Origin of the sequence: Alteromonas sp. CNT1-28 (assembly GCF_022348345.1) — a bacterium.
In the GTDB taxonomy this organism is placed as follows: domain Bacteria; phylum Pseudomonadota; class Gammaproteobacteria; order Enterobacterales; family Alteromonadaceae; genus Alteromonas; species Alteromonas macleodii.
Genome location: NZ_JAKREZ010000012.1, coordinates 1 through 57,671 on the forward strand (window position 1 = coordinate 1; position 57,671 = coordinate 57,671).

At 44.5% G+C, this 57,671-nt stretch carries 53 protein-coding genes, 1 other RNA gene and 1 pseudogene (1 of these 55 running past the window's edge); 15 read left to right on the forward strand and 40 right to left on the reverse strand.

Annotated features, from left to right (window positions below):
* Positions 1 to 10: 10 nt before the first annotated feature.
* Together MHN02_RS09665 and ssrA are read right to left on the reverse strand one after the other, a co-directional pair.
* Positions 11 to 1,276 carry a hypothetical protein gene (locus tag MHN02_RS09665; RefSeq protein WP_239245773.1) on the reverse strand — a complete coding sequence of 422 codons (1,266 nt, stop codon included), beginning with the start codon at positions 1,274 to 1,276 and terminating at the stop codon, positions 11 to 13.
* 89 nt (positions 1,277 to 1,365) lie between these two features.
* Positions 1,366 to 1,724, reverse strand: a transfer-messenger RNA (tmRNA) gene (ssrA, locus tag MHN02_RS09670).
* 393 nt (positions 1,725 to 2,117) lie between these two features.
* Between ssrA and MHN02_RS09675 the strand changes: the two genes are divergently transcribed.
* Positions 2,118 to 3,341: an NADH:flavin oxidoreductase/NADH oxidase family protein gene (locus MHN02_RS09675; protein WP_239245776.1), complete on the forward strand. Its 1,224-nt coding sequence runs from the start codon at positions 2,118 to 2,120 to the stop codon at positions 3,339 to 3,341.
* Between the two features lie 44 nt (positions 3,342 to 3,385).
* Here MHN02_RS09675 and smpB read toward each other — a convergent pair whose 3' ends face one another.
* Positions 3,386 to 3,865, reverse strand: coding sequence for an SsrA-binding protein SmpB (gene smpB, locus MHN02_RS09680; protein WP_014949307.1), 480 nt, complete (start codon positions 3,863 to 3,865; stop codon positions 3,386 to 3,388).
* 145 nt (positions 3,866 to 4,010) lie between these two features.
* Between smpB and MHN02_RS09685 the strand changes: the two genes are divergently transcribed.
* Both MHN02_RS09685 and MHN02_RS09690 read left to right on the forward strand, forming a co-directional pair.
* Positions 4,011 to 4,442, forward strand: coding sequence for a type II toxin-antitoxin system RatA family toxin (locus MHN02_RS09685; RefSeq protein ID WP_014949308.1), 432 nt, complete (start codon positions 4,011 to 4,013; stop codon positions 4,440 to 4,442).
* On the forward strand, positions 4,439 to 4,786 hold the full coding sequence (locus MHN02_RS09690; RefSeq protein WP_014976384.1) for an RnfH family protein: 348 nt from the start codon (positions 4,439 to 4,441) through the stop codon (positions 4,784 to 4,786). The genes MHN02_RS09685 and MHN02_RS09690 overlap by 4 nt, the downstream gene beginning before the upstream one ends.
* Positions 4,787 to 4,878: 92 nt before the next feature.
* On the opposite strand, the gene MHN02_RS09695 is transcribed toward MHN02_RS09690, so the two are convergent.
* Positions 4,879 to 5,355, reverse strand: coding sequence for a MarR family transcriptional regulator (locus MHN02_RS09695; RefSeq protein WP_012518305.1), 477 nt, complete (start codon positions 5,353 to 5,355; stop codon positions 4,879 to 4,881).
* Positions 5,356 to 5,385: 30 nt separating this feature from the next.
* Entirely contained in the window at positions 5,386 to 7,356 is a 1,971-nt protein-coding gene (betT, locus tag MHN02_RS09700; RefSeq protein WP_039229500.1) for a choline BCCT transporter BetT, read from the reverse strand.
* A 320-nt stretch (positions 7,357 to 7,676) separates the two neighbouring features.
* Between betT and MHN02_RS09705 the strand changes: the two genes are divergently transcribed.
* Positions 7,677 to 10,388, forward strand: coding sequence for a TonB-dependent receptor (locus MHN02_RS09705; RefSeq protein WP_239245779.1), 2,712 nt, complete (start codon positions 7,677 to 7,679; stop codon positions 10,386 to 10,388).
* A 168-nt stretch (positions 10,389 to 10,556) separates the two neighbouring features.
* Positions 10,557 to 12,518: a sulfotransferase gene (locus MHN02_RS09710; protein WP_239245781.1), complete on the forward strand. Its 1,962-nt coding sequence runs from the start codon at positions 10,557 to 10,559 to the stop codon at positions 12,516 to 12,518.
* Positions 12,519 to 12,721: 203 nt separating this feature from the next.
* Here MHN02_RS09710 and MHN02_RS09715 read toward each other — a convergent pair whose 3' ends face one another.
* Entirely contained in the window at positions 12,722 to 13,186 is a 465-nt protein-coding gene (locus MHN02_RS09715) for a hypothetical protein (RefSeq protein ID WP_239245783.1), read from the reverse strand.
* Between the two features lie 234 nt (positions 13,187 to 13,420).
* Between MHN02_RS09715 and MHN02_RS09720 the strand changes: the two genes are divergently transcribed.
* Positions 13,421 to 14,332: a tetratricopeptide repeat protein gene (locus MHN02_RS09720; RefSeq protein WP_239245785.1), complete on the forward strand. Its 912-nt coding sequence runs from the start codon at positions 13,421 to 13,423 to the stop codon at positions 14,330 to 14,332.
* A gap of 78 nt (positions 14,333 to 14,410) precedes the next feature.
* Here MHN02_RS09720 and MHN02_RS09725 read toward each other — a convergent pair whose 3' ends face one another.
* Positions 14,411 to 15,223 carry a pyruvate, water dikinase regulatory protein gene (locus MHN02_RS09725; RefSeq protein WP_014949315.1) on the reverse strand — a complete coding sequence of 271 codons (813 nt, stop codon included), beginning with the start codon at positions 15,221 to 15,223 and terminating at the stop codon, positions 14,411 to 14,413.
* 272 nt (positions 15,224 to 15,495) lie between these two features.
* Here MHN02_RS09725 and ppsA point away from each other — a divergent pair, with 272 nt between their 5' ends.
* The gene (gene ppsA, locus MHN02_RS09730) at positions 15,496 to 17,868 is read left to right on the forward strand and encodes a phosphoenolpyruvate synthase (protein ID WP_239245787.1); all 2,373 of its coding nucleotides are present in this window, start codon (positions 15,496 to 15,498) and stop codon (positions 17,866 to 17,868) included.
* 326 nt (positions 17,869 to 18,194) lie between these two features.
* Positions 18,195 to 18,344, forward strand: coding sequence for a hypothetical protein (locus MHN02_RS09735; RefSeq protein ID WP_155279892.1), 150 nt, complete (start codon positions 18,195 to 18,197; stop codon positions 18,342 to 18,344).
* A 720-nt stretch (positions 18,345 to 19,064) separates the two neighbouring features.
* Here the strand turns inward: MHN02_RS09735 and MHN02_RS09740 are convergent.
* The 3 genes from MHN02_RS09740 to MHN02_RS09750 all read right to left on the reverse strand — a co-directional run bounded on the left by MHN02_RS09740 (position 19,065) and on the right by MHN02_RS09750 (position 22,412).
* On the reverse strand, positions 19,065 to 21,326 hold the full coding sequence (locus MHN02_RS09740) for a molybdopterin cofactor-binding domain-containing protein (protein ID WP_239245789.1): 2,262 nt from the start codon (positions 21,324 to 21,326) through the stop codon (positions 19,065 to 19,067).
* The gene (locus MHN02_RS09745; protein WP_239245791.1) at positions 21,323 to 21,829 is read right to left on the reverse strand and encodes a (2Fe-2S)-binding protein; all 507 of its coding nucleotides are present in this window, start codon (positions 21,827 to 21,829) and stop codon (positions 21,323 to 21,325) included. Before MHN02_RS09745 ends, MHN02_RS09740 begins: the two co-directional genes overlap by 4 nt.
* Positions 21,830 to 22,196: 367 nt before the next feature.
* Positions 22,197 to 22,412: a PGPGW domain-containing protein gene (locus MHN02_RS09750; RefSeq protein ID WP_014976394.1), complete on the reverse strand. Its 216-nt coding sequence runs from the start codon at positions 22,410 to 22,412 to the stop codon at positions 22,197 to 22,199.
* Positions 22,413 to 22,739: 327 nt separating this feature from the next.
* Here MHN02_RS09750 and MHN02_RS09755 point away from each other — a divergent pair, with 327 nt between their 5' ends.
* On the forward strand, positions 22,740 to 23,156 hold the full coding sequence (locus tag MHN02_RS09755; protein WP_014949321.1) for a DUF4826 family protein: 417 nt from the start codon (positions 22,740 to 22,742) through the stop codon (positions 23,154 to 23,156).
* Between the two features lie 47 nt (positions 23,157 to 23,203).
* Here the strand turns inward: MHN02_RS09755 and MHN02_RS09760 are convergent, their stop codons facing one another.
* The 7 genes and pseudogenes from MHN02_RS09760 to MHN02_RS09790 all read right to left on the reverse strand — a co-directional run bounded on the left by MHN02_RS09760 (position 23,204) and on the right by MHN02_RS09790 (position 30,163).
* Complete coding sequence (locus MHN02_RS09760; protein WP_014949322.1) at positions 23,204 to 23,662, reverse strand: GNAT family N-acetyltransferase; 459 nt, start codon at positions 23,660 to 23,662, stop codon at positions 23,204 to 23,206.
* Positions 23,663 to 23,671: 9 nt separating this feature from the next.
* Entirely contained in the window at positions 23,672 to 24,838 is a 1,167-nt protein-coding gene (locus MHN02_RS09765) for a cupin domain-containing protein (RefSeq protein ID WP_239245793.1), read from the reverse strand.
* A gap of 355 nt (positions 24,839 to 25,193) precedes the next feature.
* On the reverse strand, positions 25,194 to 26,027 hold the full coding sequence (locus tag MHN02_RS09770; RefSeq protein ID WP_239245795.1) for an adenylate/guanylate cyclase domain-containing protein: 834 nt from the start codon (positions 26,025 to 26,027) through the stop codon (positions 25,194 to 25,196).
* A 106-nt stretch (positions 26,028 to 26,133) separates the two neighbouring features.
* Positions 26,134 to 27,501, reverse strand: a complete 1,368-nt coding sequence (gene purB, locus MHN02_RS09775) for an adenylosuccinate lyase (RefSeq protein ID WP_039229483.1) — start codon at positions 27,499 to 27,501, stop codon at positions 26,134 to 26,136.
* Positions 27,502 to 27,514: 13 nt separating this feature from the next.
* Positions 27,515 to 28,141 carry a high frequency lysogenization protein HflD gene (gene hflD, locus MHN02_RS09780; RefSeq protein WP_014949326.1) on the reverse strand — a complete coding sequence of 209 codons (627 nt, stop codon included), beginning with the start codon at positions 28,139 to 28,141 and terminating at the stop codon, positions 27,515 to 27,517.
* 2 nt (positions 28,142 to 28,143) lie between these two features.
* Positions 28,144 to 29,250, reverse strand: a pseudogene (gene mnmA, locus MHN02_RS09785) (tRNA 2-thiouridine(34) synthase MnmA); the annotation flags it as partial.
* A gap of 370 nt (positions 29,251 to 29,620) precedes the next feature.
* Complete coding sequence (locus MHN02_RS09790) at positions 29,621 to 30,163, reverse strand: rRNA large subunit pseudouridine synthase E (protein ID WP_014976399.1); 543 nt, start codon at positions 30,161 to 30,163, stop codon at positions 29,621 to 29,623.
* Positions 30,164 to 30,676: 513 nt separating this feature from the next.
* On the opposite strand from MHN02_RS09790, the gene MHN02_RS09795 reads away from it, so the two are divergent.
* Positions 30,677 to 32,896 (forward strand): NADP-dependent isocitrate dehydrogenase, encoded by a 2,220-nt coding sequence (locus MHN02_RS09795; RefSeq protein ID WP_014949329.1) that lies wholly within the window; start codon positions 30,677 to 30,679, stop codon positions 32,894 to 32,896.
* A 481-nt stretch (positions 32,897 to 33,377) separates the two neighbouring features.
* Here MHN02_RS09795 and cspD read toward each other — a convergent pair whose 3' ends face one another.
* Positions 33,378 to 33,596: a cold shock domain-containing protein CspD gene (gene cspD, locus MHN02_RS09800; protein WP_014949330.1), complete on the reverse strand. Its 219-nt coding sequence runs from the start codon at positions 33,594 to 33,596 to the stop codon at positions 33,378 to 33,380.
* A 243-nt stretch (positions 33,597 to 33,839) separates the two neighbouring features.
* Here cspD and clpS point away from each other — a divergent pair, with 243 nt between their 5' ends.
* Complete coding sequence (gene clpS / locus MHN02_RS09805; RefSeq protein ID WP_014949331.1) at positions 33,840 to 34,160, forward strand: ATP-dependent Clp protease adapter ClpS; 321 nt, start codon at positions 33,840 to 33,842, stop codon at positions 34,158 to 34,160.
* A gap of 24 nt (positions 34,161 to 34,184) precedes the next feature.
* A complete protein-coding gene (gene clpA, locus MHN02_RS09810; protein ID WP_014949332.1) occupies positions 34,185 to 36,461 on the forward strand; it encodes an ATP-dependent Clp protease ATP-binding subunit ClpA in 2,277 nt (758 codons plus the stop codon).
* Positions 36,462 to 36,638: 177 nt separating this feature from the next.
* Here clpA and infA read toward each other — a convergent pair whose 3' ends face one another.
* From infA to trxB, 4 genes are all read right to left on the reverse strand, one after another.
* A complete protein-coding gene (gene infA, locus MHN02_RS09815; RefSeq protein WP_014949333.1) occupies positions 36,639 to 36,857 on the reverse strand; it encodes a translation initiation factor IF-1 in 219 nt (72 codons plus the stop codon).
* A 75-nt stretch (positions 36,858 to 36,932) separates the two neighbouring features.
* Entirely contained in the window at positions 36,933 to 37,655 is a 723-nt protein-coding gene (locus MHN02_RS09820) for an arginyltransferase (RefSeq protein WP_239245797.1), read from the reverse strand.
* Complete coding sequence (gene aat, locus MHN02_RS09825) at positions 37,652 to 38,398, reverse strand: leucyl/phenylalanyl-tRNA--protein transferase (protein ID WP_239245800.1); 747 nt, start codon at positions 38,396 to 38,398, stop codon at positions 37,652 to 37,654. The genes MHN02_RS09820 and aat overlap by 4 nt, the downstream gene beginning before the upstream one ends.
* 50 nt (positions 38,399 to 38,448) lie before the next feature.
* Entirely contained in the window at positions 38,449 to 39,414 is a 966-nt protein-coding gene (gene trxB, locus MHN02_RS09830; protein ID WP_014949336.1) for a thioredoxin-disulfide reductase, read from the reverse strand.
* Positions 39,415 to 39,952: 538 nt separating this feature from the next.
* On the opposite strand from trxB, the gene yfbV reads away from it, so the two are divergent.
* The gene (gene yfbV, locus MHN02_RS09835) at positions 39,953 to 40,402 is read left to right on the forward strand and encodes a terminus macrodomain insulation protein YfbV (RefSeq protein WP_239245803.1); all 450 of its coding nucleotides are present in this window, start codon (positions 39,953 to 39,955) and stop codon (positions 40,400 to 40,402) included.
* Between the two features lie 44 nt (positions 40,403 to 40,446).
* On the opposite strand, the gene MHN02_RS09840 is transcribed toward yfbV, so the two are convergent.
* The 3 genes from MHN02_RS09840 to MHN02_RS09850 form a co-directional block, all read right to left on the reverse strand.
* On the reverse strand, positions 40,447 to 40,962 hold the full coding sequence (locus tag MHN02_RS09840; RefSeq protein ID WP_343212217.1) for a SprT family zinc-dependent metalloprotease: 516 nt from the start codon (positions 40,960 to 40,962) through the stop codon (positions 40,447 to 40,449).
* 47 nt (positions 40,963 to 41,009) lie between these two features.
* The gene (gene sppA / locus MHN02_RS09845; protein ID WP_014949339.1) at positions 41,010 to 42,875 is read right to left on the reverse strand and encodes a signal peptide peptidase SppA; all 1,866 of its coding nucleotides are present in this window, start codon (positions 42,873 to 42,875) and stop codon (positions 41,010 to 41,012) included.
* A gap of 162 nt (positions 42,876 to 43,037) precedes the next feature.
* On the reverse strand, positions 43,038 to 43,229 hold the full coding sequence (locus MHN02_RS09850) for a hypothetical protein (protein WP_014949340.1): 192 nt from the start codon (positions 43,227 to 43,229) through the stop codon (positions 43,038 to 43,040).
* A gap of 44 nt (positions 43,230 to 43,273) precedes the next feature.
* Here MHN02_RS09850 and MHN02_RS09855 point away from each other — a divergent pair, with 44 nt between their 5' ends.
* Together MHN02_RS09855 and MHN02_RS09860 are read left to right on the forward strand one after the other, a co-directional pair.
* Positions 43,274 to 43,885 (forward strand): DoxX family protein, encoded by a 612-nt coding sequence (locus MHN02_RS09855; protein ID WP_239245805.1) that lies wholly within the window; start codon positions 43,274 to 43,276, stop codon positions 43,883 to 43,885.
* A gap of 169 nt (positions 43,886 to 44,054) precedes the next feature.
* The gene (locus MHN02_RS09860) at positions 44,055 to 44,606 is read left to right on the forward strand and encodes an NAD(P)H nitroreductase (RefSeq protein WP_014949342.1); all 552 of its coding nucleotides are present in this window, start codon (positions 44,055 to 44,057) and stop codon (positions 44,604 to 44,606) included.
* Between the two features lie 100 nt (positions 44,607 to 44,706).
* Here MHN02_RS09860 and MHN02_RS09865 read toward each other — a convergent pair whose 3' ends face one another.
* The 15 genes from MHN02_RS09865 to leuS form a co-directional block, all read right to left on the reverse strand.
* Entirely contained in the window at positions 44,707 to 45,546 is an 840-nt protein-coding gene (locus MHN02_RS09865; RefSeq protein WP_014976406.1) for a DUF2797 domain-containing protein, read from the reverse strand.
* A 41-nt stretch (positions 45,547 to 45,587) separates the two neighbouring features.
* The gene (ansA, locus tag MHN02_RS09870; RefSeq protein WP_239245807.1) at positions 45,588 to 46,595 is read right to left on the reverse strand and encodes an asparaginase; all 1,008 of its coding nucleotides are present in this window, start codon (positions 46,593 to 46,595) and stop codon (positions 45,588 to 45,590) included.
* A 190-nt stretch (positions 46,596 to 46,785) separates the two neighbouring features.
* Positions 46,786 to 47,748, reverse strand: a complete 963-nt coding sequence (lipA, locus tag MHN02_RS09875; protein ID WP_014998236.1) for a lipoyl synthase — start codon at positions 47,746 to 47,748, stop codon at positions 46,786 to 46,788.
* Positions 47,741 to 48,412 (reverse strand): lipoyl(octanoyl) transferase LipB, encoded by a 672-nt coding sequence (gene lipB, locus MHN02_RS09880; RefSeq protein ID WP_014976409.1) that lies wholly within the window; start codon positions 48,410 to 48,412, stop codon positions 47,741 to 47,743. Before lipB ends, lipA begins: the two co-directional genes overlap by 8 nt.
* The gene (gene ybeD / locus MHN02_RS09885; RefSeq protein WP_014949347.1) at positions 48,413 to 48,676 is read right to left on the reverse strand and encodes a DUF493 family protein YbeD; all 264 of its coding nucleotides are present in this window, start codon (positions 48,674 to 48,676) and stop codon (positions 48,413 to 48,415) included.
* 101 nt (positions 48,677 to 48,777) lie between these two features.
* The gene (locus MHN02_RS09890; protein ID WP_014949348.1) at positions 48,778 to 49,962 is read right to left on the reverse strand and encodes a D-alanyl-D-alanine carboxypeptidase family protein; all 1,185 of its coding nucleotides are present in this window, start codon (positions 49,960 to 49,962) and stop codon (positions 48,778 to 48,780) included.
* A gap of 318 nt (positions 49,963 to 50,280) precedes the next feature.
* Positions 50,281 to 51,303, reverse strand: coding sequence for a septal ring lytic transglycosylase RlpA family protein (locus MHN02_RS09895; protein ID WP_171337159.1), 1,023 nt, complete (start codon positions 51,301 to 51,303; stop codon positions 50,281 to 50,283).
* A 5-nt stretch (positions 51,304 to 51,308) separates the two neighbouring features.
* On the reverse strand, positions 51,309 to 52,424 hold the full coding sequence (gene rodA / locus MHN02_RS09900; RefSeq protein ID WP_239245809.1) for a rod shape-determining protein RodA: 1,116 nt from the start codon (positions 52,422 to 52,424) through the stop codon (positions 51,309 to 51,311).
* Positions 52,424 to 54,337 (reverse strand): penicillin-binding protein 2, encoded by a 1,914-nt coding sequence (gene mrdA / locus MHN02_RS09905; RefSeq protein ID WP_084081844.1) that lies wholly within the window; start codon positions 54,335 to 54,337, stop codon positions 52,424 to 52,426. Before mrdA ends, rodA begins: the two co-directional genes overlap by 1 nt.
* A gap of 30 nt (positions 54,338 to 54,367) precedes the next feature.
* The gene (gene rlmH / locus MHN02_RS09910) at positions 54,368 to 54,838 is read right to left on the reverse strand and encodes a 23S rRNA (pseudouridine(1915)-N(3))-methyltransferase RlmH (protein WP_039220720.1); all 471 of its coding nucleotides are present in this window, start codon (positions 54,836 to 54,838) and stop codon (positions 54,368 to 54,370) included.
* 116 nt (positions 54,839 to 54,954) lie between these two features.
* Positions 54,955 to 55,272, reverse strand: coding sequence for a ribosome silencing factor (gene rsfS, locus MHN02_RS09915; RefSeq protein ID WP_014949353.1), 318 nt, complete (start codon positions 55,270 to 55,272; stop codon positions 54,955 to 54,957).
* Between the two features lie 17 nt (positions 55,273 to 55,289).
* The gene (gene nadD / locus MHN02_RS09920) at positions 55,290 to 55,991 is read right to left on the reverse strand and encodes a nicotinate (nicotinamide) nucleotide adenylyltransferase (protein WP_239245811.1); all 702 of its coding nucleotides are present in this window, start codon (positions 55,989 to 55,991) and stop codon (positions 55,290 to 55,292) included.
* Positions 55,992 to 56,004: 13 nt separating this feature from the next.
* Positions 56,005 to 57,033 (reverse strand): DNA polymerase III subunit delta, encoded by a 1,029-nt coding sequence (gene holA, locus MHN02_RS09925; RefSeq protein ID WP_239245813.1) that lies wholly within the window; start codon positions 57,031 to 57,033, stop codon positions 56,005 to 56,007.
* Positions 57,034 to 57,048: 15 nt separating this feature from the next.
* Positions 57,049 to 57,585, reverse strand: coding sequence for an LPS assembly lipoprotein LptE (gene lptE, locus MHN02_RS09930; RefSeq protein ID WP_239245815.1), 537 nt, complete (start codon positions 57,583 to 57,585; stop codon positions 57,049 to 57,051).
* A gap of 11 nt (positions 57,586 to 57,596) precedes the next feature.
* Positions 57,597 to 57,671 carry the final stretch of a leucine--tRNA ligase gene (gene leuS, locus MHN02_RS09935; protein WP_239245817.1) on the reverse strand. 2,529 nt of this gene lie beyond the right edge of the window, so only the last 75 of its 2,604 coding nucleotides appear in the window; its start codon lies off the right edge, out of view; the stop codon is at positions 57,597 to 57,599.

Consider the following 57,671-nt stretch of genomic DNA (forward strand, 5'->3'; position numbering starts at 1 on the left):
ATCCGATCACTTACGGTAAAACTGGCAGGGACGAAAAAGAAGAAGAAAAAGCGATCGGATAAAACCGAAACGACCGATCGGATTCACCGAAATACGCAGTCTTTTTAGATTTGGAAAATTGGCTTTTCTTTAGTTCATCTGACTTCCACTCATCATTGACAGAGAACACCAATATTCCATCTTCATAGAAGATGTCTTGCACCTCTAAACAAGCAATCTCTGAAATTCTCATGCCTGTGTGAAGCGCAATCAATGGTGCCCAGAAATGATATGATTTAGGGGCTTCTCTATTTCTTAACGTATCGCCATATATATAGCTCGAAAAGATCTTGGATATATGCGCCGTATCATACATTGCTCTTTTCTCTACAAACTTCGCGCCTTTTGGTTTAGCTAATTCAAGGTGCTTCGAGAAATCGAGAGAGACGTAGTGCCGTTCGTGTAACCATTTTATAAACATTCGAATGTCGGAGAAGTGCTTCTCTAGGCCACCCGCTCCTAAAACAGTTTCAGTGTGGCTTACAGATAAGTCTAGCCACCACTTTGCCACTAATTCTGCATCGGTTGTCGTGACCTCTTTCCTCCGTTTACCAGCATTTTTTGGGAGCTTAGTCATGACATTTACATAATGCTGTATCAATTTTCCGTCGATTTGAGCTGAAGGGCATTCAAAATTGATAATCTCGGCAAACCGAATAAGGTTAGACAAAGCTTGCGTAGCTGTCCTAGTGCCCCAACTTTTTCGCTTAAAATTAAAGTAATCGTCTACGAGCTCACCTATAGGATGGCTCTCTATGCTAGCAGGTGAGGCTGTCGTTGATTGACTCGTCAGTGAGGTAACCAATGCTCTTTCTCTTGACTCTGAAATACTCAGCTTGCGTTTTAGAGCCATAAGCTGCGATTCAGTCAAGTCCAGAGATTCAAATGTTGCGTCTAGATAGTTGTCCAGTTTACGATAACGAACCTGTGACATTAAATTTGAGACAGAAGAGTCTTTTTCTGTCTCTACGATTCGGGCTACTAACTCTCTAATCGTTCGTTTCACTTCAAAAACGTTGGGTGCTTCAGACACGTTCAACCTTAGACTGTCGCTGTAATTACAAAGAACTCTATAAATTTCGGGCATGACCGTGCTGTAATGCTGAAGTGCAATACGTGGTTCTTTGGTTCGCAATGATATCAAAAGTTGGCGATACGTGTTTTTAGGCTTAGATTGAAGTTCAAAGCGTAAACAGTAAACGCCATGCTTGTTTCTATAGAGGTAGCGGGTTTTCATTTCGTGACACCTTATCGTGACACTACGCTAACTCTACACATATAAAAAAGGTGCAAGTTACTGTTTTATAATAACTTGCACCTCTAATTTGGTGGAGCTGGCGGGATTTGAACCCGCGTCCAGAAAATGTCTACCTTTGGTACTACATGCTTAGTTTGTCATTTATTTAACTGCTTGGAACTCCGACAAACAGGATTTCCTTGCAGCTGGCCTAATACTGTTTCGCGGTTCACCCTTAGACAAGGTTCCCTCGCTATCCTACTTGGATGACCTTCCGAATCCCCGCTAGCAGGAAAAGACTAGGGTGGAAGGGCCTATGCCGGTTATTAAGCGGCTAGTGCGTATGTTTCGTCGTTTGCGACTATTTAAATGCGGCTTTTTAAGAGGCAAACCGCTCCTCTGCATGCACCTCCGGCTTCCTAGATCCTGTCGAATCCTAATCAGCCCCGAGTGTGATTTTCAATAATAGCACAATTGTTACATGGTGAAATACATTCTTTTGAAAATTACTATAAATTTTAAGGGTTTGGCTATAAATCAACCAAAAATAACATCTAGTTTTTCAAAAGCTTACCTGTGTGGCCTTCAGTTGAAGCTTTGCTTAAACAGTAACACACAAACATTGAGTATTATTGAACTAACATAGATATGTGGATGCTTGAGTAAAATTCAAGTGTCGAGCGCACAAGGGCTGTACAAGAAACGCAATTTATAAACCAAAATAGCGCTTTTTATTTGATTACTTTAGCGAATTTTTAAGGAAATAGTGCTGATGTAATGATGCAATTAGTAGCAAGAACCATTAAAGTACGTGAGCATAATTAAAAGGCTTGTAGTGTAAATGTCTTCAGATTCCATATTGTATTCTCCGTATACCTTGCCATGTGGCGTAACAGCGCGAAACCGTCTTGTTAAAGCTGCTATGGAAGAAAATATGTCGAGTATGGGAAATATTCCCGGAGAGTCTTTGTACTCACTCTATCGATATTGGGCCCACGGCAATTTAGGCATGGTGATCACAGGCAACGTTATGGTCGATAAAGGCGCCATGACAGGGCCAGGTGGCGTTGCACTAGAAAAAGATACCGACATTGCGCCGTTTCAAAAGTGGGCAAAAATCATTAAGTCTAATGGCGCTTTAGCCATAATGCAGATTAATCACCCTGGTCGACAGGTATTTAAAGCGATGAAAGGCAAAGCTATTGCGCCTTCTGCTGTACCGCTTGATATGGGCAAACACTCCAAGCTGTTTGCTCAACCACGAGAAATGACCTGCCAAGACATTCACGATGTGTGCAAACGTTTCGTTCAAACTGCTAAGCAAGCTGAAAAAGCCGGGTTTGATGGCGTTGAAATTCACGCCGCTCACGGTTATTTGCTTACGCAGTTTTTGTCTCCGCTTACTAACCAGCGTCAAGACGAGTGGGGAGGTTCTATTATTAATCGCGCACGCTTGCTGATAAATATAGTCAGTCAGGTTCGAGCGGTTTGCGCTAAAGACTTCATTGTTATGGTAAAGCTTAACTCTGCTGACTTTCAAAAAAATGGCTTTTCTTTTGATGATGCCTGTGAGGTGGTAAATCGCTTGGAAGCCTTGGGTGTTGATGTTGTAGAGTTGTCTGGCGGCAGTTATGAAGCGCCTGCCATGCAAGGGCAAACCCGTGACGACACCACGCTGGCCAGAGAAGCGTACTTCTTGGAATTTGCGCAGGCTCTGGTGAGTAAAACTGATATTCCGCTTATGACAACTGGCGGTATAAAAAGGGCCGAGGTAGCGGAGGAAGTGATTGAGCAGGGCTGTGCCCTCGTTGGATTAGCCAGCGCCCTTGCTATTACCCCAGACTTAGCCAAAAAGTGGCAACAAGAATGGGCGTATTCGGGCATAATTCCACACTGCTCATGGAAAGATAAATCGCTTGCAAGCCTTGCGAATATGGCCATGGTGCGAAGACAACTTAGACGCCTTGGGAATAACCTAACCACCTTAAGAAACCCGTCACCGCTGTGGAGTCTGATTCTTGATATTCTACATCGCAAGAAAATGACGAAACGAGACGTAGGTTAAACTTACTACACTTCTTTTTTGACAGCCCAAATAAAAACACAGCGTTAAACGCTGTGTTTCATCATTCGTTCTTTTTGACGTTGCCAATCTTTGTCTTTAATGGTGTCACGCTTGTCATGGGCGTGCTTACCTTTTGCTAGGTGAATTTCTAGTTTCACCCAACACTTTTTCCAATACATAGACGTGGCAACGATTGAATAACCTTGGCGGTCTCGTGCACCCATTAAGCGGTCAATTTCTCGTTTGTTCAGCAACAATTTGCGAGCACGCTCTGGAGCAGCGATAACGTGGGTAGAGGCTTGATTCAGCGGACTAATTCTACACCCTACCAAATACGCTTCGGCATTCTGGATAATAATGTACGCATCGGTAATATTCACTTTACCGGCACGAATACTTTTAATTTCCCACCCTTGAAGCTCAAGTCCGGCTTCGAACTTGTCTTCTAGGAAATAGTCGTGACGCGCTTTTTTATTCTGCGCGATATTTCCTGTGGTGTTTTTGTTGGCTTTATTCTTTTTCATGCTGGCTATTATACTGATTGTTCAAAGGAATGTCTTTAGTTGTCATTGTTATCTTATATTGGGGCATTTGGTTCAAAACCGAATACGAGCGAACCAAATTTTCTGTGATACAATGCGGCCAAGAGTTTTAATTGTAGTGGAATCAATGCCAAGTATTCATAGAAGCGCGCTGGTAGCTCATAGCGCAGAAGCCATGTTTAACTTAGTCAACGATGTAGCTTCCTACCCAGAGTTTTTGCCAGGCTGTACCGATAGCAAGATCCTCGACACGTCAGCGCAAAGCATGAAAGCGTCATTGTTAGTGGCAAAAGCTGGTATCAAGCAATGGTTTACAACGCACAACGTGTTAGAGCCAGGTAAAAGTATTCAAATGCAACTGGTCGACGGTCCGTTTCGCTCGCTTACCGGTGGCTGGACATTTTCAGCGTTATCAGAAGAAGCCTGTAAAATTGAATTAAACCTAGAGTTTGAATTCAGCAATAAGCTAGCTGAAATGGCTTTTGGTAAAGTGTTTAACAGTTTAGCCAGCAGTATGGTTGCAGCGTTTACAGACCGAGCGCGGAGCGTGTACGCATGAGTAAGAAGCTCATCAATATTGAGGTTGCCTACGCGTTACCCACCAAGCAAACTATCATTGATGTTGCTATTCATGAAAATGCGACGGTAGAAGAAGGGATAAACGCGTCTAACGTGCTTGAGCAGTTTCCCGAGATTGATTTGAAAGCAACGAAAGTGGGTATTTGGAGCCGCGTGGTTAAGCTTCGCGACACGCTTACCGATGGCGACCGTATTGAAATTTACCGCCCGCTTATTGCTGACCCTAAAGAAATCCGCAAGCGCCGTGCTGAGAAAGCGAAAGAGGAAGGGCGCGCTGACAAAATCACAGGTGGAAAGGTAAATCCACTTAAGGCGAAGTCATAGTAGTCAGCTGAACGCTTCTACGCCAGCGCCAAAGATAGATACAAAAATGGCCTTCTAGTGAAGGCCATTTTTTTTAAAGAAGACAAAGGCTATTAGCTTTTTTCTGAAATACTGCCTAACTCCAGGAAAGGGGAGGCATCAATATCTTCAGCATCCATCATGCTAGCAATTCGCTGAACGGTAGCGACCATTTGGCTTTGCTCCCACTCTTTAAGCTGTGAAAAACGCTCGACAAAGTGTTCTTGAAGCGGACGAGGGGCGTCAACCACTGCCTCTTTTCCGCGTTCGGTTAAGAATACGCCCACTTTTCGTTTATCTTGCGTACTTCTTATGCGCGTAGCTAAGTCTCGTGATTCTAGTCTATCTAGAATATTCGTGATGGTTGCAGGGCTTAAGTTAATATTCTCTGCAATTTCGCGCACCATTATTCCCGGGCGCTCTTCAATATTTTGCATCACCAATAACTGTGGGCCTGTTAAACCCACGTGTTTACTTAGCTGCTTGCTGCGTAGGTCTACAGCGCGTATTACGCGCCGTAGTGCCACTAATAGTTCTTCTTCTTTTCGCATGTTACTTCCAACAAATGCGTAACCCAGCGGTTACTTAAGCAAATGAATAAAATGTTGGTGCTTATGATAGTGATCGATGACGTCATTAATGACCGAAATCTTCGACCAGCCCATAATATCATAGTTCTGACCACCTTCACTAAGGTGCACTTCGGCGCGATAGTACGTGGCCTTTTTGTTTTCGTCCAGTGCTGGTGTGTCACTTGGACCAAATTCAGGCTGTTCTGTCGATACAGGATGCACAGCATAAATGAACTCAGGGTCATTGCCCATATCAACGGTTAATACGAGTGCTTCGTCCGTATCTTCAATTTTTATTTCAAATTGCTGCGCTTTAAACTCCTCGCTTACTTCTGTTAGCGCAGGCTTCACCACTTTGTTGATGTAACGACGAACGGCAGTTTCATCTGGAAAGGTCACAATATTTTCAAGGCGCTCTTTCCAGTTTTTGTCAGAGTCATTATGCTGCGGTGTACCCGTTAGTACTTGTAAACTTTCACGTTTGTACGCCTCGATACGAAGGGCTTTCAATAGTCCCGATATAGCGATAAGCAACACAATAGCAAATGGCAGTGCGGCGGCAATCGTCATAGTTTGCAGCGCGCCAAGCCCACCAGCGTAAAGCAGCACTGAACTCACCACACCAACGCCAACAGCCCAGTATACTCGTTGCCACAACGGCGTATTGTTTTCACCGTGTGAACACAGCATATCGACAACCATGGCACCCGAATCACATGAGGTTACAAAGAACACAATGACCATCAATACTGCTATAAGGCTTAGTACTGAAGCGAAAGGGAACTGCTCTAAAAATACAAACAGTGCCACTGAAGTATCTTCATTTACCATTTGTGCAAGTACGTCTTTACCTTGCACTAACACCTGATCAATAGCGGCGTTGCCGAATACGGTCATCCAAAATAGTGTAAATGCTGATGGAATAAGCAGTACGCCCATTACAAATTCGCGGATGGTTCTACCGTAAGAGATACGCGCGATAAACAGGCCAACAAACGGCGCCCATGCTAACCACCAACCCCAGTAGAAGATGGTCCAGCCACCAATCCAATCTGTTTTCTCATAGGCGAACAGGTTAAATGTGTTGCGCACTAAATCAGACAGATAAGCCCCTGTGTTTTGCATGAACGCTTGTAGTAAAAATACGGTTGGGCCTAAAACAAGAACAATTAAAAGTAACAGTAAGGCTAAAACCATATTGGTTTCTGAAAGACGGCGTATGCCTTTTTCCAGGCCAGTAGTTACAGAAATAACGGCTAAACCAACAACGCCTGCCATTATAGCTATTTGAACACCAGTATTTGACGGTAGACCAAATAGATAGTTAAAACCCGCATTTACTTGCGAAGCGCCAAAGCCTAGCGACGTCGATACACCAAACACTGTTGATGTAACCGCGAATATATCAACCACGTGCCCAGGCCAGCCATAAATCCGGTCACCAATTAATGGATATAAAGCAGAGCGCAGTGTAAGAGGTAAGTTTTGACGGTACGCAAAATAGCCCAAAATCAGCGCCACTACCGCATAAATTGCCCAAGCATGAACACCCCAATGGAAAAATGTGGTTTTCATTGCTTCGCGAACAGCATCAATACTTTCAGCCTGTGCAGTGGGGGGCGCTAAAAAGTGCATTAAGGGCTCGGCAACGCCAAAGAACATAAGCCCAATTCCCATTCCTGCTGCAAACAACATACTAAGCCAAGTCCCAAAGCTAAATTCGGGGCTTGCGTGATCTGGGCCTAACTTAATTTCGCCGTAGCGTGACATGCCGAGGAAAACAACAAACACCACAATTACTGCGACTGTAAATACATAAAACCAACTACCGTTGGTCACAATTGCGCTCTGAAGCTTTTGGAAAAGCGCGTCTGCTGTTTCAGGAGTACCAGCAGCGAAGATAAGTAAACATAGGATTAAAGCTGACGATGTAATAAACACCGGCTTGTTGAGTGGAGATTTATTTTCGTTCTCAATCACGCAGTAAATTCCTTTCACCTTTTATAAATTTCGGTTTATACGCAGAAATATACCGCATGGAGCATTTTTTATAAACATCAGATGAAATTATTTGATTTGTATGTATTTGGTCAATGAGTCAAAGTGCAGTATTTTTTTTGCAGTTGTTTTTACAATAAAAATTAGACTTTCTGCTAGGTTTTGGGTGTTTTTGTTTAATTATTAATCGTTAGAGTAGAAATAATTAATAGATTGTGTATCGTAATATATGATCTTTTTGATATGTGTTTTAAGTAAACACTGTCCGAAGAATAAAAAACAATTGAAGGAAACACACACAAATGCGAAAAACTCAGCTTAGCTGTGCAATCATCGCTGCACTGGCATCCACCTCTCTGGCTGCGCAAGAAACTAAAGCGCCCGCTAAACTTGAAACCATAGAAGTTACCGCCACGAAAAGAAGTGAATCAATCCAAGATGTCCCTGTCGCAGTCTCTGCGTTAGATGGAAAAGCATTAGAAAACCTCGGTATTGATAACTTCCAAGACTACGTAGAGTTTTTACCGAATGTGGTATTCCAAGGTACAGGTCCAGGGCAGAACGAAATATACATTCGTGGTGCGGCGACCACGCAATCAAGCATTACCCTGTCATCTGTTCAAGCACTTCAGCCCTCAGTGGCTTTCTATCTTGATGAAATGCCTGTTTCTATGGCTGGCCGAAACTTAGATATTTTTGCTACCGACGTTGAGCGTGTAGAGGTTCTACCTGGGCCGCAAGGTACGTTATTTGGTGCGAGTTCTCAGGCAGGTACAGTTCGCCTAATCACAAACAAGCCAGATCATTCTGGATTTGCTGCAGGCTTCGATACCAGTATCTCTACCACAAAAGGCGGAGATATGAGTAACACTGTGGAGGCATATTTCAACGTTACTCCAACTGACAACCTTGCGCTGCGTGTGGCTGCCTACAACGAAAGTCAGGGCGGTTGGATTGACAACATTGAAAATGAGCCAGGAAATGGTGGTTACATTGGAAGTGCAGTAGTTATTGATCGTATTTCTGGAAATGCATTGCAGAAACAGGGCATCGATCCGGCTGCTATGGATGCACGTCGTGAAATCAATGGTTTTACCCGCAGTGAAGCCGCCGTTGTATCGCCAAGAAACAGCGAACATGTTGAAGATAACTTTAATGACGCGGTCTACTCAGGGGCGCGATTCGGGTTGTCTTACATTATCAACGAAGATTGGGATGTTCTGGTTCAACACACTCAACAAACACTTGATACTGAAGGTGTGTTTGCCTACGACCCCACAGTGGAAGGCGAAAGCTCGGCAATTCGCTTTCAAAGCGATGAAAACTCCGACGAATTTGGCTTAACCACATGGACCCTAAATGGTCGTTTGGAAAAACTAGATGTGGTGTATACCGGTGGTTACCTCGATCGTGAAATAGACACGCTTACCGATTACACCGGCTACACCAACGGCGGCTTATTTTCCGCGTACTATGTGTGTACGCACTATGAAACGCCAGATAATCCAGATGACGCGCGCTGCCTCGATCCGAGTAAATACTACAAAGAAGACACTACTAGCACTCGCTTAACCCACGAACTACGTTTCAGCACAACGATGGATACACCATGGCAGCTGACGGCGGGTGTGTTTTATGACGAACAGGAAGTAGGCTCAGTAGGCCAGTTTAAAATCGCAAGCCCTGAAATCTTTGAGAACCTTGCAAGTTCATGGAATGCGCTGGCGGGTGACCGTGGAATTAACAGCGATGGTGGCCCTTTCTCTCCTGAAATTAGCTTTGTAAACGACGTTACGCATACTATCGAGCAAATCGCAGTATTTGGTCAGCTAGGCTATGAAATTACTGATACGCTTACTGCTACCATTGGTGCGCGCTGGTATCAAATTGACGATATTTATCGCGGCGCTACATCAACACGCGACGTAACAAGCCGATTAGAAGCCTATGGTCAAGGCGTGCTAGATCCCGCCGTTTATGATGGTTTGGGTCTTGACGGCCAAGGTGTTGTCGATGCTATCCAAGATGGTTCATTGGAAATTGGCTTACTAGACGGTGACGGAGTACTCACGGTTGACGATACCATTTTCAAATTCGGCTTCGACTGGAAAGTAAATGAAAACGTATTGCTTTTCGCGAACTATTCAGAAGGCTTCCGTCCACCAGTAACAAACAGACTAGGCGGTGACGCAGCGGCAAATGACACTGGGGCGTTTGCGGATTTCCGTGTTCCGGTTTACTCAACAACAGATACGCTGGATAACTACGAAATTGGCCTTAAAGGTGACTTCTTAGACGGTATTTTGCGTGTTAATGCCACTGGTTACTATTCAGAAATCAGTGACTTGCAAACGTCGCGTTTCGATCCTGCGAATATTAGTTTCTTAGTCTTTACCGATAATGTTGGTGATGCAGAAGTTAAAGGGATTGATGCAGACATTACGTGGTTAGCAACAGATAACCTAGTCATTAACGCAGCATTTAGCGTACTGGATACTGAACTGGTTAGTATTAACCCTGAACTAGAAGGTATTGCGGCTGGCGTAGGCAGTGAGCTTCCGTACTCTGCTGATTTCTCAGGCAACATTAGCGCACGTTATTTCTTTGAGTTAGACGGCGGTAAAGAAGGGTATGTTAATGCATCACTTACCTACACCGGCGACCGTCTTGCTGGCATGGTGATGAACGCTTATGCCATGGAAGATGCAACTCGATTGATTTATGGCACGGGCTCGGGTCTGAAAATTAAAGATGAGGGTGACGAGTTTAAAGGTGCAACGTACCCAGGTGCAGATGGTGAAACAATTCGCGGTGGCCGCTACATTCAGGAAAGTTACGTAATTGGTAATGTATCTGTGGGGATGACGTATCAAAACTGGAAAGTTGAAGCATTCGTTGACAACGTTTTCGACAAATCAGCAATCTTGAACATTGATACACAGCAGTATACGCCTAAGGTTGTGACTAATCGCCCTCGTACTATAGGTCTTCGCTTCTCTTACGATTACTATTAATAGTCGTTTGTCGTAAACGAAAAAGTAGATTGTACTCAGTGCATTAAACGGCAGGCCTAGGCCTGCCGTTTTCATTACTTATCTTAGAAAAATTCGGTAGTATTAAATACATACCCTTTTGGCTTTCGCCAATTATCACCTGCGCTACCAAGAATTATAACGAAGCCTATGACAATAGAAGATTTTCAACATCAAGTTCGCGCTATTAAGCAAGCGCTTCAACGCGGTCAGTTATCAACTGCGAAATCGTATATTCAAGATTTATTGTCCTTGTCGCTAAATGAGCAGCAAGAAGCAGAAGTACTTTATTTGGGCGCTGTCACTTACAGGCTCTCGAACCAACATAGCGATGCTTTTAGGGCTATCGACACTCTTCTATCTCTTCGCCCAGATTACGGCAGGGGATACCAAGAGCTTGCTTACTGTCATGAAGCTGTGGGAGACCAGCAAAACGCAGCAAGTGCGTTCTTTAAAGCAACGCATTTTAACCCCGCTCTTATAAGCAGTTGGAAAAAGCTACTCTTAATCTATCAAAATCATCGCGACGCTACCGCTGAACAAATGGCATCAAATCAGATTGCGCATTTGCAGTCTCTTCCTCCGCCAATTCTGGGTGCCTACGACCTTATGTACGAAAAGCAGTTCGCTGCGGCAGAGCAAGTGTGCCGCCAATTTTTGGCTAAACAGAAGCATCACCCTGAAGCTATGATGTTGTTGGCTGAAATTGGTATGCAGTTGAAGGTGTACAGTGATGCAGAATTTTTGTTGGAAAGTTGTGTGGAATTATACCCGGACAACGAGCGAGCGGCGCTAGCTTATCAAAACGTGCTTTCAAAGTTGGGTAAGTTTCCAGATGCTGTGAATGTAGCGCGACAAAGACTTTCAAGAAGCCCAGACAGTTTTGTTATTAAAACCAGTCTTGCCCATGCACTTGTTGGTGTAGGGCAATTAGATGAAGCGATAGATATTTACCATGGCATACTAGAACAAACGCCAGATAGACCTAAAGTTTGGGTGTCGTTGGGTCATGCACTAAAAGCCAAAGGCGATACTGCCGATGCGGTTAACGCTTACGAAAAAGCGGTAGGTTTTGCCCGCGACTATGGCGATGCCTATTGGAGCTTGGCGAATACGAAGACGTATAAGTTTAGTGACAAGATGCTTAAGCAAATGACTGAGCAAGTCAGCAATGATGCAATTAACTTAGACGATAAAATTCATATTTGTTTTGCGCTCGGGAAAGGGTTTGAAGATAACGCTCAGTATGACAAGGCCTTCGCGTATTACCAGCAAGGTAATGCGCTTAAACGCAGTACGCTTCAATTCGATATTGGGAAAACCGAGCAAGCATTAGATGCTCAGCAACAGGCTTTTAGTCAAGACGATTTCAAAAAAACACAGGGTTGCCAAGCGCCAGATCCTATTTTTATTGTCGGCCTTCCACGTGCTGGCTCTACACTGCTTGAGCAGATCCTAGCGTCGCACTCTAATGTCGACGGAACCATGGAGCTGCATGACATTCTGGGTATAGCGTCTTCGCTCAGCCACCAATCTACGCCATATCCGTTTAATGTTTCAGCATTGAGTGAAGAAACACTGGCGAAACTTGGTGAGCAATATATTCAGCAGACCCGTGCATATCGCCAAAGCGCACCGTTATTTATTGACAAAATGCCCAACAATTTCATTCATATTGGGCTTATTAAAAAGATACTGCCTAACGCTAAAATTATTGACGCGCGAAGGGATCCAATGGATTGCTGTTTTAGTGGGTACAAACAACTATTTGGTGAAGGGCAAGAGTTTAGCTACTCGCTAAGTGATATTGGCCGATATTACAATGCGTATGAAAAGTTGATGTCACATTGGCATACGGTGATGCCCGGCGACATATTTACGGTGCAGCACGAAGATGTGCTCGACGATTTAGAAGGGCAGGTCAAGCGTATTCTGGCGTTCTGCGGTTTAGAGTTTGAAGAGGCATGCTTAGCGTTTCATAAAACCAAGCGGATAATCAAAACTCCAAGTTCAGAGCAGGTTCGTCAGCCTATTTACAAAACGGGGATGGGGCAGTGGAAGCCATTTGAATCTAACTTGGAAGCGCTGAAGGACGCGCTTAAGACGCAGTAGAAGCGCCTTGCGTTAAATAGCCGTACCTAGCGTGACTCGACTGAACTTGGCTTTATCCTAAGCCAAGCTTTTGAAACTAGACGGTTACTTATTTACAGCGTTACAGCACCTTTAGAATAAAACGAGGCACGACTTTTACCGCGCCTCGTGTTTTTTGACACTTAAAGGCGTCAAGCCTGTGCCATTAGAGCCATTGCTAACGCTTATGGCTGATAAGGTAGCGAAGATTGGTGAAGGATAATTCTAATTTTACCGTCGTCGCATTGCCTGAAGACAAAGCTCTTGTTCACAAAAATATGGCTGTCGTCTGCACCAATAAAATGTACGTTGCATTGAACAATGGCTAACTCGCCGTTCAATATGAAATCTTCCTTGCTATACCAAACCTTTACCCAAGGCTTAAGCTTGAACCCATTGTCGTTGGGGTAGTCGCTATTGCCACCTACGAAGTAGGAAAGCGCCCCTTCTTTTGTTGGGCGAAATGTTTGAGCACCAAACGTTAAGGTAGGCTTAAATAGCACCTTGCCATTATCATAATCGTAGTTTTCAGATAAAACCTTTGATGCGAACGCCTTCGCATCGCCACCTTCAGCGTGTACTTTTCCCACCGCAACAACATTGTCGCACCAAGTCTGAAGGGCTGTATGTACCATCTCTTCTGTAAACATGACGCTAACTCCTTTAATTAATGGTTATGTTATACTGTATCAATTGCGTTTTAACAATATCGCTAAATCAATGAAATGTAACTGATTATCCGTGATAGATAATTGCTATCAGCGAAAGGTCACGGAGCATGCGATGATGCTAGCCACTAAAGAAATTAGGAGCTTTTGCTAACTATTATAAGAACTGCTTTTAACCTATACTTCATACAAAATAGACGCATTGCCATAATAATAATGAGATCTCTATTAGCCACCATTTTATTATTCCTAGCGCTTTTTGTATTTCATGCAAATGCCGCGATTAAAGATATTCAGCCTCTTTGCCAGGATAGTGTCGACGAATGTTTATCGAAAATCAGAGCGCAGCAATCTCTATTAGATAAGAACACACCACCATGGTGGGACCTTCAAGTAAGAAGGTTTGATATCTTATTTAACTTTCAACGTTATGATGAGCTTTATGCCCTTCTAAGACCTTGGCTTGAAGCTACAAATTTGAACGGCATACCAGAGTACAAGCCACTAGTTTCTCTGTTTTTCGGTAAGTGGCTACGGGCCAGTGGCCGAGAGCAGGAAGCAAGAATAGCGTTAACCAAATCTCTGACAGGATTGAAAGCACAGTATGAAAAGATGCCGTCCCCTCAACTAGGTATAAGGGTTTTAAATCTTTTGACTGTGCTTGGTAAAACGAAAGAAGCGCAGGACTTTGCTGATCAACTGGAAGGTGAAAACTATAATGCGCCTGTCTTTTACCATGAGATCTTTGCTGAGCTTGGGCACGCCGCGCTAAAAGAAGGCGATAACGCAAAACATATTGAATATCGAATTAAATCGTTGAATTGGGCGTTGAAGCTACCCGATTATCAACAGCAAGCTGTCGCCTACAGCAATTATGCTGTAGCGCTTCGCAACAATAAGAATTATCAGGAGGCAGAGGAGGCTTTCCTGAATGGTTTAGCATGTGCGGAGCAAGCGAAGGATATCGCTCAAATTAACAGTATTAAGTTGCGGATAGCGGAAAACGCTACGCTTGGCAACGACCCTGAAAAAGCGAGACGTTGGCTCAAGCAAATATCTGTTGAGGGGCTTCCATCTTTACAGCTATCGCGCTACCGAAAATTGGTAAAAGATAACGCACCGCATTAATCGTTAGGTTCATTTCGATTAGCTGCAGGCAAAATGCACATTGCGGCACGCTTTTTTGTTTACCAATTGTTAGATTCACTAATACTTACGGCGCTTCAGTCCAGTCTCGGCTAAGATCTTTGCCGAAATTTCTTCAATAGAATATTTAGTGCTGTTCAAAAACGGAATTTTTTCCTTTCTATACAGGTTCTCAACTTCACGAAGCTCCATCCTACATTGTGGTAGCGATGCGTATTTACTGTTTGCGCGTCGCTCTGAACGTATCTGATGTAGTCTATCGGCTTCAATTGTTAGTCCGAAGAGTTTGTTTTTAAATCGTCTTAGGGCAGGAGGCAGTTTCAGCATGTCTCCCATGTCTTCTTCTGTAAAAGGGTAGTTCGCTGCTTTTATTCCGTATTGAAGTGCTAAGTAAAGACTTGTTGGCGTTTTACCCGAGCGTGAAACACCAGTAAGAATAATGTCTGCTTCATCGTAATCTTTTAGGTTAGAGCCATCGTCATTAGCCAATGCGTAGTTCACGGCCTCAATTCTAATATCGTAGGTGGTTTCGTGGATACTGTGTGTACGATGTTTTTCTGGTTTTGAAGGAACACCCAATACTTTTTCCAGTGGCGCTACGAATTGATCGAGAAAATTATAGTTAATGCCCACAGATTTCGAGATTATTTTGCGAATATCTACATTCACAATTGTATAAAAAACGAGCGGCCTTTCTCCGGTGTCTTGAAAACTTTCAGAAATTTGCTGTAAAACTTTGTGAGCTTGTTCCTCAGTTTCAACGAAAGGAATGGTGTTGTGATTGAAAGAAACGGGAAACAGGGAAAGCAGGGCGTGGCCGAAGACCTCTGCAGTGATGGCTGTACCATCTGAAATATAAAAAGCTGTGCGCACAACATATCCTTAACATTGGTGTAATTTTATTACAAAAGTAATAAAGGGTTTACATTCTGAATTTCCCCATTCTAAGATGATTTCGTCGAAAAGCTACACGGTTCTTGTGAATGATGGCAAATATCAATAGGTTTGCTGTCAAACGTAATGGACAGCGTTAACAGTGGTTTTCACCACATATCGACTACAATTTGATGAGTTTCAGGTGACAAAAAGCACAAACCTGAAATTAACCTCATACCCTACACATAAAAAAGCTGGAGGCTTGGGCTGTGCAAGAATACGTACTTTGGTATCAAGAACTGGGCATGCATGATGTGGGTCGCGTAGGCGGCAAAAATGCATCATTAGGCGAGATGATTTCAAACCTGGCGAACGCCGGTGTGCAGGTGCCGGGAGGTTTTGCTACCACCGCCGAGGCATTTAATGAGTTTCTAGAGCAAAGTGGCCTAGAAGCGCGCATCCACGATGTTTTAGACTCGTTAGACGTGGATGACGTAAACGCACTCACCGAAGCGGGTAAGAATATCCGCCAGTGGATCATCGACACACCTTTCCAAGGAAAGCTAGAAGAAGAAATCAAAACTGCGTTTGTCACATTACAGGGTGATGCAGGTGAAGAAGCGTCATTCGCAGTGCGTTCATCAGCCACGGCTGAAGATATGCCTGATGCGTCTTTCGCAGGACAACAAGAGACTTTCCTAAACGTTAAAGGCTATGAAGCCGTGCTTGTGGCAATTAAGCACGTGTTCGCATCGCTATTTAACGACCGCGCTATTTCTTATCGCGTTCACCAAGGATACGACCACAAAGGGGTGGCGCTATCTGCAGGTATTCAGCGCATGGTGCGCAGTGATATCGCATCATCAGGCGTTATGTTTACTATCGATACCGAGTCTGGCTTTGAAGACGTTGTATTTATCACCAGTTCATTCGGTTTAGGTGAAATGGTGGTGCAGGGTGCGGTTAACCCTGATGAATTCTATGTTCACAAACCAACACTTGATAAAGGCCTGCCTGCTATCGTTCGTCGTAACCTTGGTAGTAAGCTTACTAAAATGGTGTACTCAGATGATGAAGCACACGGTAAGCAGGTGTCTATTGTCGATATTGATGCAGCTGACAGCAAAACCTTCTCGTTGACTGACGACGAAGTAATGGAGCTTGCTAAACAGGCGCAGATCATTGAAAACCACTACAAGCGTCCGATGGACATCGAGTGGGCAAAAGATGGCGCAGACGGCAAACTTTACATTGTTCAGGCTCGCCCTGAAACAGTACGCAGCCGTGAAGACTCACAAAGCATTGAGCGATTCCAGTTGAAAGGTCAAAGCAACATTGTTTGTGAAGGCCGTGCAATTGGTCACAAAATCGGTGCTGGTGTGGCGAAAGTGCTTGATTCAATTGAAGAGATGGACAAAATTCAAGCGGGTGATGTTCTGGTAACTGACATGACAGACCCTGACTGGGAACCTATCATGAAGAAGGCTTCTGCAATTGTTACCAATCGCGGTGGCCGTACTTGTCACGCGGCTATCATCGCACGTGAGTTAGGCATTCCAGCGGTAGTTGGTTGTGGTAACGCGACTGACAGTATCAAGAACGGCGATAAAATTACTGTGTCTTGTGCTGAAGGTGACACCGGTTTTATCTACGGTGACGAACTAGAGTTCGACGTAGTGACGTCACGCATCGATGCCATGCCTGACCTACCGTTAAAAGTGATGATGAACGTGGGTAACCCTGATCGCGCATTTGATTTTGCTCGCTTGCCAAACGCGGGTGTTGGTCTTGCTCGCCTTGAGTTTATTATCAACCGCATGATTGGTGTGCACCCTAAAGCACTACTTAATTTCGACAGCCAGCCTGAAGAGTTGAAAGAAGAAATTAGCGATATGATTGCAGGCTACGAGTCGCCTAAGGAATACTACATCGAGAAATTGGTGGAAGGTATTTCAACCATTGGCGCTGCATTCTCGCCAGAGAAAGTTATTGTTCGTATGTCAGATTTCAAATCGAACGAATACTTCAACTTAGTGGGCGGTTATCAATACGAGCCAGACGAAGAAAACCCAATGTTGGGTTTCCGTGGTGCAAGCCGCTACATCTCTGAAGATTTCCGCGATTGTTTTGCCCTTGAATGTGAAGCCATTAAGCGCGTTCGCAACAAAATGGGCTTGACCAATGTTGAGATCATGATCCCGTTTGTCCGTACATTAGAAGAAGGTCGTCAAGTTATCGAGCTTCTTGAAGAGCAGGGACTTAAGAAAGGTGAAAATGGCCTTCGCGTTATCATGATGTGTGAATTACCTTCAAACGCTTTGCTTGCTGATAAGTTCCTAGACATTTTCGACGGTTTCTCTATTGGGTCTAACGACTTAACGCAGTTAACCCTAGGTCTAGATCGCGACAGCGGTCTTATCGCGCACTTGTTTGATGAACGTGATGAAGCGGTCAAAGCATTGTTGTCAATGGCAATTCAGGCAGCGAAGAAGCGTGGAAAATACGTAGGCATTTGTGGTCAAGGTCCATCAGATCACGAAGACTTCGCCGCGTGGCTGGTACAAGAAGGGATTGATTCGGTATCACTTAATCCTGATACCGTGGTTGAAACTTGGCTTTACCTTGCTGAAAAGCACGGTTAATCACGCAGCTCGGATGTGAAGGCTAGAAAGCTTAAGGGCTATTTAGTTTTCCATCTAACGTCGTGCTATTTCACGACGTTATCGCTTTGATATTATTGAAAAAGAGACCATAAGGTCTCTTTTTTTGTTAGGCAACTTAAAGTGATGGCCACTCATCTAGAAGCAAATCTTTGCTCATGTTTCATTCCTTAAAAAAACTGTGGTTATTTAGCAAAACTATGCATTTTTGCGTGTTGAAAACATGACTTTGTGTAATTAAAAATGTAATATTACAAAGTGACTTTCTCTTTGAATCTTTGATTAATAATTAACTTGGTTGAATTCTCATGGCACATAATGACAGCGCAGTTTCAGTAAATACTTCCGAAGAAAACGTTATGCAATCACGCTCTGTGGTAGAGCAGTTGGCGGAAGCGCAAAAAGAAATTAACGAGCTTAAAATGCAGTTAATGTGGATGGAACGCAACTACGAGTAAGAATAACCTATTAGAATAAGGCAGGAATTAACCGTCCAACACTGAAAGTATTTTCCTTTTAATTGTAAGGTTACAGGTTGATTTACAGTTTGGCTAAAAGGAGGTCATGTTGGCCTCCTTTTTTGTCTCTAATGGTTGTTTGCTGCTCTTAAGCAATGGCTTAGTTAGTTGGAAATGGTGAATATACTAATGACTAGGTTTTTTCGCCTTTTTGATGTGCAACAAAGCTCAAGACCTTCTTATATTACTTAGTTAAATTATGTCCGGTTGGATTAGTGTGCTATTGTAAATAGCGTTAGGCTAGTAGTATGGATGAGGCTGGGGAGGGAAACTGAGATGGCTTATAAATTTAAGTTTTTTGCACAACCTGTAATCAGTAACATCAGAACGTTCTGTGAAGCAGCGCTGGTTGAATTCACTATTGGTCTGATATGTGCAGTTTTTGCCTATGCAAGTTATGGTGTTTTTATTCACCTTTTTGTTGCTTGCGTTGTTATCTCGATAGCGTGTTTTTGCCTAAGTATCTATAACTTATATAGTCTTTTCTATTGAACTAATCCGCGAAGATAATTGCCCCGCCACTATTGAGACACTACCGAATACATCCATAAAAAAAGGGTTAACACAGTGTGTGTTAACCCTTTTTGATATGATTGCTTGTCTTAAATAGCGTTAGTATTTATTCATCAAACCAGCGATTAAGCCGAATCTAAAGAATGCTTACGCTTTAAGCTGGTTACCAATAGGTAGCTGGCGAATACGCTTACCGCATGCAGCAAAAATGGCATTACACAGCGCTGGCGCATACACGGGGGTTGCAGGTTCACCTACACCTGCTGGCGGCGCATCGCTTTCAATTACTTCAACTTCTACCTCTAGTGGTGAATCGCTCATGCGCGGTACACGGTAGTTGTGGAAGTTACTCTGCTGTACACGCCCTTTATCAAACGTTATACCGTCACTGATAGCTGTTGTGATACCGTAAACCGAGCCGCCTTGGGTTTGGTTTTTAACCGTATCGGTGTTAACTACAGTACCTGCATCAATGGCTACCCATGATTTAATCACGCTAAGATCGCCAGCGTCAGACACTTCAACTTCAACCACAGTAGCAACGTAAGTTAAGAAGCTACGGTGCGCAGCAATACCCAGTCCGCGGCCTTTAGGCATGTTGCGGCCCCAGCCTGCCATGTCAGATACTTTCTCAATTACATTACGAAGACGGCCTGTATCCAAAGGATAAACCGACTTATCACCCCAATAGTTTTGATATTCGGCTTTTTGATCCGTCACATCAATAATTCTATCAGGACCAATTACTTCCAATAGGTAATCTTTAGCGTCTTTGCCTGCTTTGTGGGCTGCTTCATTAATAAACGACTGTACAGCAAACGCGTGGAAGATGTTAGATACTGAACGCATCCATCCAATACGGGCTTTGGCTGGTGCTTCACCGCGCTCTAACTTCATGTTGGGCGTAAGAATAGGGTTATCCGTAAAGCCCAAATCTAACTCAAAGCTAAAGGGTGCGTTCGCGCCCTCTTGGAACGTAGAGGCAATAGGTGAAAACGCGGTTCTGTGAAGATAAGCGTCAATTTTACCGTTTTCATCAAGTGCAGCTTCAACATGTTGAGCAGAGACCGCGTGATAGAAACCGTGCTGAATATCATCTTCACGTGTCCATTGAACGCGAATTGGCTTGCCCGTTTTCATTGATAGGAATGCTGCTTCCGCTGAAAAGTCAGGCTTAGACTTACGCCCGAAAGCACCACCTAGCATGGTAACGTGAACATTGATTTTTTCTTTGTCCATGCCAACCATAGCGCCCACGGTTTCCATATCAGCCTGCGGATTTTGTGTTGCTGCCCATACGTCAACGCGATCTTTATAGTACATGGCAGTAGCACAAGGTGGCTCCATTGGGGCTTGTGCTAAATGCGGCACGTAATAGTCAGCAACCAGCTTGTCGCTGGCTTTTTCTAAAACGCTCAACGCATCGCCTTTTTCTCTAACAAGCGCTTGAGGTGCGTTTACTGTGTTAAGCAACTGCTCTTTAAAGTTCGCTGAGTTATAGTCGCCATTTGCGCCATCGTCCCAGGTGACGTCTAATGCTTTGCGGCCTTGCCATGCTGCCCATGTGTTGTTAGCTATAATGGCTAGCCCACCTTTTGGTTGGAACTGAGGCGCACCTTTTGGCGCTGGAATTTCAATTACATCAACAACGCCATTAACCGCTTTTGCTTTATCTGCATTGAAGCTTTTCACCTTACCGCCCACTACAGGTGGGCGTTCGATTATAGCAACAAGTGCTTTTGGCTCGCGCACGTCGGCGGCGAAGGTTGCTTTACCGGTAACGATATCTTGAAGGTCGATATGCGCCATACCGGTATTGATGTAACGCCATTCTTTCCTTTCTTTAAGCTTAAGCTTATCTGCTTCTGGCGGCGTAATGGTTAATGCATCGTCTATTAAGTCTTTATAAGCAAGCGTTTTACCTGAAGTGTGTGTTACCACATGCTGCTCGGCAACACAGGTACTTGGCTCAACACCCCAACGCTTAGCTGCTGCATGTTGCATCATATAACGCACGCTTGCGCCCATTTCTCGAAGACGCTGCATATTGAAGCGGATACTACGCGAGCCATCGGTGTTTTGGTCACCGTATTTGGGGTCGCCTTTGCCTTGAATAACAATGACTTTGTCCCACGCCGCTTCCATCTCGTCAGCTACAATTTGCGCAATGGCGGTTCGGATCTGTTGACCCATTTCGCTGCGGTGACACGTTACTTCAACCATGCCGTCGGGGCGAAGTGCAATGAACAAGTTTGCGCGCTTTGCGTTTTCCGCCGGCTTTGCTAATACGCCAGCCATGGCGCGAGGTGCACCGCCCATGAAATAGGTACCAAGAACCAGTGCGCCTGCCGCTGCTGTCGATTTTAAGAAACTGCGGCGATTCATATCAAAATAGGTATTCTCACTCATGCTTCTTCTCCCGCTTGGGCTGGGTCAAAGTAGCTCACGCCAGCGTTGCCGCTTATTGATTTCGACGCAGACTTAATGGCCTTGTGAATGCGAGGGTACGTTCCGCAACGACAGATGTTGCCCGACATATTCTGAACAATTTCTTCGTCACTTGGCGTTGGGTTGGTTGATAATAGACTGGCAGCTTGCATGATTTGCCCACATTGACAGAAACCACATTGTGGTACTTTATGTTCTACCCACGCTTTTTGGACAGGGTGATCGCCATTTTCGCTTAGCCCTTCAATAGTGGTAATTTTTCTGCCTTGAACGGCTGATATAGGCAATACGCAAGAGCGTTGTGCCATGCCATCAATGTGAACAGTACAAGCGCCACATTGCGCCATACCACAGCCAAACTTAGGTCCTGTAAGATTTAATTCGTCACGAAGGTACCACAACACTGGTGTTGATGGGTCACCAGAAAATTCGTGTTTGTTACCATTAACGGTAAACGTGATCATGGTCTTGTCTCCATAGGTAAGCGAAAGATATGACTTGGACCAGATTGTTTAAATCTGGCCTACCCAAGCAGCGCAATGCGGGGTCAACGCATTGCACAAAATCATATCGATACGGTTACATTGCCTGATGATACGAACTATCTAAGATGCTGAGCATGCTCAGATAATTGCCACTATTATTATTGTTAAAGGCTTCGCAATTTATACTTTAGATTACGTTAACACGCATTGCATCATTACGCATTTACATAAGTTTAATTGCTAACACTTTGCGACAAAGTGGTGAGAGATGAAGAGGGGGGCGAAACGCACTGTGCGTTATGGCGTGCTCAACTTTCTAAAAGCACACCTGTTAGAACAAAAACAATTAACGCAGCTTTCGCATAAGAAGAAAACGATCAATTCTACGGGCACCACTCGTCATTGTTTTTTGGCTGTATTTGAGCCAGCTTCGCGCTTTTGGCCAGTCGTAACTTAAGAGCACTAAACCGCCTACCACTAACAAGATAGAGCCCGGAAGTAATGTTAGAACAATACCGCCGATAAACAGGATTGCTCCAAGGGTAAGTCTTACTATTCGCATGTATAAACACTCGGCTTGGTGAAGTTTTCATCTCACAGTTTCGCCCAAAGAAGCACATTTGCCAATATGAAAAATGTAAATGTTTGTGCCCGACCTTTGAATAACTGGGTGCTGGGTATTCTTAAAGATTGTCGAATAAGTAAGCGGTTAACACCTTCGGTGGGCACAATGCCCTAATTGCGGTGGAAAGCAAGAATGAAATAAAGTACAAAGATAAAAAAGGCGTACGCTACGAACTAGTGGCAAAACTGCCTAGAAGGTAACTGAGACATGGGTATCAAGTAGCAGTACTAGTAAGAACAGATAACGATAATAATGAGAGTAAAAATGGCAGAACAACCAGAAAACCAACCAATCAGTGATGAAGAACGCGCAACATGGGTGCGAGAGCAGTTTCAAAAGGCAAACAAATTTTTAGCGGAAAATGGCGTGTTGTTTGATTCTGTTATTACCGAAGAAAGTCGTTATTTAATGCCGTACCTTGCAGTTTGGAAAATTAGAGCAATGGACAGTAAACGCTATTGGGTTATTAGTGGTGATTTACCTTCTGATTACACATCAGTCGATAACGCCAAAGACGCCAAGGACGTACTGCGTCACTTTGCTATGCATTGGCAGTTGAAAGCAGAAAACCTTATTAATGCAGAGGGCGCAGACGATACCCAAAAGGCGTTTGGTGCTTTACTAATTAATCGTGCTGAAAGCTTGTTTGCCATGCAGAACGCGCCAGATCTTTGGAATTAATTCCAGGCAATAGCCCGTATTAGTGAGACGGTTTGTAAATACATAGCTTAATGAAGTTGAGTCACGTCCGGAAGAGGAAATCGCTCTGCCGGACATTTTAGACGTTGTCTTGGAACGCCTGCGTCCATAAATACTTGCCCGTCGGGAATAAAACCAATGGATTGGTGATAGGACACGCTTTCTAAATTGCAGACTACTTTGATAATGGGGACGTTGTTTTGCTTTGCCGTGTTAATCAGCGCTTCAAACAAAGCGCGATAAACAGGCAATGTTCTGTGGCAGCGCTTAACAGCAATTCGGCCTAGTTCGCCTCGTTTGGTTAAGCGCCCAGTGGCAATGGGTTCGTTTTCATCATTGACGATAAGCACATGGCACGCTGAGCTGTCGTGTTCGTCGAACTCGCTTGCCTCGGGGACGCGCCACTCTAAAACAAATACATGTTCCCTTAGTGCTTTTAGTCGATGTTTATCCTTTTCCCAATCGACGTTTTGTATCGTAAACGCCATACTTACCTGTTAACCTTCGAACCATTCCCAGTAACCATTATTGATAAGTGTAGTTAAGGTTTCTAAAAATGTAAAAGAAGGCGCGTCTTGGCAACACGTTGCGTTCAAAACGCCTCCTGATGCCAGCACTTCAAACCATTCTTGGTCACTTTTGCCAAATTCGAACTGACTGCCATTTACAAAGAGTGCGCGAGGAAGACCACGCTTACCGTCACATAGTAATGCACGCACACCCGGTGCAGGAACAAAGCTAATGCCTGCGGCAAACTCATTTGAAATTTGCTCTAGCGATACTTCGTCTTCTAGCGGATATTCAGGAATGCCTTGTTCACTCATGGCTTCTAGAAGTGCCAAAGTAAAGTCTTCACCGTTTATCGCATCTATGAGCTGCTGCTTAAGAATGGCAACATCGCTTGGATTTACCCAAGCACGATTACTTTGCATAGAGCGGCTTGCATCGGTAAAGCGATAATTATGTGCGCCTTTATCCAACATCATCGCCAGGCTTTCCGCTAGTTGCAGATTGTCCGGAGCACGATAACCCACAGAGTAGGTGAGGCTATCTTCAATTGTCGCTCCATCATGAGGCCAGCCCGGTGGTACGTACACCACATCGCCAGGCTCAACCACAACATCTATAACAGGGTCGAAGCCTTCAATTTGTCTTAATTTTGGATGTGGAAAAACTTCTTTATAGTCCGCCGGCTTGCCCACACGCCAGCGTTTTCGGCCCTTACCTTGAACTAAAAATACATCATATTGGTCGATGTGAGCACCAACGCCTGCACCATTGGTGGCGAAGCTCACCATCAGGTCGTCCAATCGCCAATTAGGGATAAAAGAAAAGGGATCTAGTAGAGGGGTTACGTCGGGCACATATTTATCTACGCCTTGAACTAGTAATGTCCATTTGCCCTGACATGCTTTGTCAAAATCGGTAATTGGCCCCTGTTCAACATGCCAGCTGCCTTTCACGTTGCTAATAATACGTGCATCCACTTCCGATTCTTGTGCTAGACCGGCAAGATCGTTCTCATCGATAGGATCTACAAAGTTGTCAAAGAAGTGTTTGATGACTACCGGCTTTTGCTGCCAGTAGTTTTTTAGAAAGGTTTCTGCATTAAAGCCGTTTCCAGATTGTGCATCAATAATGTACGAATTGTCGTTAGTGGGCATAGTGTCTCTTATAGTAAGCCAATTAAATGGGTTTAATCTGTTGATTTAAGTATTGTGCGTGGCGTTACAAATATGCGGTAAGCGTTAGCACTTTGTCAAAAGCGAGGTTGAAGCTTATGGGCGGCATTATCGATTATTGAAACGTTTATTGCTACCTTGCATTTGCTTCACCTGATTCAGTAGGGAGAGCCGAATTCATAACGGTTCGCATAAATAATTACCCACTCAGCGAAACTTAACATGTTCGTACTCGCGGCGAGTTACTGCAGGTGTAATTCATCTAACTTAGAAATCACGTGCTTTTTAGCTCAATGTTTACATGACATGGGTGGTTATCAGATGCGCTAGACAGGAGTTAGCAAACGTATGCGCTTATTAGCATTGTTTTCGTGTGCAGCTGTTTTGGTAGGAATGTGGTTTCTTTGCGATTTTCGCCACACATTTTTGACTCACTGAGTTTCCGCTTGTCGTGTTCACGCGTTGAAAGCTCAGTGTTAGCGTTTATATTTGAACCACAAGTGAAGTACGTATTAAAGGAACAAGGGTTATTCGCACTCGCGCTAGAGCGATGAATAATCTGTCGTTTAACCAGGCTGTAAGACTTCTCACAAATAGCAATTGTATTAGGTGCTGTGTATTGCTCTAACATTGCAGCCCTATTTACCGTAGTCCCCCAAATATCAAAGCCTGCAAGCGGGCGAGAAGATTGGCCGGCAAGTAAAGAGCCTGTCGCAATGCCAACTCGCAGTTGGCTTGAAGATGAAGCTAAAAGGTCGTTGCTATTTACAAGCTCGCGAGCGCGAAATGCGAATTCGATGGCGTTCACCAGAGCGTTCAAAAGCGAGTGTGTTGTACTACTATGTTCGCCGCTAAAACCAACCGCAATATATTGATCGCCGTTGGTTTTTAATGGCGAAAGGTGTAAATCAGCGGCAAGCACATCGAATTCAGAAAACAGGCTATCTACAAGTCTGGCGCATGTAATGTCGCCATATTTAACTGAGAGTTGTTGGAAGCCTGATAGGTCACAAAAAATGACGACGGCATTTTTTATACAGCTTTTTAAATTCGCGGCACTACTTTTGGTTTCCAGCGTTGTATTTAACACCTTCGAAACCGTGGGGGAAAGTACAACACAGTGTTTTTCCTGCAATGAGAAAGGAGTGTGGTTCGTGTTGCGTAAATCCATTTGCTTGCTCCCACGGGTAGGTGAAAATTCAATGTAGAGAAATTCAGGAATAAAAAAACGCGGTACTAATGACCGCGTTTTTCAGTGTAGTGGAAAGCGTAAGGGCTTATAACTGATCTACAAGCCTGATTGCATCACCAATGTATGTAGCAGGCGTTAATGCCTTAAGCTCTGCTTTGGCCGCTTCTGGCATATCTAGGTTATCAATAAACTCAGCAATGACCTCAGCGTTTACTTTCTTACCACGGGTCAGCTCTTTTAGCTTCTCGTATGGCTTTTCAATACCGTAACGACGCATAACAGTTTGAATAGGCTCTGCAAGCAGTTCCCAATTGTTGTTTAGCTCGTTAAGTAAGCTTTGCTCATTAACTTCTAACTTGCTGATACCTTTCAAAGTAGCCTGATACGCAATAACCGCATAACCTACACCTACGCCGAGGTTACGTAATACGGTTGAGTCGGTAAGGTCACGTTGCCAGCGAGAGATAGGAAGCTTAGCTGCTAAATGGTCAAAAATAGCGTTCGCCAGACCTAAGTTACCTTCTGAATTTTCGAAATCGATAGGGTTAACTTTGTGTGGCATGGTAGAAGAGCCGATTTCGCCAGCTACCGTTTTTTGCTTGAAGTGACCCAGTGCAATGTAACCCCAAACGTCACGGTCGAAATCGATAAGAATGGTGTTAAAGCGCGCAATGGCATCAAACATTTCTGCAATATAGTCATGCGGCTCTATTTGCGTAGTGAACGGGTTCCAGGTTAGACCTAGTGAGGTAACAAACTTCTCTGAAACTTCGTGCCAATCTACATCTTTATACGCTGACAAGTGTGCATTGTAGTTGCCCACTGCACCGTTAATCTTACCAAGTAACTCAACACCTGCGATTTGGCTACGCTGACGCTTTAGGCGAATAGCCACGTTTGCCATTTCTTTACCCATGGTGGTAGGTGAAGCAGGCTGACCGTGAGTACGTGCCATCATAGGTACGTTTTGGTAGCGCTTAGCAAGCTCTACTAGCGCTTCAATTAATTTGTCACAGTAAGGAAGAATAACGGTCTCGCGGGCTTCGCGAAGCATTAAGCCATGTGAAAGGTTGTTGATGTCTTCAGACGTACACGCAAAGTGGATAAACTCATTTACCGCTGAAAGCTCACTATTGTCGGCAACCTTCTCTTTAAGAAAGTATTCAACCGCTTTCACATCGTGGTTTGTTGTGCGCTCGATTTCTTTGATGCGCATGGCATCTTCAACACTAAATTCAGCTACTATTTTGTCTAGTAGTGCATTTGACGTGTCTGTAAAAGCAGGAACTTCTTCAATTTGTGGGTTAGTAGACAGCATTTGTAACCAACGTACTTCTACTTCTACACGGTATTTTAATAAGCCGTACTCACTGAAAATACTGCGTAATTCTACGCTTTTGCCAGCATATCGACCATCGACAGGGGAAATTGCAGTTAACTGACTCAGTTCCACCTTAAGCTCCTCACTAGTTTATTAATCGTAGTGCTTTAACAGCACTGTTAAGAATGTGTTTGCGTTTAAATAAAATGTTTCTTCGTTTTCCACCCATCTGACGCCACATTACTGCAGCCCTAACACCTGCAAGCAAAAGCGCACGCACTTTATGCTGAGTAGCAGGTTGGCTTAAATAATCTGGATTACCAGCTACCTGAATACGCGGTGCTAGCGGACTGATGATATCGCTGTAAATGCTCGCTAAGGAGGAGACTATTTGTGGGTTTTGGAAATCGATGTGAGCAAGCTGGCGCTGAACATGGGAAATACGTTCGCCCAGTTCTTGCATTGCTTTAGGCTTTCTCGCTAGCTTTCTTTCAAGGCCTAGAATACTAGCAATATAGCGGGTTAATTCCGTATCTTTTGTTGCTTGTTTGTCAGATAGCTGTGCTGCGAGTGTGGTGTAACCGGTTTTTAAGTTAGCGAGCTGGCCGAAAACCTGTTGAGGTGTTTCTGGGTCAGTAACCAGTATGCTCGATAAGCTGGCCTCTATAGCCTCGTTATCAGCAGAACCTCGTCTGGCAAGCTGCTGAACCAGCGCCGCAGCTTGACATACACCAGCAAGAGCTAGGTTATTTTCTATGTCGGTATCTAACATCAGCGAATATAACTCTCAATAATACCGCCGCCAAGGCAAACTTCGTCACTATAGAACACCGCTGACTGCCCCGGCGTTACCGCCTTCTGAGGCTCATCAAACATCACTTCAATGGTGTCGTCTTGAGTTGGCGTTATTGTACATGGGATATCGGCCTGGCGATAACGGGTTTTAACTACCGCGCGCACAGGTTCCGTAATTGTTTTTCTATCCACCCAGTGTAGCTGCTTTGCTACCAAGCCTTTCGAGTATAGGCGAGGGTGGTCGGCACCTTGGCCCACAATAAGCACGTTGCGAGCAACATCTTTATCTACCACATACCAAGGGTCGTCACCGTATTTGGCTAATCCACCAATGTGTAAGCCTTTACGTTGACCTAGCGTGTGATACATCAAGCCTTCGTGTTGGCCAATTTCTTCGCCTTCTGCTGTTTCAATAACACCAGGCTGAGCGGGAAGGTAACGAGCCAGGAAGTCTTTGAATTTGCGTTCACCAATAAAGCAAATCCCGGTAGAGTCTTTCTTATCATGAGTGATAAGACCTTGCTCCTCGGCAATTTTGCGAACTAATGGCTTTTCGATGTCACCCACAGGGAAGAGCGTTTTAGCAACGTGCTCTTCGCCTAATGTGTAAAGAAAGTAGCTCTGGTCTTTGTTGTTATCAAGACCGCGTAGCATTTGCCATTTACCGTCAACTTCTCGGCGACGAACATAGTGACCAGTAGCAATGTAGTCAGCGCCAAGGTCTTCTGCTGCAAATTCAAGAAACGCTTTAAACTTAATTTCTTTGTTGCACATAATATCTGGGTTTGGCGTACGGCCCGCTTTGTATTCCTCTAAGAAATACTCAAACACGTTATCCCAGTATTCTGCTGCAAAGTTAATGGTGTGCAGTTCAATGCCAAGTTTGTCAGCAACCGCTTGTGCATCTTTTAAATCTTCCGCTGCGGCACAGTATTCATCGTTGTCGTCTTCTTCCCAGTTTTTCATGAAAAGACCTTCAACCTGATAACCCTGTTGTTGGAGTAGGTAGGCTGAAACAGACGAATCGACACCGCCGGACATTCCGACGATCACTTTTTTGCTGGCGTTAGATTCAATATCACTCACTATGGATTGCACACTCATTTGATTAATAAAAAAGAAACCGTATTTGTTAAATCAGTCACCAATTAACATGTTGATAAATATGCTAAGGCGCTTACCCACTCAGTGGGCCATACCACTAATCAGCCACTTACAAATCGGCCCGTTTTCGAGGTCGCGGATTTTATCAGATTCCGATAGCTAATTCACATTTAATCCTTATCTGATTAAGTAATTAAATATGTGCCAAGCGGCCGTTGGCCTTTGCTGTAAAAAATTGTCTATATGCAAAGATGAACAGCAACCTTTAACAGCGCTAAAAATCCGTGACGTTTCGGTGCCTCTTTTAGTGTGGTCAAGGAAGGTGATTTCAAGTATTAGAAATTGAATTGCTTTAAAAGTGAACGTAGCTGCCATTATCAATACCATCAATGGTCCAATTACCCACGCGATATCTGATGAGCCGAAGGGTGGGGTAGCCGACGTGCGCTGTCATACGTCGCACTTGTCTGTTTCTGCCTTCTGTAATGGTAATTTCTACCCAGCTAGTAGGGATCGACTGTCTAAAGCGTACGGGCGGATTCCTCGGCCACACGCTAGGTGCTTCCATGGCCTTTACTTTCGCGGGGCGAGTCATTCCATCTTTTAATTCTACGCCGTCACGCAACGCCTGCATTGCTTTTTCGTCCATAATACCTTCAACTTGCACCCAATAGGTTTTGCTGGTTTTAGCTTTTGGGTTAGCAAGTTTATGCTGAAGCTTTCCGTCATTGGTGAGTACGAGAAGACCTTCCGAATCTCTGTCGAGTCGTCCTGCGGCATACACACCGGGAACATCAATATAGTCCTTTAGGGTTTCTCTACCGTCTGCATCAGTAAATTGAGAAAGAACTTGAAAGGGCTTATTAAAAAGCACCACTTTAGCGTTTGAAGACATATTACTTCCGCTTGTTTAAATTCAAAATTTCGGGGGGGATTTTACGACAAATGGCGATGCTTCGCATGGGAAAATCAACCGCAAATAGTGGTTTGCTCAATGAAGTTTGTCGATAAATTCAGTGATCTTATGAGTTAAGACAATGGTATGACTTGTAACTCAAACTTTCGACCCTATACTAATGGACGCTCCCATTTTTATAAGAGAGCGCATCTGCATAATTATTAGACAGTTTTAGCAGTGATAAGCGGGCTTGCTTATACATCGTATCTCGAAATTGCGTACGACTAGGTAGTCGAGTGCAAAGCCATGAGATGCATATTGCTAACATAGGGAATTGAATAATATGTAGGGAAGAAAACAGCAAGTGACCTAGTGCTTAATAAAAGCAAAAGGTGGAAAACATCAAATACGTTTCGCAATGACTGTGGGCGTGACATGAACATGTTGCGGGTTGTTGCGACCTAATGGACTAAAGACGACAGTACCCTGTCGAGAAAATTGAGGTATATAATGACCAAGTCTAAGATCATCTACACGAAGACTGATGAAGCGCCAATGCTGGCGACTTACTCACTTCTTCCAATCATCCAGAAGTTTGCTGCGGCTGCAGATATCGACGTTGAGCTAAGCGATATTTCACTTGCTGCACGTGTTTTGGCAAATTTCCCTGAGTATCTTTCTGAAGAACAAAGAGTGCCAGACGCGCTAGCTGAACTGGGTGAGATGACCCAAGACCCGAACGCTAACATCATCAAGCTTCCAAACATCAGTGCCTCAATTCCACAGCTTCGTGCAACTATCAAAGAATTAAACGCAAAAGGCTTTAATGTACCAGCGTTCCCTGATTCACCTAAAACAGCTGAAGACGAAGAAATTCGCGAGCGTTACGGTAAAGTATTAGGTAGTGCGGTAAACCCTGTGCTACGTGAAGGTAACTCGGACCGTCGTGCACCGACAGCGGTGAAGAACTATGCCCGTAAGCACCCGCATTCAATGGGTGAGTGGTCTCAAGCTTCTCGTTCGCACGTAGCGCACATGCGCGGTGGCGATTTCTACTCTGGTGAGAAATCAGTGACAGTTGAGAAAGACGGTCACGTTAGCATCGAATTTACGGGTAAAGATGGCAGCAAGAAAACCCTTAAACCGCGTGTAGATTTGCTAGCTGGCGAAGTTATCGACGGCATGTTTATGAGCAAAAAAGCGCTGTGTGAATTCTTCGAAGAGCAAATTGAAGATGCGAAAAACACAGGCATTCTTTTCTCACTACACGTAAAAGCGACCATGATGAAGGTGTCTCACCCAATCGTATTCGGTCACTGTGTAAAAGTATTTTACAAAGATCTATTCAACAAATGGGGTGACCTGTTTGAAGAGCTAGGTGTTAACCCTAACAACGGTCTAGGTAGCGTTTACGACAAAATTGCAAGCCTACCTGAGAGCCAACGCTCTGAAATTCAAAAAGATATCAACGCATGTTATGCCGACCGCCCGCCAATTGCGATGGTTAACTCTGACAAAGGTATCTCGAACCTTCACGTACCTAGTGACGTAATTGTTGATGCCTCTATGCCTGCAATGATCCGTAACTCTGGTCAAATGTGGGGACCAGATGGAAAGGCGCACGACACTAAAGCAGTTATTCCAGAGAGTACTTATGCAACCATTTACCAAGAAGTTATCAACTTCTGTAAAACGCATGGTGCATTCGACCCGACAACGATGGGTACAGTGCCTAACGTTGGTCTAATGGCGCAAAAAGCAGAAGAGTACGGTTCACACGACAAAACGTTTGAACTTGAAGCAGACGGTACTGTGTCGATTATTGACCAAGACGGCAATGTTCTTATCTCTCACGATGTTGAAGAAGGTGATATCTGGCGTATGTGTCAGGTGAAAGACGCACCTATTCAAGATTGGGTTAAGCTAGCAGTAACGCGTTCACGTCAATCTGGTATGCCTGCGGTATTCTGGCTAGATGACGAACGTGCTCACGATGCGCAACTTATCAAGAAAGTTGAAAAGTACCTACAAGACCATGATACCAACGGTCTAGACATTCAAATTATGTCTCCTGTACGCGCTATTCGCTACAGCATGGAACGTGCAATTCGCGGTCTGGATACCATTTCAGTAACGGGTAACGTACTTCGTGATTACCTTACTGATTTGTTCCCAATACTAGAGCTTGGTACCAGTGCTAAAATGCTATCAATTGTTCCGTTGATGGCTGGTGGTGGCCTTTATGAAACGGGCGCGGGCGGTAGTGCACCTAAGCACGTGCAACAGTTCGTTGAAGAAGGTCACTTGCGTTGGGACTCACTCGGTGAATTCCTGGCACTTGCTGTATCGCTAGAAGATGTTGCTATTAAGCACAGCAACACCAAAGCAAAAGTTATTGCTACTGCACTTGATAAAGCAACGGAAAAACTACTAAACAACGGTAAGTCTCCGCTTCGTAAAGCAGGTCAGTTGGACAACCGTGGTAGCCATGTTTACCTAGGTCTATACTGGGCTGAAGAAGTAGCGAACCAAACGGAAGACGCAGAACTAGCTGCGCAATTTAAGCCAGTGTATGAAGAGTTGTCTGCGAAAATTGACGACATCTTGGCTGAGATTGATGCAACGCAAGGTAGCGCGCAAGAAATTGGTGGTTACTACTACCCTGACGAAGATAAGCTTTTCGCAACCATGTCTCCAAGTAAGACATTAAAAGCTATCTTAGGCGCATAGTATTTGTGTATATGCGTTAGGCTTATAGGTCTAGCGCATAGAATAGTATTCTCAAATCTGAGAAGCTATTTCAAAACAACGTTTAAAAGCCCTCTCTTCAAACGAGAGGGCTTTTTTTATGTAGAACCACTATACCTGCGCAAACACGCAGCGATTACGAACATTTTAAACCTAGCTGAGTAGGCAATGGTCTACGCGGACTGGTATAAGGGCTAATAAGGGGTAGGGCGATATACCTTATGTTTTAGAAAGGAATGTATTCTCGAGAAATAAAAGGAACAGGAAAATAGCTCGTTGATTGTCTACTTTGAACTATTACGCAACGTTGAGCTAGTACGCAACGTTAAGATAACGTAATACTTATTTGTGGGGAAAATGAAAACGCACTTATCCGCACAGGCGCTTTACTGCACCTACACATTTTGAATGGCAAGAAAAGCAAAAGCCCGACGTAAAAGGTCAGGCTTTAAAAATTCTTTTCTTAACGCTCTGGTTCTTCTTTGAAGCCAATGTTCTCAGCGTGAAGACCTTTAGGCCCTTGCTGAACTTCGAACGTTACTTCTTGACCCGCTTTTAGCGAACGGTAGCCTTCCATTTGAATCGTAGAGTAATGCGCGAAAATATCTTCGCCGCCGTCCTCAGGAACGATAAATCCAAAACCCTTTGCGTTGTTAAACCATTTAACTTTGCCAACCGCCATACTTCGACTTCCTCTTAATCCTTGAACTCACGAGTATATGCCCCCATTATAGATCCGGAGACACGGTGGAAAGAGTATTGATTGTAGCTGCTACGCAGTAAGTTATGTCGTAGCTAACGTGCAATACTCAAAACCACTATACAAAATGTAGATTTTTTAACCATATTATGTCAAGGGCAAATGTGAATAAATTTATCCAAAAGTTTGTACACATATGTGCCATTAAACCACTATTATTAAGTTATGAGTAAAGACAACGCTATTAGTATCGAAAAGGAAAAACAGAAAGACGCGCAGCGACAGAAGCCGCAGCCGCCTCCCATGTATAAAGTGTTGTTGAACAATGACGACTATACACCGATGGATTTTGTCATTGAGGTACTCATGCAGTTTTTCAATATGGACGCTGAGAAAGCCAACCAACTTATGCTGACCGTTCATTATCAAGGAAAAGCCGTGTGTGGCATTTTTACTGCTGAGATAGCAGAGACAAAAGTGATGCAGGTTAATCAGTACGCACGCAAACATCAGCACCCGTTGATGTGCACGATGGAGCAGGCATAAGGTTTTTTGTAGAGGGCGAGCAATATGTTAAATAAAGAATTAGAACAAACGTTAAATAATGCGTTTGTATTTGCCAGAGAGCATCGTCATGAGTTTATGACGGTTGAGCACTTGTTGTTGGCATTGCTTGATAACTCAGCTGCTCGCGATGCGCTCAAAGCATGTGGTGCCGATATTGAGGCAATTAAAAGCGAACTGTTAGCTTTTGTTAAAGATACTACGCCTCTCATTTTAGATGACCAGTTAAACGAACGCGAAACTCAGCCCACGCTCGGTTTCCAGCGCGTGCTGCAGCGTGCGGTATTCCACGTTCAGTCGTCTGGTAAGGACGAAGTCACTGGCGCCAACGTACTTGTTGCTATATTCAGCGAGCAAGAGTCTCAGGCCGTTTATATTCTCAAGAAGGCGGATGTAACGCGCTTGGATGTGGTGAACTTCATTAGCCATGGCGTAAGCAAAGCGGATGATGATGAGCCTGTAAACCCTGAAGCGTCGGAAGAGGCTGAAGCAGGCGAAGAAGGTGGCTCAGCATTAAGCAAATACGCAACTGATCTAAATCGTCATGCGAAAGACGGCAAAATAGACCCGTTGATTGGCCGCGATTCGGAAGTAGAGCGCACTATTCAAATTCTATGTCGTCGTCGCAAAAACAACCCGCTGCTTGTGGGTGAAGCGGGCGTAGGTAAAACGGCGATCGCAGAAGGTCTTGCATACAGAATCGTTAACGAAGACGTGCCTGATGTTATTGCTGAAAGTACCGTTTATTCACTGGATTTAGGTGGCCTTCTTGCTGGTACCAAATACCGTGGTGACTTTGAGAAGCGTTTGAAAGCAATTCTGAAAGAGCTTGGCAAAGACAAGAACGCCATTTTGTTTATTGATGAAATCCATACCATTATTGGTGCTGGCGCTGCGTCGGGCGGTGTAATGGATGCGTCAAATTTACTTAAGCCTAAGCTATCAAGCGGTGAACTACGCTGTATCGGCTCAACTACATATCAAGAATATCAAGGTATTTTTGAGAAAGACCGCGCCCTTGCACGTCGTTTCCAGAAAGTTGACGTTACTGAGCCTAGCGTCAGCGATACCACAAAGATATTGCTTGGCCTTAAGAGTCGCTACGAAGAGCACCACAATGTGCGTTTCACTCAAAAGGCGATTCAAGCTGCGGCGGAATTGTCGGCTAAATACATCAACGAGCGTCATCTTCCAGATAAAGCCATTGATGTAATGGATGAGGCAGGCGCAAGCCAGCGCTTGTTGCCGCCTTCTAAGCGCAAAAAAACGATAGGTGTGGGCGACATTGAGCAAATTATTGCAAAAATGGCGCGTATCCCTGAGAAGTCTGTATCAGCTTCTGACAAAGAGGTGCTTAAGAACCTTGGCCGCAACCTTAAAATGGTTGTGTTTGGTCAGGATAAGGCTATAGAGACGCTTAATGACGCTATATTGCTATCACGTTCTGGACTTGGAGCTGAAGCAAAACCAATTGGTAGCTTCTTATTTGCCGGTCCAACTGGTGTTGGTAAAACAGAAGTAACCCAACAGCTGGCTAAAATCATGGGTGTTGAGCTTGTACGTTTTGATATGTCTGAGTACATGGAACGTCATGCAGTTAGCCGCCTCATTGGTGCGCCTCCTGGTTACGTTGGTTTTGACCAAGGCGGTCTGTTAACAGATGCGGTAATCAAAAACCCGTACTCAGTAGTGCTGTTAGATGAAATTGAGAAAGCGCATAGCGATATCTACAATATTCTTCTTCAGGTTATGGACCACGGTACGCTGACTGATAACAATGGACGTAAGGTTGACTTTAGAAACGTGGTGTTAGTGATGACCACCAACGCAGGTGTTCAAGAAACCGTACGTAAATCTATTGGCTTTAAGCAGCAAGATCACAGTCACGATGCGATGTCTGAAATCAATAAGGTGTTTACACCTGAATTCAGAAATCGCCTGGACGGTATTATTTGGTTTAACCATCTTGATCCTGAAATTATCTTGCAGGTGGTAGATAAGTTCATTATTGAGCTTCAGGCACAGCTTGACGTTAAAGGCGTGTCGCTAGAGGTCACCAGTGCAGCCCGCGCTTACATGGCTGAGAAAGGCTATGATAAGGCAATGGGAGCACGTCCTATGGCGCGCGTCATTAAAGATGACCTGAAGAAAGAGTTAGCGAACGAGCTATTGTTTGGCGAGTTATCTAAAGGTGGAAACGTTAAAGTAGACTGCGTTGATGACAAACTTACCTTTGAGTACACAGGTGTAGGTGCAACGTCTGAAGAAGCAGAGCCAACCTAATGTAATAAAGCATGTAGCGCTAGGTAGAAAGACTAATGTCGTCTATCAAGCGCTATATCTTCGTTAGTAACTTTGTTTTTAGCGATAGTGCTTCGAGGATGAAATAGGTAAAACCCAGATACGAAAAAGCCCGATCTTAATCGGGCTTTTTTTATGCGTTACCGCTTAAATGGCTCATTATCTTGCGCGATAAACGATACGACCTTTGGTCAAATCGTAAGGAGTCATCTCAACGGTGACCTTATCGCCAGTAAGAATACGGATATAGTTCTTACGCATTTTACCAGAGATGTGTGCAGTCACTACGTGACCGTTTTCTAGTTCAACGCGGAACATAGTGTTAGGTAGCGTGTCTAACACAGTACCTTCCATTTCAATACAATCTTCTTTTGCCATGTAAAGCAGTTACCTCAGTAATTCAAAATTTTTGCCGCGCAGACCTTACCCAATCTTGGGTTCGGTGTAAAGCAATTAAGTGGGTATTTTACTATTTTTGCTAAATAGATGCCATTCATTGTCACTAAACTGCTCAAATGGCAAAAATTTGTGTTTATAAGACATTTTTTGACAGCCCTCTACGTAATAGCCCAAATAAACATAGTGGTGGCCTAAACGCCTCGCTTCCTCAATTTGCATGAGTATCATCCATGTACCTAAAGACGCAGAGCTATAGTCAGGGTCGAAAAACGTGTAGAGCGCAGAGAGGGCACCCATATGTTCGTTAGCATCGACAATGTCAGTTACAGCCACTGCAATGAGCTTGTCGCCATCATAGGCCTCTAGGTAATGGGTTGTCATCCAATCACACAAAACGAAATTGTCGAACTGGGTTCGTGAAGGCGGATACATACTACCGTCGGCATGTCGCTCCGTAATGTAGCGTTCATACAACGGGTAGTATGTGCTTTTAGTTTCACTAACTAGCTGAACGCGAAACCCTTGGTTGGCCTTTAACAGCCTTTTTTGACTGCGAGAGGGGGTATAAGCATTCACCGGAATTCGCACCGACTTACACGCCTTGCAGGCTGGGCAGTGTGGACGGTAAATTTGTTCACCGCTTCGTCGAAATCCCACTTGAATGAGTTGCGAGTATCGCCACGCCTGAAAATCATTATTTTCGGCGTATACTAATAATTGCTCTTGCTCATCGGGCAAATAGCTACATGAAAATGATTGGGTTATACCAAACTTCACGGAGTAATCACTCTTGGCTTCCAACGATTAAGGTAGTCTTCTGACAGCCTACCGTCTTCAGTTAAAGTGTGGTTGTTGTTTTCCAGTTTTTCAATAAAGTTTTCACGGGATAACACATTCGCACCAAGGGATGTCAAATGATCGGTAGGAAGCTGGCAATCAATAAAGGCCATATCGTGAGACTTCATGTGCTCAACCAACGCCATCATAGCAAGTTTTGACGTATTACTTTCCCGGTGAAACATCGATTCACCGCAATATACCTTGCCAATTCCAACGCCATATAGTCCACCCACAAGTGTTTCGCCGTCCCAAACTTCCACAGAGTGCGCTAAACCCAGACCATTGAGCTGCCGGTAAGCCCCAATCATGTCATCGGTAATCCATGTTTCGCTATTGAGTTCACCTGTGTTTGGGTTTTTACGAGGGGTTGATGAACAGGCTTCAATTACACGGTCGAACGCGTAATTCAACGTTACCGTGTATTTTTGTTTTCGAGCAAGCTTCTTAAGGCTTTTCGATGCGGCAAAATTATCGAGTTCAATAATGGCTCTGGGGTCGGGTGACCACCACAACAGCGGTTCGTCATCACTGAACCAAGGGAAAATGCCCTGTGAGTAGGCAGAAAATAAACGTGCAGGACTGAGGTCGCCACCAAATGCTAGCAGGCCGTTAGGTTCGTCTAATGCAGTGTCGACTGGAGGGAAGGGCGCGCCTTCTTCGATGTAATGTAACGCTATCATAATCGGGCCAGAAAAAAGCCCCACTGAACAGCAGGGCTTGGGAAACAGTACTAACCTTGTTCAGGCATCGTACCGTCTAAGTATTTTTCAGCATCTAGCGCCGCCATACACCCTGTACCTGCTGATGTAATGGCCTGACGATAAATATGATCGCTCACGTCACCTGCAGCAAACACACCTTCAACGCTTGTTTGCGTCGCATTGCCGTTTGTACCGCTGTTTACAACGATATAGCCATCTTTCATTTCAAGCTGGCCATCAAAGATATCGGTATTCGGTTTGTGACCGATAGCAACGAATAGCCCCATAACATCAAGCTCTTCAGTGGCATCACTGTTCGTATCTTTAATACGGACTTTGGTTACACCCATTTCGTCACCGAGCACTTCATCTAGTGTACGGTTTAAGTGTAATACCACGTTACCGTTTTCTGCTTTATCACGAAGGCGTTGCTCAAGAATTTTTTCACTTCTAAAGCTATCTCTTCTGTGAATAACATGTACTTCTGATGCAATGTTTGAAAGGTAAAGCGCTTCTTCAACAGCGGTGTTACCACCACCAATTACCGCTACTTTTTGATTGCGGTAGAAGAAACCGTCACAGGTTGCACAAGCAGATACACCTTTACCCATAAACGCTTGCTCTGATTCAAGACCAAGATATTTAGCTGAAGCACCTGTAGCAATGATTAGTGCGTCACACGTATAAGTACCGCTATCTCCGTAAAGCGTGAAAGGGCGCTTCGAAAAGTCGGTCTTATTGATGTGATCGAAAATAATTTCAGTATCGAACTTTTCAGCATGCTTTTGCATACGAACCATTAGATCAGGACCAGTAAGGCCTTCAGGATCGCCCGGCCAGTTTTCTACTTCTGTCGTGGTAGTAAGCTGTCCGCCTTGTTGAATACCAGTTAACAGTACAGGTTTAAGGTTTGCACGTGCAGCATAAACCGCTGCTGAATAACCTGCAGGGCCTGAACCCAAGATAAGTAGACGGACGTGTCTGCTTTCTGCCATTTTCCTCTCCAAATAATTCACCCAATAGGGTTACTTATAAAATTTCTCTTAGAAAGCTAGGTAGGGGCGAAAATCTGTAAATCAAGCTCAACACCTAGTTACTTTTATTATAGTAATTTGCCAGCGCAACATCTGCAGGTCGTTATTCACTTGCTTTAACAAAAGTAACAACAAAGCCATGCAGCACAATGTTTAGGCTTAAGCTCTATATGATGCCTTTAAGCGAGAAAAATGTCACTTAAAGATAGATTGAACTTATGCCTTTTAATTATTAACGCGGGGTGTATTAGCTACACAACGCCGATCTTCACAGCAGACCAAAAGGCAGCCGCCACATCAACGAAACTTAATTAACTACAGTGCAATCGTATTTGATAAGATTGATGTTGATAGTTTATCGCTGTAATTACGTACTGATTTAGAAGAACCAGTTTGTATTAGCCAAAAAGCGGATTACAATTTAGTTATAACTATCGAATAATGACGTGAGTGATATCAGCATTAATGCTGATAGTAAGGTTTATCAAAGAGGTGAGGCATGTCTCAATCAATAATGACGTTGTTGAAAAACGGTCAGCAGTACATGAAGACATGGCCTGTAAGAAAAGAACTCTATGCCTTTTTCCCAGAGTGTAGAGTTGTAGCAGCGACTAAGTTTGCAATTAAAACCATGCCGCCAGTGGCAATGGTTTCATGCGCGCTGCTCTATCAGAGTTTAGGCGCCGATTATCTACCTCAAACCATTACCATAGGTGCTTTCTTCTTAAGTCTGCCTATGCAAGGTTTGCTTTGGCTAGGACATCGCTCTGACCAATACCTTCCACCACAACTGAAAAGCTGGTACCAAGAAATCCACTCAAAAATGCGCTCGCAAGGTGTGGCTATGACCAATGCTAAATCAAAACCAAAATATAAAGAGCTAGCGCAACTTCTTAAGACAGCGTTTAACGATTTAGACAACGCATTTACTAAACACTGGTTTAATTAACAGCACGTATCCTGTAAATACCGCTCGCCAGACAGCGTCTTGGGTCAAAAGGCTTTTAGGCTGCCAACGTCTGGTGCGCGAAGCAAGGCCTGACACTTCCTACATTTGTATTGTGCCCCTTTTAAAATATTATTGTGTCTGCGTGTACTTAGCGCATAAGTGTCACAGTCACACACATAATGAAAAGTGCGGGCTACCCGTTTCACGTCAAATTGATGGGTAGTATTAGGCGTGCAGTTAAATACGCTGCGCATTATCGACTGCCATTCTTTGCCGTGGGGCTGAACTCTGCCAAACAGAACCCATACCAACAAATGGCTGACTTCGTGTGGTACCACGTCACTTAAAAAGGCATCGATATTATCTTTAAACAGAAGTGGGTGAAAATTCACGCGGTTTTGCTGTAAAAACGCAGTACCCGCATTTTTCCCCGACCGTCTAAAAGTGATCGTAGGGCGCTTGAACGTTTGCTTGAAGTATTGCTCTGCTTGCTCATAGCAATAAAAAACAGCGTCGGTAATAACGCGACGCTGTTCTTGAGTTAAGTCATTTGAAGCGATGTTGCTGCCTCTGTCTTTTTACTGTTTCTACTTATTTGCTGCGCGTATTATTTAACGTCACAAGGTAAACATAGCACGTAGGTACCCTTAGGGTCGTTTAGTTGGTTTACTAAACTGAACTCTTTAAGTACGCGCTTAAATTCATTTACCAGTGCAGAGTCGGCATGGGCAAATTGCCATTTGCCCACAAACGTCATTGCCTGGCCAAAGAATTCCTTCCAGAAAATTTCCTGGGCACTCAGCGTACGTTGTACGTAGAACGTATCATAATTTTCTAGCTCGGCGAGCTCGGCCGCAGCAACTACAGCATCGTCAACCGTACCAAGCTGGTCTACCAAGCCAAGTTCAATTGCATCTTCGCCAATCCACACGCGTCCTTGGGCAACACTATCCACTTCTTCTACCGACATACCACGAGCATTTGAAACCAACGACAAGAAGTTTCCGTAAGTGTTTTCAACGTTGCGCTGAAGAATCTGACCGAATTCTGGTGCTAGTGGACGCACAGTAGAGAAGCCTGCAAGCTCTGTAGAGCCCACACCGTCACTGTGAATACCTAAATAATCCAGTGAATTCTCGTAGGTCATAAACATACCAAACACGCCAATCGAGCCTGTAATTGTGCTAGGGCTTGCAATTATTCTATCGGTACTTGCTGCAATCCAATAACCGCCTGAAGCTGCATAGGTGCTCATAGAAGCAATAACGGGCTTGCCTGCTTGTTGTAGTTGCAACACTTCCTGACGAATAATTTCAGAGGCGAATGCGCTGCCTCCAGGAGAATCAATCTGAAGAACCACTGCTTTTACGTTGTCGTCTAGACGTGCCTTTCTTAAAAGACGAGCGGTGCTGTCTCCACCTATAGTACCGGCTTTTTGATTACCGTCTAAGATGGTGCCCTTGGCAACTACAATCGCCACTTTATCCATATCTGACTCGATAACCGGCATAGGCGGGTTAACAACTTTAAGATAGGTATTGAACGAAGTGAGGTTAACGCCGTGATTGTTTTCATCTTCACCGACTAACTCAGTAAGCTCCAATCTTACTTCTTCGCGGGTCTTCAATGCGTCTACCCAATTATTCTCAAGCGCATACTGTGCGAAATCGCCGCCTGCCGCTTCAAACTTTGCTAATAAACCTTCAAGGGTCTCGTCAAAGTTTGCTTCATCGATACCGCGAGCTGCTGCTACATCCGCTTTGTATTGCGCCCAGTAACCATCTAACCACTGTTTCTCCGCTTCCTTTGCTTCTTCAGACATATCATTTCGCATGATAGGCTCAACAGCAGATTTATAAGTACCAACCCGGAAGATATGCGTGGTTACTTTTAACTTTTCTAGCATGTCTTTGAAGTACATGCCATAACGGCCGTAGCCTTCAAACATTAACCCGCCCATTGGGTTCAGATAGATGCTATCAGCGTGTGCTGCCAAGTAATATTGGTCTTGGGAAAAGTAATCGCCAATGGCATAAACGGGCTTTTCAGACTCTTTAAATGCGTCAATAGCATTAGCTACGGTGCGCAACTTGTCTAAACCACCGCCGGTAAGACCTTGAAGGTCAAGAACCAAAGCTTTAATACGGCGATCCTTTTGCGCATTTTCAAGCACTTTCACTACATCGCGTACCAATACTTCTGGGTTTTCAGGTTCACTGCCTAGCGATTCTTGTAAGAACTGTTCGAAAGGATCAATGCTTTCTTTTTCTATAACTAGCTTGCCGTTAAGCGTAAGAAACAAAGCACTGTCTTTGTTTACGGTAAACTGTTCATCGTCCTGACCAGTTATTGCGATTATCAATCCAACAAAAATAACAATGAATATCAAATTAAAGAAAAGTTTGCGGGTGAAGTTAAGCACCGTCCACAAGCCAATAAACAAGGATTTAGTCCAATTTCCTTTGGCTGCCATTTTAATCACTACCTTTTTTTGAATTAACTAACCAGAGCAAGATAGATCAGGCATACCTTACTCACGTACTGCATTCTATTATGTTACCTAAATCGAGTAAGATCGCGAACTTAATTGTAATTTTTTGTGAGTGTCTTTGTTTTCGGCGACTTACGATGACTTTTATTCTGCGTTCTTTTTTTCGTCTTGTTCCAGCCACTTTCGAATGAGGGAGGCAATACGTTTGTGACTATCCTCGCTCATCGTCATAAGAAATTTTCCATTCTTTGCTTTATAGCCGGTTTTTCCATGGCCCTTTTTCATTAGTCGTAAAAACGGTGAGGGCTTATTTTCGCGCGATGAAATTTTTTTCATAAAGTGCCGTTCTTATTTCTTAATCACACAAAGTAGGCAAAACAATGACACACATTTACCAACAAATCGTAGCCCGACTGCAAGTGGCAGATGGCATTCCTTTACTTTTATTGCGCTTGTATTTAGCACCAGTGATGATACAGGCTGGCTGGAATAAAGCATCCAGTTTCGACAGTATTGTAGATTGGTTTGGTAACGATGATTATGGGCTTGGTTTACCAATGCCTTTGGTAATGGCGTTCTTAGCTACAGCCGCAGAACTCGTGGGCGGTGTTCTATTGTTATTGGGTGCATTGACCCGCTTGGTGAGTATTCCATTAATGGTAACCATGATAGTCGCTATGGTGAGTGTTCACGCTAAGAATGGATGGCTCGCTATTGCTGATGCGTCTTCATGGCTAGCTGACGGTACAATCTTACTGAATGAAAACATTATGGCTGCGCCAGAAAAGCTTGCGGCAGCTAAATCATTGTTACAAGAGCACGGCCATTATGACTGGCTTACTTCCAGCGGTAACTTTGTGGTACTTAACAACGGCATCGAATTCGCAGCTACCTATTTTATTATGCTTTTAGTTTTGTTTATCTATGGTGGTGGACGCTTCTTTAGTGTCGATTTCTATATGAATAAAGCCATGCGTTCTAAAAGTAATTAGGGACGCTCCATTTCCTGTACAAAAGGCCGGAATTTTCTGGTCTTTTTCGTTTATGAACCGTAGGATCTAGCATTCAGGTTAGGTAAATTATTGTTGTTGGCACGCTTGTCTCGATTGTGAAAATCGAAGCGTGATAATAGCAACGCGAAAAAATAAAGTAGGGACGTAAATGGACGCATTAACATTGTTACTCAACAGAAGTTCTCAGCCTCGATTGGAAGCGCCAGCACCTAGTGGAGATGCCTTAGAGAATATTATGCAGGCTGCACTACGTGCCCCAGACCATGCTTGTCTTACTCCTTGGCGTTTTATCGTGTGCACAGGAAAAGGGCTTGATAAGCTAGGTGCACTCTATGAGCAATCCGCTATTGAAAATGAAAAGTCGCAGAAAGAAATTGAACGTGCCGTGCAGCTTCCTCACCGCGCACCTATGGTTATCGTAGCCATCGCAAAGCATGTGGAACATGAAAAGGTACCGCGTGTTGAGCAGATAGCGTCGGCAAGCTGTGGCGTTATGGCGATGCAAATGGCAGCAGTAGCACAAGGGTTTAACGGCATGTGGCGCACCGGTGGCTACGCACACTGTGAGACGGTAAGAAACGGATTAGGTTTAAGTGAAGAAGACGAGCTGGTAGGTTTCTTATATTTAGGAACACCAGCGTTTGAGCCTGCACCTAAACCGCAAAGAAATAGTAACGACTACTTTGAATTCTGGCAGTAGTTGATACCTATTCGAATAAACTGCCGCATTAGATAGCTAGCGGCGAGTAAGAAGGGTCTTATTTTTATAAGTAAGCTAAAATAAGACCCTAACATTTAACCTAGAAAGATAGGTCTACATTATAACCAGCGAACTTCCTGATATTAATAACGCGATCGCCATCTAGCATCCAGTATTGCCCTTTGATACCTTGCAACACACCAGTAAATGACGGTGTCTTATCTAAGTTTAAAGATTTTATCTTTACCGGATAATCTTCAACAGGGTAATGAATATCATGGATAGGCGTAGTCACTTCTGATACTGCTTGAAGCCCTTTTTCTTGCTTCAGCGCTTCTAGCTCACTTTCAATTTTACCCATTAATTCGGTTTTGACCTGTTCTAAATCAACCTCGTCAGGTTTGCCCTTTAACATTGTTCGCCAATTGGTTTTATCTGCAATGTGATCTTTGCATAACGTTTCAACCAAACCACTGGTAAGCCTGTCAGGAACTCGCAGCATTACGGTAGCTTGCGTAGCTCCTTGATCCATCCACCGCGTAGACACGCCTTCGGTGACTTGACGAGTGATGCCCACTTTTACCGTACCTGTGTTAGCCAAATAAACAAAATGCTCACTAAAGCAATGTTCTTCACCCCACTGAGGTTCTCTGCACGTCCCTTCGTGGTAATGGCACTTTTCTGGCTTAATAATGCAGCTATCGCATTGTGCCAGCGATATCAAACACGGGTAGCAGTATCCTTGGTTGAAGCTTTTTTTGGTTTTGCGGTTGCAGTGAACACAGTTGATTTCACCAGAGTAGGTTACCGTTACTTCCTTGCCGATAAGAGAATTGATATCTACCAACTCATCACCAATTGGAAGCGAGTAGTGCACGGTATTGTTTTCATCGGCGGAGGTACGCATTTTTTTAAGCATACCCGAATATGTTGTTGTCACTTGTTGAAACCTTTTTCTTAAAAACTTTATTTGTAACGCTGTTAGTCGCTTAATTCGCCGCGCAAGTTTTGCGTTAATAGATGGCTTATTTCCTCAAAAGGAAGCCCTTTACTTAATAAGTAGTGCAGTTTCGCGAGGGCAGCCTCGGGTGTCATATCGCTACCCGATAAAACTCCTACTTCTTGTAGGCAATGGCCGGTGGCATAGCCACCCATGTTTACGCGACCGCGCATACACTGGGTACAATTCAAAACAGGAATTTCTCTGGCTTTTGCGTATTTTAACTGTGCAATAAGCTCAGGGTTCTGAGGTGCATTGCCCACACCATAGCTCAGTAAAATCAGTGCATTCACCGGCTGCTGCAGCGTGTTTTTAATCACCTCTGGCGCAATACCTGGATACAAACTAACCATGCCGATCGGTTGGGCTTTGACGTTCGATACCGTTAAGGTGTTATTTGGTGTCTTCGCTAATTCACCGGCTTTCAGACGAATGTTAATGCCAGCTTCTAACAGTGGAGGAAAGTTAGGGGAGTCAAAGGCACTGAACCCATCTGCATCTACTTTACGGCTGCGGTTGCCACGAAGTAGTCTGTTGTTGAAGAACAGTCCGACTTCGGCAATGGGGAAGTTCGCGGCAACGTATAACGCGTTTAGAAGGTTGACTTGACCATCTGAGCGAAGCTCTGCCAGTGGAATTTGAGAACCGGTAACAATGACAGGTTTTGACAAATCCTCAAGCATGAAACTCAACGCCGAGGCGGTGTATGCCATGGTGTCTGTACCGTGCAAAATAATGAAGCCATCGTACTTGTCGTAGTTGTCGGCGATATCATCGGCAATACGCTGCCAGTCAGACGGATCCATGTCTGATGAATCGATAAGGTTATCGTATTCATGTAGTGTAAAAAGGGGCATTTCAGAGCGGTGAAACTCCGGCATCTTTTTCAGTGTGTCTGACAAGAAGCCTGCAGCGGGTACGTAGCCTTGCTTAGACGGCTTCATACCAATAGTTCCACCTGTATAGGCAATGTATATATGTTTGCGCATGAAATGACCTTACCCTTAATTTGGGAATACTTTTCAAAAGGGGATAGCGTAATTTGACGGGCATTCTAACAATACCCACGGGTTTGTCACCCTGAAATACGAAGGCACAAAAAAGCGGTGAAGATCACCGCTTTTATTCTGTATCAACTTTTTAGCAACGTTAGGCTGAGCCCTATGCTGAAGTTCGGTACTACTTAACTTCTTTACCCGCTGCTTGTTGGTCTGCATGGTAGCTCGAGCGGACCATAGGGCCACATGCTGCATGCGTGAAGCCAATTTCTTTTGCGTAGTCACCAAGGGCGTCGAATTCCTTGGGGTGTACGTAGCGCTTAACCGGGTAGTGGTGACGGCTTGGCTGAAGGTATTGACCCAGCGTAAGCATGTCCACATTGTGAGCGCGCAGATCATCAAGTACGCCTTGAATTTCTTCGTTCTCTTCGCCCATACCCATCATCAGACCAGATTTGGTCATCACGTCAGGGTGTTGCGCTTTAAACTTCTTAAGCAAATCCAACGACCATTGGTAATTCGCGCCAGGGCGACATTCACGGTATAAACGGGGGATCGTCTCTAAGTTGTGGTTGAACACATCAGGCACGCCATTTTTGAAAATCTCAAGTGCACGATCCATACGTCCACGAAAATCGGGTACTAATACTTCGATTGTCGTTGTTGGGCTGTGTTCGCGAATGGCATTAATACAATCTACGAAATGCTGAGCGCCACCGTCGCGAAGGTCATCGCGGTCAACAGAAGTAATAACCACATAGCGCAAATTCATTTCTGCAATGGTTTTAGCCAGCTTCTCAGGCTCTTCTGCGCTCGGAGGCAGTGGTTTACCGTGGGCTACGTCACAGAAAGGACAACGACGGGTACAAATATCACCAAGAATCATAAAGGTGGCTGTACCGTGGTTGAAACACTCGGCAAGGTTAGGACAACTCGCTTCTTCACACACAGAGTGAAGGTTGTTTTTGCGAAGTGTTTGTTTGATGTGATCAATTTTCTCGGTAGTACGAGGAAGCTTGATTTTAATCCACTCCGGCTTGCGCAGCATTTCTTCCTTTTCAGTAGGAATAATAGTGACGGGAATGTGTTTTACTTTTTCATCATCACGGAGTTTTACCCCCGCTTGAGGTCGTGCATTACTCATCAAAACCTTCTTTGTATGTTGGCTGTGCAATGGAAAGCGCTTCTAGCAACAAATGCGTTAATTCATTACCAGCGGTCTCAAGCGTAGTTGGACCATTGAGGCGCGCGGTATCGATCATTTCCATACCGGCATAACCGCAAGGGTTAATACGCTGAAACGGTGATAAGTCCATATTAACATTTAAAGCTAAGCCATGAAACGAGCAGCCATTACGTATTCTTAAACCTAATGAACAAACTTTCTTCTCATCGACGTATACGCCAGGCGCATCGGGCTTTGGGTACGCGGTTACGCCATATTTTTCGAGTAGTCCGACCACCGCTTCTTCCATAGCAGTGACTAAATGACGAACACCCAGTTTTCTGCGCTTAATGTTTAGCATCAGATAAATAACTTGTTGCCCTGGACCGTGGTAGGTCACTTGGCCGCCCCGGTCAACCTGAACAACAGGAATGTCACCAGGCATAAGTATGTGTTCAGCTTTGCCCGCTTGTCCTTGCGTAAAGACAGCATCGTGCTCAACAAGCCAAATTTCATCCTGGGTGTTTTGGTCGCGTTCATCGGTGAAGCGCTTCATTGCCTCGAAGATAGGCTCATACGGCTGACGCCCTAATTGACGCACTATAACGCCGTTTGCGTCAGACGCTATCGACTGCTCATTCACTTAAAGTACAACCCTAACCAGCTCTAATTTGGCAAGTTCAGTGTAAATGGTTTCCATGTGCTCTTTACTGGTTACACGCACACTGATAGAAACCGAGTGGTAAGTACCTTTACTACTTGGTTTTACGTTAGGCGAGTAATCGCCTGGCGCATGTTGCTGAAGGCAGCTCACTACCTGTTGAGGTAGGTCTTCATGAGCAACGCCCATGACTTTAAACGTTTGGTTTGTTGGAAAATCTAGTAATTCGTCGAAACGGGTATCCATGCGATATCCTTGGTACTTAAAATATCATATAAAAAAACGGCCAGATTGTAACAAATCTGGCCGCTTCACAACTAGCTTTTTAACGTATTCAGTAAAGGTGTTTACTCGTCGTCAAATCCTAGCTGAAGCATAATGTAGTCTTTCATGCGATTAAAGAAGCTGCCTTCTTTTACTTCTTGAAGGGTAACTAGGGGATAGCTAGCCACATCTTCACCGTCTAGTTGTAGATAAAGTTTTCCAACAACCTGACCTTTTGCAAGTGGTGCTTCAAGCTTGTCATCAAGTTCGAAGTTAGCTTCTAAATTAGCCGCCTGACCGCGTGGAATAGTAATGGGGGTAGATTGATTAATTCCAAGGTCTACTGTCTCTCTATCACCCATATAGATGCGGTGAGCAACGAAACTATGACCAGCTTGGTATGGCGTAAGTGTCTCGTAAAAACGGAAGCCATACTTAAGTAGCTTTTTGTTTTCAACTTTACGTGCACGTTCGCTATCAGTCCCCATAACTACAGAGATTAGACGCATACCGCCTTGCTCTGCAGAAGTGATTAGGCTGTAGCCCGCATCAGACGTGTGGCCAGTTTTAATGCCATCAACGTTTAAGCTTTTGTCCCACAACAGGCTATTGCGGTTGTATTGCTTAATGCCGTTGTAGGTGAATTCCTTCTCGCTATAAATCTTGTACATTTCTGGCGTTTCTGCGATAAGCGCGCGAGACAGAATCGCCATGTCACGAGGGGTAGTGTAGTGGTCAGGGTCGTGAAGACCGTGAGCATTAACCCAGTGAGAACCACTCATGCCAAGTGATGCCGTGTGTGCATTCATCATGCTGGCAAAAGCAGATTCTGAACCTGCTACGTGTTCTGCCATAGCAACACAGGCGTCGTTACCTGACTGCACAACAATGCCACGTAGTAAGTCACGTACTGAAACTTGTGTACCTACTTCAATAAACATTTTTGACGAGTCAGGGAATTTCTTCGCCCATGCGTTTTCCGAGATAGTCACTTCGTCGTCTAAGCTGATGTTACCGGCCTGTAATTCTTTGCCAATAACATAAATAGTCATTATTTTCGTTAAGCTCGCAGGAGCAAGCTGCATGTCTGCATTTTTAGATGCAATCACATGACCCGTTTCAAAGTCGGTTAGAAGAAAACCTTCTGCGGCAACTGAAGGAGCAGGCGGAGTGACTACGGCAGCATTTGCTGTGTGTAGTAAAGTGCCTATCACCAAAAAGGCAAATGAAAGTAATGACGGTTTAGCGCGTTGAATTATTCTGAGCATGGTTCTAATTTCTTTGACCGTTTTATCCGTGTGAGTTAAAGCTTACCCTATTGTTGCGATGACCGCGAAACGATGACCGCAAAACATGGCTACCCAATTTTAGCTTTTGTCCAGTTCGTAACCGAATTCTGTTGTTTCACCTACTTATTAGCTGAGGTGACGAGAGATCTTAACGAAAGGCTGCTTATAAGACTAGGTTTTATCAAAAAAGTTTACGTGATTGTAGGTATTAGGCGAAGAAACCGTGATATTGCCTGCTGAATGACACAATGCTGCCACAATGTCGTTGTTTTTATGAGCGTGCGACAACCCAACTAACTACATGGTCTGCGTAATCGCGTAAGCGTTGGGATAGCCATTTTGCTTTAATTGTTCAAGAACCTCCGCGACGACTGCTTCATCGTGGATAGGGCCTAACTGTAGTTTATAAATGTTATCTGCTACTGGCAGGTGAGCGGGAATTTGATATAACGCCGATAGCACGTTAGAGATAGATTTTGCTTTCTCGGCGTTTGAAAGCGCAGCAACTTGAATATAAATCGCATCACTTACCGCGTTGCTACTTTTCTCACTGCTGCTTGAGTTGGTATCCGCGGTGTTCGAAGAGGGGGCTAATGGCGGGGTGGGTGAAGTTGCTGCCATGGCCGGTGCGGGTACTACCGCAATACCCAAGTATTCATCGTAAGTAACAGTTGGACTGTTTCCCACCGTCACATTGTTTTGTTCGTCAAAGTGGATAACTTCAAGTTTGACTCGCGCTGTGCCTTTGCTGTGGTAGCCTAGTTTTACTGCGGCTGCATACGACAAATCGATAATTCTATCATCGTGAAAAGGGCCTCGGTCGTTAACGCGGACGATCGCTTGTTTGTTATTTTCCAAGTTAGTAACACGCACGTAAGAGGGCAGTGGCAATGTTTTGTGAGCCGCGCTCATGGCAAACATATTGTAAGTTTCGCCATTTGAGGTTAAGTGACCGTGAAACTTTTGGCCATACCAACTGGCGTAGCCGACCTCTTCATAGCCCTTACCACTATCCATTGGCGTGTAGTGCTTGCCCAGTACCTTGTAGGGCCTGCTGTTAAACATGCGGTAGGCTTCGTATTTTGGTACAGCATCAAGTGTTTCTGGTTTCTTGGCAACGTGCTTAGGCGCTGAGTCTTGCTTTTGAGTATAGCGACCAGATTGTGTAGGTGCACTTTGGCATCCCACTAATGCCAAAACTATTAAAACAGCTGAGCCATAGCGAAAGAACTGTCCGTTTGCCAGATTCTGGTTAACAAGACCCGCATTAACTAAACCCGCTTTTACAAAATCAAGTACCGAAAAAAGGCGCTGCAACATACAAGTTATCTAGACATTAAACGTTTCTGAGTGGCAATGGCCATAAGAATGCCAAAACCTGCCATTAAAGTCACCATAGATGTTCCTCCAAAGCTCACTAGAGGAAGGGGAACACCCACCACGGGAAGTAATCCGGACACCATGCCCATGTTTACAAATACATAAACAAAAAAGGTGAGGGTAATACTGCCACCAAGCAATTTTGCATAGGCGTCTTGTGCTCGACTAGAAATTATAAGGCCGCGCATAATTATAAAAATGTATATTGCCATTAAACACATTACACCGGTAAGACCAAACTCTTCGCTGAATACTGAAAAGATAAAGTCGGTGTGACGTTCGGGTAAAAACTCGAGTTGTGATTGCGTGCCTTGCAGCCAGCCTTTGCCGTCTACACCACCGGAACCAATGGCAATTTTAGATTGGATTATGTGGTAGCCAGACCCTAGCGGGTCGCTTTCTGGATTTAAAAAGGTAAGCACCCGCTGTTTTTGATAATCCTTCATTAAAAAGAACCACATCACAGGCGCAAACGCGCCAACTAACCCGCCTACAACAGAAATAAGCCGCCAGCTCATACCTGCCAGGAATATGGCAAAGATTCCTGAACTGGCGATGAGTAATGAGGTCCCCAAATCAGGCTGCTTTGCAATGAGAATGGTGGGCACGACCACCAAACCAAACCCAACGATAATGTGTGTCGTGCGTGGGGGCATAGTGAATTTACTGATATACCATGCCACCATCATGGGCACGGCAAGCTTCATCAGTTCAGAGGGCTGAAAACGGATAAAGCCCAGGTCTAGCCAGCGCTGTGCGCCTTTGCCCATATCACCAAATAATAATACGGCAATTAGCATAAGCAGGCCTGCACCATAGGCATAGGTTGAGAAAAACCTAAACACGCCCAAAGGGGCTTGGGCTAACCCAAACATAACGATAAAGCTAAATCCCAGCCTGATAAACTGGCGCTCCATTTGCTCCATATCCTGACCTGACGCCGAGTACAGAGTAAATAGCCCAACACAACTTAACACGAGTAGCCCGACTAACAGCCAGCCATCGATATGAATGCGTTGAAGAAAACTTATTTTATTAGGGTTTATGGTAGTTCTCTTCACTAGTTCGTCCCTAACTCATTATCACTGTTTGCCGAGTTAGCCTTGGCAGTTTCAAAAACACGGTCTCTGAAATAGAAATCCATGATTTGACGGGCGACAGGGGCTGCGTTCTTACTACCACCGCCTACGTTTTCAAGGACCACGGTTACTGATATTTCTGGGTCATTAAAAGGTGCAAAGCCTACATACATGGCGTTGTCTCGAAGACGCTCATCAATTTTAGTAGCGTCATATTTTTCATTCTGACCTACGGTAAATAACTGTGCTGTTCCTGTCTTACCCGCAGAGTCGTAAGGAGTATCTGCAAATGCATGACGTGCGCCGCCTTCTTCGCCACTCACAACATCGCGCATGGCGTTTAACACCACATCCAAATTGTTACGGTTCTTAATTTCTATAGGCCGCAGCGACTTAAGTGGGATAAGGTCGACAGAACTATCGGTGTTCATATAACCGCGAATGATTTGTGGAATATAACGTTCCCCCGCATTGATCAGCGTGTTAACCGATGTATTTAACTGTACCGGCGTGGTGGTCCAATAGCTCTGTCCTATACCAACGGGGATGGTGTCACCAATATACCAAGGTTGATTAAAGCGAGCGCGTTTCCAGCCGCGGCTCGGCATATTAGCATCGGATTCTTCATACAGGTCAATGCCTGTGAAATCACCGAACCCGAATTCGTACATAGATTCACTGATTTTATCGATACCCAGTTTATACGCTAGCTCGTAATAATAAGTATCGCACGACACTTCTATTGCTTTAGCCACATCTACTTTACCGTGGCCCCATCGACGCCAATCGCGCCACACGTGCGACACATTTGGCAGTTGATAGCGTCCAGTGTCATTAACCGTATAGTCTTTAGTGATTACTCCTTCTTCTAGCCCCACAAAACCTAAGTGGGGTTTAATGGTTGAAGCGGGAGGGTATTGCCCCTGTGTTGCTCGGTTAATTAACGGGCGGTCTGGCGAATTCAGTAGCGCAGAGTAATTCTTGCTGCTGATGCCGTGCACAAATAAATTGGGGTCGTAGCTAGGGTTGGAGTAGAGGGCGAGTACGCCACCGGTTTTTACATCGGTGACCACAACAGCGCCGCGCATGCCTTCTATTATTCGCTGAGCCTCTAACTGAAGCTCTAAATCTAAGTTAAGTACGATGTCTTTGCCTGGTGTTGGTGGTTCAACACTAAGTACACGAATAATGCGGCCTTGGTTATTCACCTCTACCTGCTGGTAACCCACCTTTCCATGGAGTAGCTCTTCATGGTATTTCTCAATGCCTAGCTTGCCAATATCGTGGGTGGCAGCGTAATTATCTTCTTGGCCTGCTTCGACTAGCTTTTGTAGGTCTCGCTTGTTAATGCGTGCAACATAACCCAGGGCATGGGTTAGGGTTTCTTTATACGGATAATGACGTGCCAAACGCGCTTCAATTTGAACACCTGGAAACTTGTGTTTGCTGGCAGAAAATAGCGCGACTTCTTCTTCGCTTAACTGAGTGCGAAGCGCAACGGGTTTAAATCGTCGGGTACCTTTAAGCGCTGACTGGAAGCGCTCAAGTTCGTCATTGGTTATACCCATTAGTTCTGTTAAATCTGCCAGGGTTTGGTCGATGTCATCCACTTGCTCTGGAATAACTTCCAAACTGAAAACCGGGCGGTTTTCGGCTAAAAGCACGCCGTTGCGGTCATAGATAAGACCACGGTTTGGCGCTATCGGCAGAACTTTAATGCGATTACCGTTAGAACGGGTTTGATAATCTTCAAACTGGGTAACCTGCAAAGAATAAAGGTTATTAAGTACAATGCCCAACATGGCAACAACAATAATAAAAGCAATGGTCGCACGGCGTGCAAACAAGTTCGCTTCTGCAGAATGATCGCGAATAGCTTGTCGTTTTCTTGGCATTGATTTCCTTTGCATTAGTCTGGCGACGCCTTATTCACGGTGATATGGGTGGTTTTGCGTCACCGACCACGCGCGGTATAAGCTTTCTGTAAGAATGATCCTAACAAGTGGATGGGGTAGAGTTAAGGCTGATAAGGACCACTTTTGTTCCGACGCAGCAATACATTCTGGTGCTAGCCCTTCTGGACCACCAATAAGCAGACTTACGTCCCGTCCGTCCATTTTCCAATTGTCGAGCTGTTTTGCTAAAGTGGGTGTGTCCCAGGGTTTGCCCGTTACTTCTAACGTAACAATGCGGTTTCCTTTGGGAATAGCGGCTAGCATTTGCTCGCCTTCTTTTTCCAAGATGCGCTTAATATCCGCGTTTTTGCCTCGCTTTCCGGCGGGTATTTCAGTGAATGACACTGGCATGTCGCTAGGAAATCGACGAATAAATTCATCCACACCGGTATTTACCCAGTTTGGCATCTTTGTTCCAACCGCGACGATTTGTATACGCACTTCTTTTACCCTTACCGCAGGAATTAGTATTTCACTTATACAATAAAGGCCATACACATTTGAGTATGGCCTTTATTGACCGTGTTACTGCATGTTTATAGCAAGCGTTTACGCCACTACGACCACAGTTTCTCTAGCTGGTAGAAATCACGGGTTTCATCTTGCATAACGTGCAAAATAACATCACCAAAATCAACCAGAACCCATTCGCCGGTTTCCTTACCTTCCACACTTCCCGGTGCGTGGCCCGCTTTCTTCGCTTCTACCATGACATTTTCTGCAATAGATGAAACGTGGCGCTTTGAGTTACCTGAACAAATGATCATGGTATCTGTAATACTTGATTTGCCGCGAACGTCTAGTTCAATAACATCACGGCCTTTCATATCGTCAATTTTGTCTTTAACAAACTGTTTGAGCTGTTGACTCTCCAAGAGTTTTCCTCACTTACTTAACTTTTATATAACTGATGTTCGTTTATGTAATCTAAAACGCTTTCTTCTAACCACAAGTTAGATAGGTTAGCATTTGAACTGTTTGGCGTACCCGATTTCTCGGACGTGGCAGCACTTGCTAGTACGTCACGAATTTCAGTAGATGAAACACTAAAAAGCGGTGTGTTGGTTAACACTACATGGCCTGCAGGCTTTGCGTGAATAACATTTTTATCGTTAGCCACATGACAATCTAACCAAGCTTGTATTGCGGGAGGAGGCAAAAATTTCTCATCGTCTCTGCGCATAACCACTAAGTGACAATAATCGAGCAGGTGTTCCCACTCGTACCATTTGTCCAGATTATACAGTGAATCTGCGCCAATGAAAAAACAGATTGTGTCATCGCTTTTCTCTTTAAGTGCACGCAGGGTTTTAACTGTATAAGAGGGTGACGGAAGCGTCAGTTCAATTAACTCTGGAATAAGTCTGTCATTGTTTTGGGCGCAAAGTTCAATCATTTTTACCCGGTGGCTTTCTGATACACCTACTGACTTATGCGGAGCTAATTTACAAGGCATGAGATGAACGTGGTCTACTCCAATTTCATCTGCCGCTTTTAGTGCCGCACCAATATGGCCTTTATGCGGAGGATTAAACGTACCACCAAGAATGGCTTTCACCGTTGGATCTGCTCGAGAAGCGCCGGAAAGACTCACTTAGAATTGCCCACTATGCTTGCAACAGCGGAATGTCGCGAAGGTCCATACCCATAAACATCATGCACAAGTGACACATTTCAACATAAGGGCGGGCAATCACATTTTGCTTGAATGCATGATCTGCCTGAGTCAGCGCATTTTGGATGTCTTCTAGCTGGGCGACGCTCAGACGATTCAAGGCACTTTGATAAAAACCTTGTCTATTACGCCAAATACCAAACTTTTGCCACTGAATGGGGGCACCGTTTTGCTGCGCTAGTTTTAGTTTCCATAACTGCTCCCACTCTCGAATCAGCGCCCAAATAATGATGTTAGGCTCCAGACCCTCGCTCTCTAATCGGTATAGCATTTTTATGCAGCGGGTACTGTCGCCGCTAAGCATAACATCAACCAGTTGAAACACGTTGAAGCGCGACTGATCGACCATCGCCTTTTCAATTTGTTCGTCTGAAATAGACTGGTGTGGATAGAGCAGGGCGAGCTTGTCTATTTCTTGCTTAGCAGCAAGCATGTTGCCTTCGCAGAAATCAGCGATCATTTTAGCACCAGACGCTGATACGGAGAGTTGGTGGGCATTCAACTGTTGGTTTAGCCATGCATTTAGCTGCTTGCCCTCTAGCGGGTAGCACAATACCGACGCGCCCAAATCATCAAGCACTTTAAACCATTTGCCGCGCTGCACGTCTTTCCCAATTTTGGGGCCGTGAACCAGCAACAAAATGTCGGGGTTTAATGACGCCGCGACTTCTTGAAGCATTTTACTGCCTTCAGTGCCCGGCTTTCCCGTAGGTAGCTCTAATTCAATAAACTGCTGGCTTGAGAAAAGCGACATGCTTTGTGTGGCTTCAATCAACTGATTCCAGTTAAAGCCTGTTTCAGCAACAAGAACGGTTCTTTCTTCAAAACCATTCGCTTTTGCTTTAGCGCGAATTTGCTCAATGACATCAAACTTCTGCTGGGGCTCATCTCCAAACACCAGATAGCACGGGCGAAGTGCCTTGGTGATATCTTGGCTAAATTGGTTTGGATAAATCTGCATGAAAAATTCTGATGTTTACTGACTAACGGAAGTCGATGCATTTGGTGCAGCGGCTGCCTGACTGGAAAGGCGTCTGATCATGATATCAGCGGCTTCATCGCGCATTTCACTTAACATCAATTCAAGTTCACGAGACTTTGCCAACACTTGGTCAGGGTCGTCTTGATAGTCACGTACTACTTCAAATTGCACCATTACCGCTTCCTTACCAGGAAACTGCACGCGGTAACGCACAACATATATCAGTTCATATTCAGCAACTTGACCCGAAGGGTAAACCGACAGCAGCTGACGTTCTAATTTTTCTGGAAGCAAATAGATGTTTACGTTTTGGTTAGAGCGCGATGTTTTATCTACGCTAACACTGGATAAACCGTAAACGTTTAAGCGTTTATCAAGCGCACGCGCCAACGGCGCGTGTGCTCGGGCACTTTCAATAGCAACGGTGTTAATGTCGTCGGGTAGGCTAGGGCTACTTCGCAAATGAAAGCCACAGCCAGTAACCAATACGGTTACCAACACAGCGACTGCGAATTGTAAGTGCTTTTTCATCAGTATCTGACCTAGTTAGCTACAATGTTTACAAGCTTGCCAGGCACAACAATCACTTTACGGATGGTTTTACCTTCGATGAATTG

Bases quoted from the DNA above. Each gene is read 5' to 3' on its own strand.
- MHN02_RS09760 (WP_014949322.1), bottom strand. From the start codon at position 23,662: ATGGCGTTTACGATACAAAACGTCGATTGGGAAAAGGATAAACATCGA.
- MHN02_RS09675 (WP_239245776.1), top strand. From the start codon at position 2,118: ATGTCTTCAGATTCCATATTGTATTCTCCGTATACCTTGCCATGTGGC.
- MHN02_RS09705 (WP_239245779.1), top strand. From the start codon at position 7,677: ATGCGAAAAACTCAGCTTAGCTGTGCAATCATCGCTGCACTGGCATCC.
- cspD (WP_014949330.1), bottom strand. From the start codon at position 33,596: ATGGCGGTTGGCAAAGTTAAATGGTTTAACAACGCAAAGGGTTTTGGA.
- MHN02_RS09750 (WP_014976394.1), bottom strand. From the start codon at position 22,412: ATGCGAATAGTAAGACTTACCCTTGGAGCAATCCTGTTTATCGGCGGT.
- MHN02_RS09720 (WP_239245785.1), top strand. From the start codon at position 13,421: ATGAGATCTCTATTAGCCACCATTTTATTATTCCTAGCGCTTTTTGTA.
- MHN02_RS09790 (WP_014976399.1), bottom strand. From the start codon at position 30,163: ATGTCTTCAAACGCTAAAGTGGTGCTTTTTAATAAGCCCTTTCAAGTT.
- lptE (WP_239245815.1), bottom strand. From the start codon at position 57,585: ATGAAAAAGCACTTACAATTCGCAGTCGCTGTGTTGGTAACCGTATTG.
- MHN02_RS09715 (WP_239245783.1), bottom strand. From the start codon at position 13,186: ATGTTTACAGAAGAGATGGTACATACAGCCCTTCAGACTTGGTGCGAC.
- MHN02_RS09685 (WP_014949308.1), top strand. From the start codon at position 4,011: ATGCCAAGTATTCATAGAAGCGCGCTGGTAGCTCATAGCGCAGAAGCC.
- MHN02_RS09735 (WP_155279892.1), top strand. From the start codon at position 18,195: ATGGCACATAATGACAGCGCAGTTTCAGTAAATACTTCCGAAGAAAAC.
- MHN02_RS09770 (WP_239245795.1), bottom strand. From the start codon at position 26,027: ATGGATTTACGCAACACGAACCACACTCCTTTCTCATTGCAGGAAAAA.
- aat (WP_239245800.1), bottom strand. From the start codon at position 38,398: ATGATAGCGTTACATTACATCGAAGAAGGCGCGCCCTTCCCTCCAGTC.
- trxB (WP_014949336.1), bottom strand. From the start codon at position 39,414: ATGGCAGAAAGCAGACACGTCCGTCTACTTATCTTGGGTTCAGGCCCT.
- MHN02_RS09710 (WP_239245781.1), top strand. From the start codon at position 10,557: ATGACAATAGAAGATTTTCAACATCAAGTTCGCGCTATTAAGCAAGCG.
- MHN02_RS09665 (WP_239245773.1), bottom strand. From the start codon at position 1,276: ATGAAAACCCGCTACCTCTATAGAAACAAGCATGGCGTTTACTGTTTA.
- mrdA (WP_084081844.1), bottom strand. From the start codon at position 54,337: ATGCCAAGAAAACGACAAGCTATTCGCGATCATTCTGCAGAAGCGAAC.
- MHN02_RS09850 (WP_014949340.1), bottom strand. From the start codon at position 43,229: ATGAAAAAAATTTCATCGCGCGAAAATAAGCCCTCACCGTTTTTACGA.
- ybeD (WP_014949347.1), bottom strand. From the start codon at position 48,676: ATGGATACCCGTTTCGACGAATTACTAGATTTTCCAACAAACCAAACG.
- holA (WP_239245813.1), bottom strand. From the start codon at position 57,033: ATGCAGATTTATCCAAACCAATTTAGCCAAGATATCACCAAGGCACTT.
- MHN02_RS09740 (WP_239245789.1), bottom strand. From the start codon at position 21,326: ATGAGTGAGAATACCTATTTTGATATGAATCGCCGCAGTTTCTTAAAA.
- MHN02_RS09795 (WP_014949329.1), top strand. From the start codon at position 30,677: ATGACCAAGTCTAAGATCATCTACACGAAGACTGATGAAGCGCCAATG.
- yfbV (WP_239245803.1), top strand. From the start codon at position 39,953: ATGTCTCAATCAATAATGACGTTGTTGAAAAACGGTCAGCAGTACATG.
- MHN02_RS09860 (WP_014949342.1), top strand. From the start codon at position 44,055: ATGGACGCATTAACATTGTTACTCAACAGAAGTTCTCAGCCTCGATTG.
- ansA (WP_239245807.1), bottom strand. From the start codon at position 46,595: ATGCGCAAACATATATACATTGCCTATACAGGTGGAACTATTGGTATG.
- MHN02_RS09765 (WP_239245793.1), bottom strand. From the start codon at position 24,838: ATGCCCACTAACGACAATTCGTACATTATTGATGCACAATCTGGAAAC.
- MHN02_RS09695 (WP_012518305.1), bottom strand. From the start codon at position 5,355: ATGCGAAAAGAAGAAGAACTATTAGTGGCACTACGGCGCGTAATACGC.
- MHN02_RS09890 (WP_014949348.1), bottom strand. From the start codon at position 49,962: ATGCTCAGAATAATTCAACGCGCTAAACCGTCATTACTTTCATTTGCC.
- hflD (WP_014949326.1), bottom strand. From the start codon at position 28,141: ATGTTAGATACCGACATAGAAAATAACCTAGCTCTTGCTGGTGTATGT.
- clpA (WP_014949332.1), top strand. From the start codon at position 34,185: ATGTTAAATAAAGAATTAGAACAAACGTTAAATAATGCGTTTGTATTT.
- infA (WP_014949333.1), bottom strand. From the start codon at position 36,857: ATGGCAAAAGAAGATTGTATTGAAATGGAAGGTACTGTGTTAGACACG.
- MHN02_RS09690 (WP_014976384.1), top strand. From the start codon at position 4,439: ATGAGTAAGAAGCTCATCAATATTGAGGTTGCCTACGCGTTACCCACC.
- MHN02_RS09755 (WP_014949321.1), top strand. From the start codon at position 22,740: ATGGCAGAACAACCAGAAAACCAACCAATCAGTGATGAAGAACGCGCA.
- MHN02_RS09895 (WP_171337159.1), bottom strand. From the start codon at position 51,303: ATGTTGCAGCGCCTTTTTTCGGTACTTGATTTTGTAAAAGCGGGTTTA.
- sppA (WP_014949339.1), bottom strand. From the start codon at position 42,875: ATGGCAGCCAAAGGAAATTGGACTAAATCCTTGTTTATTGGCTTGTGG.
- MHN02_RS09855 (WP_239245805.1), top strand. From the start codon at position 43,274: ATGACACACATTTACCAACAAATCGTAGCCCGACTGCAAGTGGCAGAT.
- clpS (WP_014949331.1), top strand. From the start codon at position 33,840: ATGAGTAAAGACAACGCTATTAGTATCGAAAAGGAAAAACAGAAAGAC.
- smpB (WP_014949307.1), bottom strand. From the start codon at position 3,865: ATGAAAAAGAATAAAGCCAACAAAAACACCACAGGAAATATCGCGCAG.
- lipA (WP_014998236.1), bottom strand. From the start codon at position 47,748: ATGAGTAATGCACGACCTCAAGCGGGGGTAAAACTCCGTGATGATGAA.
- MHN02_RS09745 (WP_239245791.1), bottom strand. From the start codon at position 21,829: ATGATCACGTTTACCGTTAATGGTAACAAACACGAATTTTCTGGTGAC.